Below are 55,830 nucleotides of genomic sequence, written 5' to 3'. Positions count from 1 at the left end.
AAAGCTCCAGCCTGATCGGCTGGAGCTTTTTTTATTGTTCTATCTGTGAAGCGTTACCGATGTTGGCGGAGTAAACGGGTTCTCTTTGTTGATCCGGTCATAAAACATGATTCCATCTAAATGATCGATCTCATGCTGGAAGACGATAGCAGGCATACCTTTTAACTTTAGTTCGACCTGCTCTCCATCTATTGTTGTTCCTTTAACTGTGGCTTTTGCATAGCGCGGAACGAGGCCGGGAACTTCTCTGTCTACGGAGAGGCAGCCTTCACCGCCTTCAAGGTAAGTTACTTTAACAGAGTGGCTGACGATTCTTGGATTGAAAAGGCCGTAGCTGAATAGTTCCCCTTGTTCGTCAGTAGTATGAACAGCGATGATCCTTTTTGAGATTCCAATTTGCGGACATGCCAGCCCGATGCCCGGGCGGAGTTTGTATTTCTGGGCAATATCAGGGTCTTGGCTGTTCTTCAGAAATTCAAGCATCTTTTTTGCGGTTTCGATATCCTCTTGCTGAGGAGGAAGTTCAACATTTTCTGCTTTTTCGCGCAGTATAGGATGGCCTTCTCGGACAACGTCCTTCATGGTTAGCATATGGTTTCCCCCAATTTACAAAGTTTCTTCTTTATTCATATGATAATGGCTTTTTCTGTATTCTACCATAAAAGAATAGCTTTCAATCGGTAATTTGACGCTAAGGTTAGCCAGCTTTTGAAAAATGCTGTTTTGAAACAGGGTGATATGGAAAGTGATACAGTGATGATTCAGGTGTGCTAGAAGGGCTTGAACTGGCCTGTGAAAATTCAAAAATATATTGATAGTAAACAATTGACGCTGTTTGGACGCTGGTGTAAACTAATCATGTGATAAACATAATTGTATTACTTTGATTTCAATAATATAGTAATACAGTTTTTGAAAGCCCTTAGAAACAGGAGGGGTGCACAAGATCATGTTTACCCATGATCAAATAGGGAAACAGCAATAATGATTTGTGCATCGGACCCTTAAGGCTTTTTTATAGTCTTTGTCATGTATACGGAAAATTATGGGCATTCTAATAGAAGCGCCTATATATACATGGCGGATAACATTGGTGTAAGGAAGGATGAGGTGAAGGTTAATGAGTTTGATTGAACAGGTTGAAAAACAATTTGAAACCTTTCAAATCTTATCAGAAGACGGGAAAGTAGTTAATAAATCTGCTATGCCTAAACTTTCAGATGATGAGTTGCAGGAATTAATGACACGTATGGTTTATACGCGTATTTGGGACCAAAGAGCGATTTCCTTAAACCGTCAAGGACGTTTAGGATTCTATGCGCCGGTTGCGGGGCAAGAGGCTTCTATGCTTGGTTCTCAATTTGCGCTTGATAAAGAGGACTGGATTCTTCCAGGATATCGTGATATTCCTCAGATTGTATATCACGGATTGCCGCTATACCAAGCATTCCTATATTCCCGCGGACATTTCCAAGGCGGACAGATTCCTGAAGGCGTGAACGTTCTAATGCCTCAGATCATCATCGGCGCACAGATCGTTCAAGCTGCCGGCGTCGGAGTAGGTTTAAAGAAGAAGGGCAAAAAGAATGTTGCGATCACGTATACAGGTGATGGCGGTGCATCACAAGGTGACTTCTACGAAGGATTGAACTTTGCTGGAGCTTACAATGCACAAACCATTTTTGTCGTTCAAAACAACCGTTTCGCGATTTCAGTTCCTGTAGAGAAGCAATCTGCAGCTAAAACAATTGCTCAAAAAGCAGTTGCAGCTGGGATTGAAGGAATTCAAGTAGACGGAATGGACGTATTGGCTGTTTATTCTGCAGTTAAACAAGCTCGTGAGCGTGCTTTAAATGGAGATGGACCAACACTTATCGAAACACTTACTTACCGCTATGGTCCACATACAATGGCAGGTGACGATCCAACCCGTTATCGTACAGAAGACCTTGATAACGAATGGACGAAGAAAGATCCGCTTGTCCGTTTCCGCAAATTCCTCGAAGATAAAGGCCTTTGGTCTGAAGAGCAGGAAAACAAAGTAATGGATCAAGCAAAAGAAGACATTAAAGCAGCGATCAAAAAAGCGGATGGCGCACCGAAGCAAAAGGTTACAGACCTTATCGGATTTATGTTTGAAGAGCTTCCGCACAATCTGAAAGAGCAACTTGAAGAATACAAAGCAAAGGAGTCGAAATAATATGGCTCAAATGACCATGATTCAAGCAATTACAGATGCGATGCGCACTGAATTGAAAAATAATGAAAATGTCGTTGTGTTCGGTGAAGACGTTGGTCAAAACGGCGGTGTGTTCCGTGCAACCGAAGGTCTTCAATCTGAATTTGGTGAAGACCGAGTATTTGATACTCCTCTTGCTGAGTCCGGTATCGGCGGTCTTGCAATTGGCCTGGGACTTACCGGATTCCGTCCTGTTATGGAAATTCAGTTCTTCGGATTTGTATTTGAAGTAATGGACTCTGTTGTGGCTCAGGCTGCACGTATGCGTTACCGTTCTGGCGGAGTTTATAATTCTCCGATTACGATCCGTTCTCCGTTTGGCGGCGGCGTTAAAACTCCAGAACTTCATGCAGATAACCTTGAAGGCCTTATGGCACAAGCACCCGGAGTGAAAGTTGTTATTCCTTCAACTCCTTATGATGCAAAAGGACTTTTGATTTCTGCGATCCGAGATAACGACCCAGTTGTCTACTTGGAACATATGAAACTATACCGTTCTTTCCGCGGCGAAGTGCCAGAAGAAGAATACACAATTGAGATCGGTAAAGCGGACGTGAAACGTGAAGGTAAGGATGTTTCTATCATTACTTACGGAGCGATGGTTCACTCTTCCCTTAAAGCGGCAGAAGAGCTTGAAAAAGAAGGGATCTCTGCTGAGGTTATCGACCTTCGTACGGTTAGCCCGCTGGATATCGACACAATCATCGCTTCAGTTGAAAAAACCGGACGTGTGATCGTGGTTCAAGAAGCTCAAAAACAAGCTGGTGTAGGTGCAACGGTTGTAGCTGAAATTAATGACCGTGCGATCCTTAGCCTTGAAGCACCTGTACTTCGTGTAGCTGCTCCTGATACGGTATTCCCGTTTGCTTCAGCTGAAGATGTTTGGCTTCCTGATTATAAAGATATTGTTGAGAAGGCAAAGACAGTTTATAACTTCTAATGCTGGACAACATGCCTGAAAAAGAAATCTATTTGATTTCTTTTTCAGCATTTTATCCCTTTAAAGCATGATTAATTTTTTACTATAGGAGGCGTTGTTTGTGGCATTTGAATTTAAGCTTCCCGATATCGGTGAAGGCATCCACGAAGGCGAGATTGTAAAATGGTTTGTTAAAGCGGGAGATGAAGTTAAAGAAGACGACATCCTGCTTGAAGTGCAAAATGATAAAGCAGTAGTTGAAATTCCGTCTCCGGTTGACGGTAAGATTCTAGAAGTAAAAGTTGACGAAGGCACTGTTTCTGTCGTTGGTGATGTTCTCGTAACGATCGAATCAGAAAGTGAGCCGCCTCCATCTGCACATGGTGATGATACTCCAGAACAGCCAAAAGCTGAAGAAGAGAAAAAACCAGCTGCAGAAGAAGCAACTCAACAAACAGAAGCAGCAAAAACAGAGCCGGTTTCTGATGAAACAGTCGATGAAAATAAACGTGTTATCGCAATGCCGTCAGTGCGCAAATACGCACGTGAAAAAGGCGTTGAAATCCGTAAAGTTTCCGGTTCAGGAGACAACGGCCGTGTAATGAAAGAAGACATCGACAAATTCCTAAGCGGCGATGCTGGAACTCAAGAGCAGGAAGCTGTAAAAGAACCTGCAGCAGGAGCACCTGCTGCAAAAGAAGCTCCTAAAGCGATCCCAACTGGGGAAAATGAAACTCGTGAAAAACTTAAAGGCGTTCGTAAAGTGATTGCGAAAGCTATGGTTAATTCTAAGCATACTGCTCCTCACGTGACGTTGATGGACGAAATTGAAGTTACCGAGCTCGTGGCACACCGTAAGAAATTCAAACAAGCTGCAGCGGATAAAGGAATTAAGCTTACTTACCTTCCTTACGTTGTTAAAGCTTTAGTTTCTGCTGCACGTGAATTCCCTGCAATTAATGCTTCTATTGATGATGCGAATGAAGAAATCGTTTGGAAGCACTATTACAATATTGGAATTGCAGCTGATACAGATAACGGACTAATGGTTCCAGTTGTAAAAGATGCTGACCGTAAATCCATCTTCAAAATTTCTGCAGAAATCAATGAGTTGGCTGTTAAGGCCCGTGACGGAAAACTTTCATCCGATGAAATGAGAGGCGGATCTATTACAATTTCAAATATTGGATCAGCTGGCGGACAATGGTTTACTCCTGTCATCAACCATCCGGAAGTGGCGATTCTAGGAATCGGCCGTATTGCAGAAAAAGCAATTGTGAAAAACGGAGAAGTTGTCGTTGCACCGGTTCTTGCGTTATCATTAAGCTTTGACCACCGTTTAATTGATGGTGTAACTGCTCAAAACGCGATGAACCATATTAAACGTTTGTTGAACGATCCACAACTTTTGGTAATGGAGGCGTAGAGAAATGGTTGTAGGTGATTTTCCGATTGAATTAGACACACTTGTTATAGGATCAGGTCCAGGGGGATATGTGGCTGCCATCCGTGCAGCACAGCTTGGCCAAAAGGTTGCTGTAGCAGAAAAAGGCGAAATGGGCGGTGTATGCTTAAACGTAGGATGTATTCCGTCTAAAGCACTGATCAATGCCGGCCATCGCGTTGAACATGCGAAGCATTCTGACGACATGGGAATTAAAGCAGAGAACGTTACTGTTGACTTCTCAAAGGTTCAAGAATGGAAATCCGGTATCGTTAATAAATTAACATCTGGAGTTCAAGGCCTGCTTAAAGGAAACAAAGCGGAAATTATTCGCGGTGAAGCCTACTTCGTTAACGAAAATACAGTACGTATCATGGATGAAAAGAATTCTCAAACGTACAAGTTCAAAAATTGTATCATTGCAACAGGTTCCCGTCCGATCGAAATTCCTGGATTCAAATGGAGTGACCGTGTCATTTCTTCTACAGGTGCTCTTGCTTTGCAAGAAGTTCCAAAGAAAATGGTCGTAATCGGCGGAGGCTACATCGGAATGGAGCTTGGAACAGCTTTTGCTAACTTCGGTACTGAAATTACAGTATTGGAAGGAAGCAAGCAGATTCTTCCGGGCTTTGAAAAGCAGATGAGCCAAGTGGTTTCTAAACGCTTGAAGAAAAAAGGCAATGTAGAAATCTTTACAGAAGCTCTCGCTAAAGGCGTGGAAGAAACAAAAGACGGAGTTACCGTAACTGCTGAAATCAAAGGTGAAACCAAAACGTTTGATGCAGATTATGTATTGGTAACTGTTGGACGCCGTCCAAACACTGAAGAGCTTGGACTTGAGCAAGTCGGGATTGAAATCACTGAGCGCGGATTAATCAAGATCGATAAGCAAGCTCAAACCAATGTAAAAGGCATTTACGCGATTGGTGACATCGTTGAAGGGCCAGCTCTTGCTCATAAAGCTTCTTATGAAGGTAAAATTGCAGCTGAAGCGATCAGCGGACATCCTTCTGAGATCGACTACCTAGCTATTCCAGCGGTTGTATTTACCGATCCTGAACTAGCTACTGTAGGATATGATGAAAAGAGCGCGAAGGAAGCTGGATTTGACGTAAAAGCGTCCAAATTCCCATTCGCTGCAAACGGCCGTGCGCTGTCCATGAATGAAACTGACGGCTTCATGAAGCTGATCACTAGAAAAGAAGACGGATTGCTTCTTGGCGCTCAAATTGCGGGCGGAAACGCGTCTGACATGATTGCTGAGCTTGGATTGGCTATCGAAGCTGGAATGACAGCAGAAGATATTGCTATGACGATTCATGCCCACCCAACATTCGGAGAGATCTCCATGGAAGCTGCTGAAGTAGCGCTTGGATCTCCAATCCACATTGTAAAATAATTGTATTCTATCAGGCCTTCCCTTAGGGAAGGCCTTTTTTAGGTTTTGTTCCTTTAATATCCAGCATAGTGTAAGAGAGGAGGGGTGTACGATGAAATGGTTTCTTTTAATCAGTCCAGTACATTGTGTTTTGTGGTCCGGTTACTTTACAGTGATCGAATTATCCAGACATGATCGAACGTTTTTTGAAATTATTTTGTTTCTCATGTTTTTATACCTGTCTTACCTGTTCTCTCATACGTTGTTCCAAAAAAGAACGGTAGCCATTAAAAGCACGATATTGTCCACGTCTTTATTTTTGCTGGCTAAATGGACCATGCTGCTTTTTGGGACGTTTACTCTCTCTTGATGGTTAATGCAAAAAAAGATGCCTGTCATCTGGTTCAGGCATCCAAAGTTGCTGCTTTTTTATTTTCTCTTATAGTAATACATTATTCTGCCATTAAATAAATGCAGCTCTCCCTCTAGTTGTTTCGCCAGGAACTTACAGAATTCATTTGCTTTTCCTTTGTCTCCATGTGTAAACCCTTCCGGCAGAGTGACCTGGATATAGGAGGTATTTGTTTCATCTGTTTCCTCAGTGTCCAATCCAATCATAATATACTTAAATTGCTGTCTGTCAGAACCTTTTAAATAAAACCATCGGTCCTTGCCTTCGCTTTTTTCTTCCATTGAATAAGGAAATGCCGATTGACCATATTCCCATCCAAGCTGGGTGCCTGTCTTAGAGGTAATCTCTTTGTAATAACGAAAAAGATTCTTCACTTCTTCACTTGTAATAGAATGCTGTTTCGATGACGGTACGAGTTTGATATAAGCGTGCTGCTGCAATTTAATACCCCGCTTTCCCCCGATTTAACAACGGATGAGGCCAGTATACCTTACCTACTACTTTACCATTATTTTAAATAGTATGACAATATTACGTTAATTGGTTTAACTAAGGAAATACTGGGGAAAAAGATATAAATTAAGTTTGTTATAAAATACATCTCAGCGAATATAGTTGTTATATACTGCAAACATAGCGGCCCGCTTCAAAAATTATGGTTAGGGAGGGGTTTCTGTGGAAGTATTTGAAAAGCTTTATGATGAACATGAAAATGTCAACGTGCGTTTTGTTGGTTTTACAACAGAAGAGGTTCGGTATGACTTTGGGATTATCCATACGAACATGTTCTTCGGTAAGCCCTTGGTTGTCTGTATGCAGACTGGGCGGTCGGCCCTGCTTGATGCAAATGATCTTCAGAACCATGAGTACCTGCAGAAGGTGTTTCGTATTCACTCATTAAAGGAAGCGAAAGATCTTTCCCTTTTCTTTGAAGAGTCTCTTCCGTCTATACTTGCATCTGAGCAATATGATTAAACATCATAAATAATTTAATGTGTTATGCTAATCAGGGTTGACAAATTGAATGTGACATAATATTATAAAGGTAAGAATAAAAGCGCTTACATGAAAAGGAGATGTTTTAGATGGGAGAAATCATTTGCCAGACATGTGATAGCACGATTGAACATTTTGAAGACGAAAAGGTAACAAAGCTTTACGCAAATAAATGTCCAAACTGCGCAAATCATACGAACGATAATAAATAAATTAAGAAAATCCCGGATATCATCCGGGATTTTTTTATTTCTATCGAATCGCGATGTGTTCTTTTATCACTTTTAGCATTCCTAATTCAGGATCCTCTGGACCCTGAACAGGCAGGCCTGCCTCAATGGTTTCCTTAATATAGTCCAGGTTATCCTGTGTAATGATTTCACCAGGAATGAAAATTGGAATTCCCGGGGGATAAACCATGATAAATTCGGCAATGATTCTGCCTGCTGATTCCTCAAAGGGAACACTCTCGGTATCTGCGTAAAAAGCGTCACGAGGAGATAATGCAAGCACAGGAATATCGGGAACGTGTACAGGCAAAGCTTGTGCAGCCCTCTCATCTGTATTCTCAAAGTGCTGGGACATTTCTTCAAGTGCGTTTACTAATACCATAATATTCTTCTCGTGATCAGCAGTCGTAATGAGACAAAGGATGTTATAAAGATCGGACAGTTCGACTTCTATATTATGTTTTTCGCGAAGCCAAACTTCAGCATCATATCCAGTTATCCCAAGTTCTTTAACAGAAATAAGAAGTTTCGTCGGATCCAGGTCATAGGTCGCTTCTTTTCCCAATATTTCCTCGCCGACACAATAAAGGCGAGGTATTTTATTGATCTTTTCTCGTGCCTCATTGGCCAGTTTGATGGTTTTTTCAATGATGCTGTATCCTTCAGTAGCCAAACGTTTTCTTGCTGTATCAAGAGAGGCGAGCAAAATATAAGACGTTGACGTGGTCGTGAGCATACTCAGGATCGTTTGAACTCTTTTGGCTGAAACAAGACCTTCTTTTATGTTAAGGATAGAGCTCCCTGTAAGTGAACCGCCTAATTTGTGAACTGAAGTCGCAGCCATATCCGCTCCTGCCTGCATCGCGGAGAGCGGCATCTTGTCATGAAAGTGAATAAGGACACCATGAGCTTCGTCGACAAGAACGGGTACACGGTAGCCATGTGCGATTTCAACAATTTCACTAAGATTGGCTGACACTCCATAATAGGTCGGATTAATGACAAGCACCCCTTTAGCATCAGGATTCTGCTCCAATGCTTTCTTAACGCTTTGAGGGGTTATTCCATGAGAGATCCCTAGCTCCCTGTCAATTTCCGGATGAATGAAAACAGGTGTGGCACCAGAAAAAACGATCGCTGTCATAATGGATTTATGGACGTTGCGCGGTACGATAATTTTATCTCCGGGAGATACGACCGACATGATCATCGTCATGATGGCACCGCTTGTTCCTTGAACAGAGAAGAAAGTATGGTCAGCTCCAAAAGCTTGAGCCGCTAAGTCCTGAGCCTGTTTTATCATGCCCTTCGGCTGGTGAAGATCATCAAGGGGAGCAATATTAATTAAATCTATGGACAGGGCATTCTCGCCGATAAAATCCCGGAATTCCGGGTCCATTCCGTAGCCTTTTTTATGTCCGGGAATATGAAATTGATACGGGTTTCGTTTAGCATGTTCTTTTAGACCAGTAAATAAAGGGGTTTCGTGTTGTGACAATTTTGACACCTCATCTATAATAAAAATAATCTTATCCTCATGAAAATACATAGTAAAACAAAAGAAGTATATCAGATTCTAACGGTTTTGTATGCAAAGAATATAAAAAAAGAAAGGTTGGGGAAGAAGCATGGAAATGAAAACAAAAGTGACGGAGTTGTTGGGAATCCGTTATCCCATCATTCAGGGAGGGCTGGCCTATCTAGCATACTCGAGACTTGCAGCTGGGGTTTCAGAAGCAGGCGGCCTAGGACAAATTACGGCTATGTCACTAGATTCTCCAGAATCATTAAAAGAGGAGATTAAAAAAACGAAAGAAATGACTTCAAGCCCTTTTGGAGTAAATTTTGCAATCGGACAACATGGAAGGTCCTTTGAACATATGGTTGAAGCTGCAGTGGAAGAAAAAGTGCCTGTGATCAGTATGACAGGCGGAAACCCGTCAGGCATATTTGATCTTTTAAAGGGAATTGAGGTGAAGAAACTTGTTCTCGTTGCATCCACAAGACAGGCTGTTAAAGCAGAACAGCTAGGTGCCGATGCCGTCATGGTCGTTGGCCAGGAAGGAGGGGGACATATTGGAAAAGATGATGTCAGTACGATGGTGCTCATTCCTCAGGTAGCTGATGCGGTTTCCATACCGGTAATTGCTTCAGGAGGCATAGGAGATGGGAGAGGCTTGATGGCTGCCCTGGCCCTTGGTGCTGAAGGTGTGGAAATGGGGACCAGGTTCATTGCTACTAAGGAATGTGAACACGCACATCCTCTATACAAGGAAGCACTCGTTCATGGAACGGAAACAGGGACAGTAGTCATTAAACGGAAGCTTGGTGCACCAGCCAGAGCGATCAGCAACAGCTGGACAGACCTTATTTTGCAAGAAGAAGAAAAAGCTGCGGGTTACGAAGAGATAAAAGATCTTATCAGCGGAAAACGGAACAAGGAATACATCTATGATGGAAACTCAAACGAAGGTTTTGGATGGGCTGGCCAAATCATGGGGAGAATTCAAGATGTTCCTTCAGTTGAAGAACTCTTTGCCAGGATACTTTCTGAAGCAGGCCATATTAAAGAGAGATGGGGAGCAGTGATTAAATAAAATTATTGAACGTTTTACCCAAACACTTTTTGCTCTCAACAATATACTAATGGTAAGAAGAGGAGAGATTCTCTCCCCTTCCTGCCAAATCATATGTTACACGGAATACACCTGTTTTTTTAACTCGTAAAGGGGCATCAGGGTTCGGAAGACGCTATCTGCTTTTTCGATAAAGTCCTTTCCGTTCAACTGAACCGCCTCATCCCTAGGTATATGAATCCCGCATAGCAGTTCGGCCTTTTTCACTTCTGCCAAAGTACGCACAAATCCTGAAAGGTTACCGTTCTTCATTTCACGATGATGCACAGCATCCGGCTTCATATGATCCTGTGACCAAACGAAGTCATCCGGAATGGAGGCAGTGATCGTATTTAATTCTTTTTTGAGCGAAGCGGCATACTCTTTTTTTACTGGGGATTCATATATAATAGCAAACCAGATAAATACGTGGGTCTCAAACAGTCCGATTTGAAAATGCGGAAGTTTTTTGTATCCTCTCTTGCTGCTCGAGAATGCCACCCATGTATCATTTGGGGGATTAACTGTTCTTCGGGCATGTTTTGCCACATGAAAAAACATCTCCTCTCCCGTTAAAGAAGAAAGTTCTGCCGCGAAATGGCTGCCTAATGCTTCAAGCTTTGGCCGCACCCGCTCAATCAGTTTCTCCATTCTCGCCTCAAGTCCTTCAATAGCAAACACCTTAAAATCGCTCTCTTTAAATCCTGTAAAGCTCATTTCTTTTCCTCCTGCTAGAACTGTTTTGTGCACTGTGGTTAGTAGTTTACCACAAGGGATACTGTAAAAGAAAATCCGCAATATATGCTACTTTTATATAATTTTTTTAAAAAAAGAGATTAAGGTTGCATTAAGTGAAAGTCAATCATATGATAGAAGACAATATCAAAAATCAGAATATTTAGTATTCTTACAAAAGATAGAAAGGATGTGGGATGTATGAAACAAGTCATTCAAACACTGAAAAGAACGGACGCCGAGCGAAGAATACCGGTACTGAAACTTGAGATCGATTATGAATTAGCGACATTATTCGAAGCATTGCAAAATAAAAATACGAAGCAGATCAACGAATCCAAGCGGAAGCTGGAAAAACTTCGCCAGGAACTAGTGAGACTGGAAGCATGATGATAACTGACACAGGGTAAAAAAACGAACCTGATCTATTGCAGGGTCGTTTTTTTTGGGTGAACAATAAAATTCCTTCTGACAAAAGTGCATGGTATGGTTATGTTAAGCCTTACTAGTGGTAACATATAATAAAACATTGAACGAAACTGGAGCTGATGATAATGGACAATACAAAACTTGAAGATCTATACCAAACGGCCAAGAACTGGGTGTATGAAGCCGGAGAAGTTATTAAGCGTTCATTTTCTAATGAGCTGAACATTACATATAAATCACATTATGCCGATTTAGTGACAGATATGGACAAAGCCATAGAAAAGTACTTTATCGATAAAATTAAAAAAGAATACCCGGACCATGAAATATTGGGGGAGGAAGGCTATGGCGATGAGGTGAAGGATCTAGACGGAACCGTCTGGATCATTGACCCGATCGATGGAACCACTAATTTTGTCCATCAGCAGAATAACTTTGCCATTTCAGTGGGGATTTTTCATAATGGTGAAGGTAAAGCGGCGTTTATTTATGACGTGGTCCGCAACGAATTGTTTCATTGCATAAAAGGGAACGGGCTGTATTTAAATGAAGAAAAACTTCCTCTGCTCAGTGAAGTGACATTGGACAAAGCGGTCATCGGCTTAAACGCCACCTGGATTACACCAAACCGCAAGATAGATCATCATCTGCTTCTTCCCCTTGTCAGAAAATCGCGCGGAACAAGATCTTATGGTACAGCAGCCATCGAACTGGCCTATGTCGCTTGCGGAAGGCTGGATGCCTATATGACGATGAGGCTTTCACCTTGGGATTTTGCAGCAGGATATATTTTGATTCAGGAAGCTGGTGGAATCATTTCCACGATGGACGGCAAGAAAGTGGAGGTTTTGAGCAAAACAAGTATTTTTGCTGCGAAGCCTGGTTTGCATCAAGAAATTTTGGATACCATCCATACGGGAACACCACAAGATGGAGAATAGAAAAATAAGGGATGAAGATTTCGATTTTTTTAAAGAAATAATCCGCCATTCACACATTTGGATGGAAGAAGAAGGCTTGACAGGCCAAGAAAATGATGAGCATTTGCGGTCTTATTTGCATCGTTATGATGAAACAGGCGGAGAATGGCTGATCTGGAGTGGGGAAGGGCAAAAAATTGGAGCAGCGTATCTTGTATACGCTGCTCCTTCAAATAAAAAACCATGGCTTGGCACCATTGTCATCCATCCTGAAAAAAGACAACAAGGATTTGCCAAAAAAATCATAGAGGAGATTTCCTCAATGGTGATACAGAATAGCCCTGTATTGTTTTCAGCCTGTCCTGCGGAAAATACATCCTGGATCCGCTTCCTGAATCACAATGGCTTTGAACAGGCGGGATTAGAAAATGATGAAAAAGGAAAAGAATATATTAAATTTGTTAAAGTCCTTTCAGACTATGACTGATTTCTTTCCCTGAATCTTTTTTTTAGTGTAAAACCTAATCCCATAAGTAAAAATACAGCAATGATCGCAATGATACCAATCAGCCAGCTATGTTGGCCGATTGCCACTCCGATCAAAGCAATGCTGAACGTTGTTAACACGGCAATGATCAAAAAAATCATATTTTCAATTTTCATAAGGGCCTCCAATCATACAAACGATAACTATAGTGTAACTAATTTTTCAAAAAAGAAAAAGATTGTAGTTCTTTGTGGTATAATAGTAAAGTTGAATTCCAATAGAGAAATAAATATCCAGGTTGGTTCTGGAAATTTAATAAATAAAAGATAGGATTTTTAAGGAGAGATTATTTTGAATTTGAGACAAGATATAAAAAACATCGCGATTATCGCGCACGTTGACCACGGGAAAACAACGCTCGTGGACCAAATGCTTCACCAATCAGGAACTTTCCGTTCAAATGAACATGTCAATGAACGTGCAATGGACTCCAATGATTTGGAAAAAGAACGCGGAATCACAATCTTAGCAAAGAATACGGCGATCAATTATGAAGGGATCCGCATTAACATCATGGATACTCCTGGACATGCCGATTTTGGCGGAGAGGTAGAACGGATCATGAAAATGGTTGATGGTGTTCTTCTAGTCGTTGACGCTTACGAAGGATGTATGCCGCAAACTCGATTCGTTTTGAAAAAAGCGCTTGAGCAAAAATTGACTCCAATCGTAGTCGTAAATAAAATTGACCGTGATTTTGCCCGTCCTGAAGAAGTAGTGGATGAAGTCATTGATTTGTTTATCGAGCTTGGTGCAAATGAAGACCAGCTTGAATTCCCTGTCGTATTTGCTTCTGCAATCCAAGGTACATCGAGCACGGATCCGCATCAGCAAGATGAAAACATGAAAGCTTTATTCGACTCCATTATTGAAAATATTCCATCACCGGTTGATAACAGTGATGAGGCGCTGCAATTCCAAGTTTCCCTTTTGGATTACAATGATTATCTTGGCCGTATCGGGATTGGCCGTGTTTTCAGAGGTACAATGCATGTAGGTCAGGCTGTGTCTCTTATGAAGCTTGACGGATCCGTTAAAAAATTCCGCGTAACTAAAATCTTCGGTTTCCTTGGACTGAAGAGAGTGGAAATCCAGGAAGCAAAAGCTGGTGACCTCGTAGCTGTATCAGGAATGGAAGAAATCAATGTTGGTGAAACGGTCTGTCCTGAAGGCCAGGAAGAAGCTTTACCGGTTCTTAGAATTGATGAGCCTACATTGAAAATGACCTTCCTTGTGAACAACTCGCCTTTTGCAGGACGAGAAGGGAAATACCTTACTTCAAGAAAAATTGAAGAGCGACTTCGTTCACAGTTGGAGACTGATGTTTCCCTGCGTGTTGATAACACGGAATCACCGGATGCTTGGATTGTTTCTGGACGCGGAGAGCTTCACCTTTCCATACTGATTGAGAACATGAGAAGAGAAGGCTACGAGCTTCAAGTATCAAAACCTGAAGTAATCGTTCGAATGGTTGACGGAGTTCGTTCTGAACCTGTAGAGCGTGTTCAAATTGATGTACCAGAAGAGTATACTGGAGCCGTTATGGAATCTCTCGGAGCTCGAAAAGGCGAAATGCTGAACATGATCAATGATGGTAGTGGTCAGGTTAGACTCGAATTCATGGTTCCTGCACGTGGTTTGATCGGGTATTCAACAGAATTCTTAACACAAACTCGAGGCTATGGAATATTGAATCATACATTTGACAGCTATCAGCCGATGCATCAAGGCCAGGTTGGAGGACGCCGCCAGGGAGTTCTTGTATCAATGGAACACGGCAAGGCGAGCCAATACGGTATTATCAATGTGGAAGACCGCGGAACGATCTTCGTAGAACCGGGTACTGAGGTTTATGAAGGAATGATCGTCGGTGAACATACACGAGAAAATGATATTACGGTAAATATCGTAAAAGTGAAACAAATGACAAATATGCGATCTGCTAACAAAGACCAGACTGTAAGCATGAAAAAACCAAAGGTTATGTCGTTAGAGGAATCACTTGAATATCTGAATGAAGATGAGTATTGTGAAGTTACACCTGAGAGCATCCGTCTTCGCAAAAAAATCCTTGATAAAAATGAGCGTGAACGTGCAAGCAAGAAAAGTAAAATAGCCAAGCAAAACTAAGATTTCGTCTGGTGGTGTGAGCGGTGGATGATAAAAAAGTAATGTCTGCGACGGGTGAGGATTCTTCACCCATCGCTCTTCTTTTAGGAATAAACGAACATCCTGTAGCAGGTTTCTTTCTATTGTATCTGGTCATTACAGTATTAACGATTCTTGTCTATCAGCTGGGATTTGCTAAAAAGCTTCCACTTCTTAAATCTGCAGTTATCTATATTCTTTTGATATTGGGCTGTTTTCCGCTTACCTTTTTCGGAATAGGCCTGCCGGTTGCAGAGGGTCTTTTGTGTGCTGCCGCAGTATTGATTATTTACAAGATCAGGCTGCACCAGAGCAAAAAAAATAAAGCCGAACACCTTTAAGGAGAGCCTCTATGACCTTACAGGATGCGCTTTACAATTGGCTAAGTATAAAAAAGGTGGCAGAAGAAAGAACAGATGATCAAGCTGCAGCAGATACACTGCTTTTTTTCGATGAAATTCTGCGGGATGACCATGGGTTAGAACACATTGCTGTGCGTATCAGCAATGGCTGTTATGAAGTGGATTACAGAATTGGGGATTCACAGCATCATAAAAAATTTCCTTGCGACTATATTGATGCGCTTTGGGAATCGATTGAAGCAGAGCCTAAGTATAATTAGACTATATTTGTATTGAGCCATGAACACTACTTGTTCATGGCTCTTTTTATGAGAAAGCCCAAGAGGCATCCATACAGCAGGTGTCCTGCAAACCAGAGAAAAAGAGCATAAAAGTCAGTAATCGCAGGCGTTGGCTGCAATGACAGGATGGTTAATGGAAAGTATAAAAAGGCAGACGCAGCGCTAAGAGTGAGCGATAAAAGATAGACATTCATTCTAATATGCTGCAGAAGGAACAAGGCGGCAAGCCCGATTAAAAATGAAACAAGGAGATGCAGAAGAAACTGGGAAAGTTCAGTCTGCATAAAAGAGGGAAGCGAAGGAACAAAATCGATGTTAATCAGGAGCGTGTAGACCCGTTTTCCTGTCAGTGATTCAGCTGCCTTCAGAAAAATACCTAGAAGACAGCCGGATAATATGCCGGCCCAAAAACCGGCAGCAATCAGTTTACCATTCATTTTCTTTTGCAGGAGAACGGTATAACAAAAAATTTCCTGTTGCAATTCTTTTGTTTGTTTTATCAGTGATCCTCTCCTGGCACTTTTCGCACATGTACGTGTGGATCGGCCGGTTTCGCAGCCGTTTAGCCAAAGAGGATTGATCTTCAATGGATTGAATGGTGTCACATAACACACATTTTACTCGCATACCAATCACCTCTGTCTTTTTGGTGTTAAAGCCATTATATCAAAGAAGCCTCTATAAACACTAATAAATAACAAATCTCCATATAAAAAAACCCCGCTTGTCCAGCGGGGGAAAAAATGGGTTAATGTGTTTCTTTTAATTTTTGCTGCTGATTTTTTGTGGCTTTTTCTTGTTTTTGCTGTTGGTTTTTCAGGGTCCTTTTCTCGTTATTTGAAAGCTGACTGTTGTTGGTTTCTGTCGGTGAAGGTTTGCGTGAATCCGTATTGTTTGGAACTTGCGGCATCAACCTTCCAACGATGGCAGAAAGTTCTCTGATGATTCCGCCTATAGGATGACCTTGTCTGATCTGTCTTCCCATTTCTCTTAGACGCTGAACGGTATCAGGATCAGCAGTTACTACCGCATTGGCTCCGTAGGGGTCTTTTTTTAATGCCTCTGCCACAGAATACTTGATTGTTCCTGTCCTTGATGCGTCCAGTTTAGAATCGACATCAATTCCCACAACTGCATAACGTCCAAGTACAACCGCTGTAGCGTCTTCTACACCCGGTATACCGGTAACCAGTTCAACCAGATGCTGAGAAACTTGTTGTGAGTTCCTTGGCCCTTGCTTTTGCCCGTTATTGGCTGTCTGGTTAACCTTGGTTAATTTAGGTGTGGTTTTATCCGTTTGTTCTGCACTTTTGTTGCTGTTGCATGCAAAAAGCAGCAATAGTGAACTCATAACGGCTATAATCCTTAATGTTTTCAATACTTTCATCCTTTCGAGCATGATCTTTTCCGTTATTTTCTGTGTTTTCTTCTATCTTTATTCAACAGTTCATACATTTAACTATAGTCCGTCCCGGCTGCTTTTCTTATACAGCTGGAAATAGACATGCAATCAACATTCATTAACACCGCCAAAATCATAGAAAATCAATTGTCAGGAGGCTGTGTAGGATTGAATAAAATATATGTCCTTGATACCAATGTTCTTTTACAGGATCCATATTCAATATTCTCATTTGGCAATCATGAGGTCGTTATTCCTGCAATCGTGCTCGAGGAAGTGGATTCAAAAAAAAGGTACATGGATGAGATCGGAAGAAACGCACGGGAAGTATCAAGGCTAATTGATAAACTTAGGGCAAAAGGGAAACTCCATGAACATGTTCCCTTGGAAAATGGGGGGATATTGAGGGTTGAACTCAATCATCGTTCCTTCCAGCGGCTTCAGGAAACATTTGCTGAGCCCACCAATGACAACAGGATCTTGGCTGTTTCTTTAAATTTATTAAATGAGGAAAAAGGAAAAGAGAACGCCAAGGAGGTAATTTTGGTCAGTAAGGATGTACTCGTCAGAGTCAAAGCAGATGCACTTGGCATCCAAGCAGAAGATTTTCTGAGTGACAGGGTAGTGGATCGCGACGAACAAACCTATTTAGGCTACAAGGAAATATACGTAAACAGCGAACTGCTGGATAAATTTTATGAGAATCAGGAGCTTACTGTATTGGAGATTGCCAACCACTCTTTCTACCCCCACCAGTTTATCATTATGAAAGACATGTACCGGAGTTCGGTTTCTGCACTCGCGAGGGTAGAAGATAACGGAAAAAAACTAAAGCCGCTTCTATTTGAAGGGGATTCAATCTGGGGAATTAAGCCAAGGAATGTCCAGCAAAAAATGGCGATCGAATTGCTCTTGCGCAAGGATGTTCACCTCGTGACTTTGATCGGAAAAGCAGGGACCGGCAAAACCCTTTTAACATTGGCAGCAGGTCTTCTGCAGACCGAGGACTTGAAAAAATACATTAAACTCTTTATTGCAAGACCTATTGTACCGGTAGGAAAAGACATCGGTTATCTTCCAGGTGAAAAAGACGAAAAATTAAAGCCGTGGATGCAGCCGATTTATGATAATCTTGAATATTTATTTAATGCTAAAAAGCAGGGAGAACTTGAAAAAATCCTTGCGGGCATAGGATCTATTCATGTAGAGGCGCTTACTTATATCAGGGGTCGAAGCCTGCCTGACCAGTTCATTATTATTGATGAAGCACAAAACCTTACAAAACATGAAGTGAAGACGATATTAACGAGGGTAGGGGAAGGAAGCAAGGTAATTCTCCTGGGTGATCCGAAACAGATTGATCATCCTTATCTTGATGAATTTACGAATGGGCTCACATATGTTGTTGAAAAATTCAAAGACCAGAGCATCAGTGGGCATGTAAAACTTGAAAAAGGGGAGCGATCAAGCCTGGCTCAGCTTGCGGCGGATCTGCTTTAGAGGATGCTCGAAAAAAATAAACCTGCCGCGGCAGGTTTATTTAATAATGAATCCTCTAATGTTTTTTAACGGATTTTCTTTATTTCTTCCATCACCGTAATAGAAATGGACGGGACCGTCTTCTTTTAAAGGCTTTCCATTTAAAGAGAAGCCCAATACAGATTGGAGGCCTTCTTCCAATGTGATTTCTTCCATGCCGTCTGCTGTATGGATCTCAATATGAGAGGCCGTTTTATCCGGTTCAGCGTTCTTTATGAAGTGTGCAAAGCCAATGCCGAATGTACCCGTTGCAATTTTCTCTTTCAGAGTCTTCTTAGACGCTGGCTTTTTCTCTGGAGGAGCAGACCCTTCAATAATTTCTTTATCCCAATGGGAAGATACGGCTTTTAAATACTTTTCTTCTTCACTCTCACCATTCTCTTTTTCATCAAAATATTTGGTCAGATCAAACTTTCTGTCATCGAATATAAATACACCTGGATCGATGGTCAGAATATACTTAACTTTTCCCTTTAATTCTAAAACAAAATCCATATTACCATGCTCCTAATTGACGTATAGTTATTGTTTCATTCTTATTCATTCTATCATGAATAGAGTTAATACTGTAATATGTTGATTTTTTGGCTGTCTAGCGCTATATTAAAGAGTAGAAAGCCAGAGTAGAACGGAGGGATTATATTGTCACCTGAGATGGCAACAGGACATCGAGAAAAGGCATTTGAACTATTACAGGCGGATGCTGCAAAGATACTGAAGTTAATTGAGGTGCAGATGGAAAACCTGACGATGCCGCAATGTCCCCTCTATGAGGAAGTGCTTGATACACAAATGTTTGGACTCTCCCGGGAGATTGATTTTGCAGTAAGGCTTAACCTCGTTGATGAGGAAGATGGCAAAGGCTTGCTGGAATCACTTGAACGTCAGCTTTCCGCACTGCATGAAGCTTCTATGCGGAAATAATAGATAACTCAAACCGTTGGCAAAATGGTTTGGGTTTTTTTATTTGGCTTTCTTCTAAAAGATTGTTGCTTTGGGAACAGTTTTGTAAAGAATCTTCATTGCCAAGTTGACTGGAGTGCAAGGTGCGCGACTCTCGCGGAAAGCGAGCAGCCTGAAACGGAAATCAACCACTATCAAGCGTAAACAGCTTTTTATTACAGGAGCATTTTACAAAGTTGTGTTAAAATATTTTTAACTTTATCATACAGAGGGAAAGGAAGTTTTATATACGAATCATTGTTAAGGAAAAGACTACATAAAGGATGTAAGATAATGTTAAAAAAAATGTTTCGGCACTATGATTATTCACTGGTGATTGCAATTTTAGTTTTATGCGGTCTCGGCCTCGTGATGGTTTACAGCGCGAGCATCATTGTTTCGATTAACCGCTTCGGCTATTCCAGCAATTACTTTTTTATCCGCCAGCTTGTTTTTTTGGGAGCCGGGCTTGTCTGTTTTTTGGCTGCGATGATTATTCCCTATCAGTTCTATAAAAAACTCATCGTACCGATTGTTTTCGGCTCTATCCTCCTGCTCATAGCGGTTCTGTTTATCGGAAAAACGACAAACAACGCACAGAGCTGGATTTACATAGGACCTATCGGATTTCAGCCGGCAGAATTTGTGAAGCTTGGGCTGACGATTTACCTTGCTGCGATTTTTTCAAAAAAGCAGGACAAGCTTGAAAATTTTGCGGCCAGCGCACCTCCGTTGAGTGTATTTGCAGTGATGTTTATTCTGATCATGAAACAGCCAGATTTGGGGACCGGTTTGATTATTGCAGCGACTACCGGCATCATTATCCTGAGCTCAGGTATGAAACCAGGACACAAAATGATTTTGATTGTATCTGCACTAATGATCATCGGACTTGGTTCCCAGGTTTTGACACATGAGCAGAAGTCGCGTTTTACGGCGGCTTATGAACCGTTTAAAGATCCACAAGGGGACGGTTTTCAGCTCGTCAATTCCTACTTGGCCATCGGTTCTGGAGGGATCACCGGCAATGGACTGGGCCAGAGTATTCAGAAATATGGCTTTCTTCCGGAACCTCACACAGATTTCATTATTGCCGTTATAGCGGAAGAGCTAGGATTCTGGGGAGTCGCGCTTATTGTCGGCTTGATTGGATTTGTTGTTATTAAAGGCTTTATAACCGGCCTTAGAAGCAGGGATACTTATGGAAGCCTGCTTGCCTTTGGTATTTCTGGTATGGTCGGAATCCAGTCTTCAGTAAATCTTGGGGCAGCCATTGGTCTGCTTCCGATTACAGGCGTACCATTGCCTTTTATATCGTATGGTGGTTCATCTCTAGTCTTGTTGTTAATTTCCATGGGGATTTTAGTTAATATTTCCTGCCATGTTAATTATAAAAGGAAGCATCAAAAGCCGGAACAAGCACCTGCAAAAGCAAATCTTCACGCAGTGTAATTCCAGGAATTATTAGAGGGAGAGATACCGATGTCACAACAGCAAATCAGAAAAATATTAGTTGCCAACCGCGGAGAGATTGCCATCCGCATTTTTCGTGCATGTACAGAGCTGGGAATTCGTACGGTAGCGATTTACTCCAAGGAAGATTCAGGATCCTATCATCGATACAAAGCAGATGAAGCCTATTTGGTTGGAGAAGGAAAAAAACCGATTGATGCTTATTTGGACATTGAAGGTATTATCACCATTGCAAAAAGAAACGGGATAGATGCCATTCACCCTGGTTATGGATTCTTATCAGAAAATATCCATTTTGCAAAGCGCTGCGCAGAAGAAAAGATTACGTTTATCGGACCGAAACAAGAACACCTCATTATGTTCGGCGATAAAGTAAAAGCAAGGGAAGTAGCGGTCAGTGCCGGACTTCCAGTCATACCGGGGTCTGACGGGCCAGTAAACAGCATTGATGAAGTGAGGGAATTTGCAGGAGAACATGGCTATCCAATCATTATAAAGGCCTCTTTAGGCGGCGGCGGAAGAGGCATGCGGATCATACGAAGTGAAAATTCGCTTGCTGAAGGATATGAAAGAGCAAAATCCGAAGCCAAAGCTGCGTTTGGAGAAGATCAGGTTTACGTTGAAAAATTTGTTGAGAAGCCAAAGCACATTGAAGTTCAGATTCTTGCGGACTTAGAAGGCAACATTGTGCATTTGTTTGAAAGGGACTGTTCTGTTCAGCGAAGGCATCAAAAAGTAGTTGAAGTTGCACCGAGTGTTGCCCTAAGTAAGGAACTTCGGCAGGAAATATGTGATGCCGCCGTTCAGCTGATGACGCATATCCACTATTTAAATGCAGGAACGGTGGAGTTCTTGGTTACGGAGGACGGCCGTTTTTATTTCATTGAAGTGAATCCCCGTGTACAGGTGGAACATACCATTACCGAAATGGTAACAGGTGTGGATATCGTTCAGACGCAGATTCTGATCGCTCAGGGCAATATGCTTCATGGTGATGTAATTGGAATTCCGCAGCAAGAGGATATTGCATGCCACGGCTATGCAATTCAATGCCGGGTAACAACAGAAGATCCTGCGAACAATTTTATGCCGGATACTGGTAAGATCAATGTTTACCGTTCTGGAGGAGGCTTCGGGGTACGCTTGGATGCTGGAAACGGCTTTCAGGGAGCTGTTATTACGCCTCATTACGATTCATTGCTCGTTAAGCTGTCAACATGGGCTCTAACCTTTGATCAAGCAGCTGCTAAAATGCTCAGGAATCTTAAAGAGTTCCGGATCCGCGGTATAAAAACGAACATCGAATTTCTTGAAAATGTTGTAAAACATAAATCGTTTATATCCGGAAACTATAATACTTCTTTTATTGACACATCAAGTGAGTTATTCTTGTTCCCTAAGAAGAAGGACCGGGGTACCAAGATGCTGACTTACATCGGTTCAACGACAGTTAATGGTTTTCCCGGCATTGAAAAAATGAAGAAACCGGCATTTACAAATCCGCGTCTTCCAAATTTACAGCTGATAGATAAGCCTGCAGACGGAACAAAACAAATCCTTGATCAGCATGGTGCCGACGGACTCGTTAACTGGATTAAAGAACAGAAAAAAGTTCTTCTGACAGATACGACCTTCAGGGATGGACATCAATCGCTCTTAGCCACTCGAGTAAGGACAAATGACCTGCTGCATGCGGCGGAACCGACAGCCAAACTATGGCCTTCCATGTTTTCTTTGGAGATGTGGGGAGGAGCTACCTTCGATGTGGCTTACCGATTCCTTAACGAGGACCCATGGGAGCGGCTCTTAAAGCTTCGAGAAAAAGTTCCAAACGTCCTGTTTCAGATGCTGCTGCGTGCTTCTAATGCGGTTGGCTATAAAAACTATCCAGATAATGTCGTTGAGGAGTTTGTGGAAAAATCATCCGCTGCAGGAGTTGATGTGTTCCGAATCTTTGACAGCCTGAACTGGGTAGAGGGAATGACTGTCGCCATTGACTCAGTAAGGAAGAACGGAAAAATTGCCGAGGCTGCTCTATGTTATACAGGCGATATTCTTGATTCCTCGAGGACAAAGTACAATGCAGAGTACTACATAAAAATGGCAAAGGAATTAGAGGCTTCAGGTGCTCATATTCTCGCAATCAAGGATATGGCCGGATTGCTTAAACCGCAGGCTGCTTATGAACTTGTTTCACGTTTAAAAGAAAATGTAAGCCTGCCTATTCACCTGCATACTCATGATACGAGCGGTAACGGAATATTCACCTACTCAAAGGCGATTGATGCCGGGGTAGACATAGTAGACGTGGCAGTCAGTTCTATGGCTGGGGGAACTTCGCAGCCTTCTGCCAACTCGTTGTACTATGCCCTTGCAGGAAATGAACGGCAGCCGGATGCTGATATCAGCAATCTTCAAGAGCTAAGTTCCTATTGGGAAGATGTCCGCAAGTATTATCAAGGCTTCGAAAGCGGGATGAACGCTCCTGATCCAGAAGTCTATGAGCATGAGATGCCTGGCGGCCAGTTCAGCAATCTTAAACAACAGGCAAAAGCGGTTGGTCTTGAAGAAAAGTGGGACCATGTTAAGCGGATGTACCGCCGCGTGAACGATATGTTCGGTGATGTAGTAAAAGTAACTCCTTCTTCAAAAGTGGTAGGAGATATGGCACTGTTCATGGTTCAGAATGATCTTACAGAAGACGATGTATACGAAAAAGGTGAAAAACTGGACTTCCCTGATTCTGTCGTTGAGTTTTTCCAGGGTTATATCGGCCAGCCATACCAAGGGTTCCCAAAAGAACTTCAGCAGCTGATCTTAAAGGGAAGAGAGCATATAACGAAGCGTCCTGGAGAATTGCTGGAGGCCGCTGACTTTATAGAGATTAAAGAAACGCTCTTCCATAAACTCAATCGTCAAGTAACCAGTTTTGATGCGATATCCTACGCTCTTTACCCAAAGGTATTATTAGACCGCGAAAGAATGTTTCAGCAATTCGGGGATATTTCAGTCCTCGATACACCGACTTTCTTTTATGGCATGAGGCTTGGAGAGGAGATCGAGATCGAAATTGAACAGGGGAAAACCCTTATTGTTAAACTTGTGTCCATCGGAGAACCGCAAATGGATGGAACAAGAGTCGTTTACTTTGAGTTGAATGGCCAGCCGAGGGAAGTTGTCGTTAAAGATGAAAGCATCAAATCGGCTGTCGCTGCCAAGAGAAAAGTAGATCCGTCCGATCCAGGCCAAATCGGTGCAAGTATGCCGGGCACTGTAGTGAAGGTTTTGGTAGAGAAGGGTGAAAAGGTTAAAAAAGGAGATCATCTGATGATTACAGAGGCGATGAAAATGGAAACAACCGTGCAGGCGCCATATGATGGAATCATTAAAGAAATCTACGCAGCCAACAGCGAAGCCATTTCACCAGGGGATTTATTGATCGAGTTAGCTAAATAGATAGCATCAATAAATCCGTTGGGGATTAATTGATTGAACTGGCTAAATGGAAAGACAAAAAAGCATTTCACCTTTTGGGGGGGGAATGCTTTTTTATAGTTAACTAAGATTGTTCAAAGAAAATTCACAAATTTGTTAAATTTCAGCCTTATACTAAAGTTTGCCAAAACATAGGAATATTATAGGAATATGTCTATCCGAGTCGAAGTATACAAACCTTCTAAATTGTTTTATAATGTTTTAGAAACATGTCTATCATATCACAACAATATGTGATAAATTTCGCAAATATGTGAAAAAAGGGATGCGTTTTACATATTGATTTCCGTTTCATTACTATTTAGAATAAAATATGGCATTTTACCTGGATAGTTTAACAAAAACCGGAAATGGAAGGAAACTTACCTGTAAAGGAGGTGTATACGGTGAGCAAAACTCAAACGACATTTGATGATGCTGACAAAGTGATCAAGGCTGATTCTCTACCGGAAGCTAATCCGACAGGTACATGGAAAGATTTTCTTGCAATTGCCAAGATGGGAATCGTTATTTCAAATCTCATCACAGTTTTTGCAGGTATATTTCTTGCCATTAAGTTAAACGGTCTGCTCTTTATGGATGAGCTGAATGTTTTGGCTCTGGCCGTTGTCGGCTCAGCCTTTGTAATCGCGGGAGGCTGCTGCTTAAACAATTACATAGACCGCGATATTGACGGTTTGATGGATCGTACCTTGGACAGACCGACAGTAACCGGTAAGATTGAAGCACACCAGGCATTATGGATGGGGATTATTTTATCTGCCATCGGCGTTATTCTTCTAGCCATGACAACGCTAACAGCCGCCGTTTTTGGATTGATTGGTTTATTTGTATATGTGGTTGTTTACACGATGTGGCTTAAAAGAACCCATTCTATTAATACGGTTGTGGGCGGAATTTCCGGAGCGATGCCGCCGCTGATCGGCTGGGCCGCAGTGGATGCGAACCTGGATATAAAAGCTTGGATTCTGTTCTTGATTCTGTTTTTATGGCAGCCGCCGCATTTTTTGGCGCTTGCGATGAAGAGATGTGAAGAATACAGAAATGCAGGAATACCAATGCTTCCTGTCGTATCGGGATTTAAAATGACGAAGCGCCAGATGATCTGGTATGTAGCAGCTCTCATCCCGGTCTCCTTATATTTGTATCCATTTGGCAAGGTATTTACCATTTTAGCCGCTGTCCTGGGATTTGGCTGGCTGGCTCTTGGTTTATCTGGTATCCGGACAAGTGATGACATCAAGTGGGCAAGGCAGATGTTTGTCTACTCTCTTAATTACTTGACTATATTGTTCGTCGCTATGATTCTCGTAAACATATAATATCGACTTCAGTACGGAACATCTCCTTGAACCGTCTGGATGAATATATTAAAGACCTTTTATATTAAAGGGCTTACATTTTTTTTGCTATTTGCTGCTTAATGTAAACGGACACATGCCGTTTATGACAAGCAGGTAATAGATTATAGTAGCTGAACTACAACGAGAAAGTGGGGTTTTATGAAGTGATGAGAAATTTGCTGCGTAAAGGGCGAATAATCCCTTTGTTTGCAATGCTGGCGCTTCTGCTGATGGGTTGTGGTGATCCAACACTGTCTGCGCTTATGCCGCAAGGTGAAGTAGCCAACAAACAATACTCATTAATGGTGCTGAGCTTAGCAATTATGATTTTTGTATTGTTGGTCGTTTTTATCATTTATGTATTTGTATTGATCAAATTTAGAAGGCGCAAGGGCGATGACACGATTCCTGAACAGGTAGAAGGAAATCATCTGCTCGAAATTCTGTGGACTGCGATTCCAATTCTTTTACTGATTATTCTTGCAGTTCCGACAGTTATGCAAACTTTTGATTTATCTGCGAAAGATAAACCTAAAAAGAGTGAACTGGCTCTCAAGGTTACAGGCCATCAGTACTGGTGGGAGTTTGAGTATCCTAAAGAAGAGATTATTACTTCTCAGGAACTAGTTCTTCCAGTTAATACCAAAGTGCATGTGGAGCTTTCATCCTCTGATGTCATCCACTCATTCTGGATTCCATCGCTTGCTGGGAAAACAGACACCAATCCTGGTGACGGCAGCAAGAACTACATGTGGATTGAAACAGGAAAGAAAGAACAGATCTATAAAGGGAAATGTGCTGAATTATGCGGTGCTTCTCATGCCCTTATGGATTTCAAAGTAAAAGTCGTTTCAAAAGAAAAATACAAGGCTTGGGTAGATTCATTCAAGAATGCAAGCGGCAATGCTACCGGAAATGCTGCTGAAGGGCAAAAAAACTTTAAAAAGAACTGTATGTCTTGTCATGCGGTAGGCAAAAACGGCGGTAATACCGGACCTAATCTTACTGGTTTTGGTGATAAACAGCGTGTTGCCGGTGTACTTGAGCACAACAAAGCCAACTTGGAAAAATGGATTAAAAATCCTCAAAAAGTAAAACCAGGCAATAACATGCCGAACGTGCCCCTTAATGATGAAGAAGTTGACGCAGTAGCTGACTATCTTCTAAGTCTAAAACTTCAATAGGCAAGAGGAGCGGTTTGTAAAAAGGAGGTAAAAAGGTGTCTACTCATGCAAGTCACAAAAAGAGAAGTGGGCTGATGGACTGGCTCACTACAGTCGATCATAAAAAAATTGGTATTTTATACCTTATTGCAGGGGGATTCTTCTTCATCATTGGAGGAATCGAAGCAATGTTAATGCGAATTCAGTTGATAAAACCGGAAAATGACTTTGTCGCTGCTGAGACGTTTAACCAATTGCTGACGATGCACGGTACTACAATGATTTTCTTTGCGGCCATGCCGTTGATTTTTGCTTTTATGAATGCTGTAGTCCCATTGCAGATCGGGGCAAGGGACGTTGCGTTCCCGTTTGTTAACGCATTAGGATTCTGGCTGTTTTTCTTCGGAGGAGTACTACTGAATTTAAGCTGGCTCTTAGGAGGAGCTCCAGACGCTGGTTGGACGGCTTATGCGCCTCTTTCAACAACGTCCGGGGGACCGGGGGTGGACTTTTATGTACTGGGAATTCAGATCTCGGGGATAGGAACCCTTATAGGCGGAATTAACTTCCTGGTAACAATCATCAACATGCGTGCTCCTGGTATGACATTTATGCGCATGCCGTTGTTTACCTGGACAGCATTCGTTACATCAGGTTTGATTCTATTTGCATTCCCTCCATTAACTATTGGTTTATTTATGTTATCTTTTGACAGAGTTTTTGATGCAAACTTTTTCAACCCGGACAATGGCGGTAATATTTTGATTTGGGAGCATATTTTCTGGATCTTCGGACACCCTGAAGTTTATATCCTCATCTTGCCTTCATTTGGTGCGATCAGTGAGGTTGTTGCGACCTTCTCAAGAAAGCGTCTTTTCGGATACAGCGCCATGGTGTTCGCGACCGTATTGATCGGTTTCTTAGGATTCATGGTATGGGTCCACCATATGTTTACGGTCGGCCTTGGACCTGTAGCTAACTCTATTTTTGCCGTAGCAACTATGGCTATCGCTGTTCCTACAGGTGTTAAGATCTTTAACTGGCTTTTCACGATGTGGGGCGGGAAAATCGTATTCTCAACAGCCATGCTTTGGGCGGTTGGATTTATCCCGACATTCGTAATGGGTGGGGTAACAGGTGTTATGCTTGCCATTCCTTCAGCTGACTACCAATTCCATGACAGCTATTTTGTAGTAGCCCATTTCCATTATGTAATTGTGGGTGGCGTAATACTTGGTCTTTTTGCAGGCCTATACTATTGGTATCCTAGAATGTTTAACAGGGTTTTGAATGAAACTCTTGGGAAAATTCATTTCTGGACGTTCTTTATCGGCTTCCACCTTACATTCTTCCCTCAGCATTTCTTGGGCCTCATGGGTATGCCGCGCCGGGTATTTACATACCTTTCCGGCCAGGACCTGGATCAATTAAACTTTATCAGTTCAATCGGTGCCTTCTTAATGGCAATCGGTACGATTGTATTATTAATTAACATTATCATCTCAGCTTCAAAAAAATATGCACCTTCTTCCGATCCTTGGAATGGAAGAACGCTGGAGTGGGCCATTCCGTATCCTACACCTGAATATAACTTTGCACAAACACCATTAGTTCGGGGACTTGATGCCTTTTGGATTGAAAAAGCAGCTGGGAATAAGGGCATGACGCCTGCAGAACCAGTCGGGGATATCCACATGCCTAATCCATCCATCCTCCCGCTCTTTATGTCAATCGGGCTTTTTAGCGCAGCGTTAGGATTAATTTATAACACTATAACTGTAACAATCATTGGAATAATCGCCACGTTTATTTGCATGTTCTTACGTTCAATTATTGACGACCATGGCTTCCATATTCACAAAGAAGAAGTGGAAGACGATTTAAAGGGGGTTAAAGAATAATGCACGCGGATGAACGATTAAATGATGCTAACTTTCCGAAACATCCCGAAAAAGCCACCCTTGAAGGCAAAAATAAATTTTTAGGATTTTGGCTGTTCTTAGGTGGAGAGACCGTTTTGTTCGCAACATTGTTCGGAACGTACTTAGGCCTTCGCCATATGAATATGGATGGCCCAACTACTGAAGAACTATTCAAGCTTCCAACCGTATTCCTGGCTACCATGCTCCTGCTAACAAGCTCTTTAACAAGCGTATATGCGGTACTTGCATTAAAGCAAAACCGCGTAAAAAGCTTGCAAGGATGGTTTTTTGTAACCTTACTCTTGGGTCTTTGCTTTCTTGGCCTGGAAGTATATGAATTTAATGAATATGTCCATGAAGGGCATACTTTTACAAGCAGTGCTTTTGGTTCTGCCTTCTATACCCTTGTAGGATTCCATGGAGGCCACGTAGCTTTCGGCTGTTTATGGATCATTACATTGCTAGTACGCAACTGGAATCGCGGAATTACGCTTGTAAACGCACCAAAGTATTATTTATTTGCCCTCTATTGGCACTTTGTTGACGTCGTTTGGGTATTCATTTTCACTGTTGTGTATCTTATGGGGAAGGTGGGTTAAGAGATGGCTAATCATAGCAACCCTGAAACCAATGTTCACCGCAGCGAGGCACTGCAGCGTAAATTGGCGTTTAAAGAAGAGAGGAAACACCATAATGTTTCTTTCATTATGATGATCCTTTTAACACTGATTGCGTTCTACGCCATTTGGAGTGATAAAGTAGCTGATTCTTTTGCGGTACTATTTATTCTCGTACTTGCTGTTGTTCAAGTATTTTTTCAATTGTATATCTGGATGCATTTAAGTCATAAGGGACATGATTTCCCGCTTTGGGGAATGATGTGCGGAATCCTTGTTGCTGCCATTACGGTTGTTGGTATTGCAGGAATGATCTGGACTTCTTAAATGGAAAATGGCTGCTTAAAGCAGCCATTTTTCATAAATATTGAACATCCCTGCTTTCCGTGGGAAAGGAGTTTATATAATGGACCATAACATGAGTCATGAAAAAATCAGTGATTTTGGTTTTTACAGCCTTTACCGGCCGGATATTTTCATCCTAATTTTGATCATTGGCATTTTATATTTTAAATATTACGGCAACAAAAACTCGGCTTTAAAAACAACAAAGCTGCAAAAGTTCTTCTTTTCAGCAGGTCTTGTATTTTTGTATATTTCCAAAGGCAGTCCTTTAAATGTCATCGGCCATCATTATTTATTCAGCGTGCATATGATTGAAATGGCAGTAAGCTATCTTGTGGTGCCGCCGCTTATGATCCTCGGTATGCCGCATGGTTTGTATTTGAAATGGTTTAGCCTTCAGAACTCACTGATGAACATCGTCCGCTTTTTAACAAAACCGCTCATTGCGATCTTAGTCTTTATTACGCTGTTTTCCATTTACCATATGCCAGTCGTCTTTGACGCAGTCATGGCAAATGGATTTGTTGCTTTTCTCAGCCATACCATCTTGTTTATCACGGCATTTACGATGTGGTGGCCAGTTCTTTGTCCGATTGAAGAATTGAATTCATTGTCTGATTTACAGAAGGTTGGATATGTATTCGCAAGCGGTGTTTTACTGACGCCAGCCTGTGCATTGATCATGTTTGCCGGCCATCTGCTCTATTCAACGTATGCTCATGCGCCAGAACTGGTATCGTTTCTTCCTCCATTAGAAGACCAGATGACCGGAGGAATTGTTATGAAAATTCTTCAGGAAGTGGTTTACGGAGTAGTGCTTGGACACATTTTTTATAAGTGGGTAAAAAGAGAACGGGCGAAAGACAAAGAAGATTTAGCACTGATCAAAATGAGTGCTGCTGCAAATCATTCATAAAGACAATAAGTTAACCGGCAGCCGGTTAACTTTTTTTTTTGAAAAAAAAGAGTTGTACCGTATAATGTCGAACTAGTTGTTAGAGAGAAAAAGGAGGAAAACCAGTGATTAGAAACCTTCAAAAGGAAGAACTGATGCATTCTCTTGAGCTTTCACAGTATGCATTCAGATATTCATTAACAAAAGAAGATATAGAAAAGAGACTTCGAAATCTCGATCCTGCAAGCGTTTACGGTACGTTTGGTGAAAATGGCCAGCTGCTGGCTAAACTGCATTTGCTTCCGTTTGATGCTTATTTAGGGGGAAAATCCGTAAAAATGGGCGGTTTGGCTGGAGTAGCGACCTGGCCTGAGAACAGAAGAAAGGGACTGGTCAGGCAGCTGCTCAGACATTCATTGGAAGTGATGAATAACACGGGTACTAATCTATCCATGCTTCATCCGTTTTCAGTAAAGTTTTACCGGAGTTTTGGATGGGAACTAACGTGTGATTACAAAAAATATAAAATACATAAAACCCAATTTCCGCCCTTTCATGAGGTGAGCGGCAGAGTAGAACGACTATCTGGAGACAGTTCACCTATACTGTCTCCAATATATGAGAGATTCTCAGAACGCTATAACGGCTCATTGAAGCGAAACGAAGTGTGGTGGAATAATAATGTGCTTTCAAACTCGAAAATAGCACTCTACAGGCAAAGCAACAACGAGGGTGCAGGTTATATCCTTTATTCAATAAAAGAAAAAGTAATGGAGATCGAAGAGTTTGTTGCACTGGACAGAGAAAGCTGGGAAGGGCTTTGGAACTTTATAAGGAATCATGATTCGATGATTAACGAAGTCACCATTGTAGCTCCCCCTGATGATGAAACGGGATTTTATTTGGATGATCCTAAGATTCATCAGGAGCAGCACAGTTATTTTATGGCGAGAGTTGTAAACGTTCTTGAGGCTCTAAGAGAATATCCATTTAACAAGATTCCAGGTGAAACGTTGTTTCTCCACGTGAAAGATGACTTCGCTGAATGGAATACAGGTACCTATTCCGTTACAGCAGATGGGATACAGCCAAGTGTGAATTTCTTTCCTGCTAAGGAAGGAGAATCTTCATGCCAAATGGCGCCTAAACGTGGAATTTCCCTTGGAATAAAGGAACTGACGGCTATTCTCTTTAACTATAAACAACCTAAAAGCCTGCTGAATCATGGGAGAATATCCGGGAGGGAAGAAGATATCGCTTTATTTGAATCACTGCTCCCAAAAAACACACCATTTATCTACGACTTTTTTTAAGGAGAATGAAATAATGTCAAATAGAGATTCGGCCGTTGAGGCTGCCAAAAAGTTTATTGATCAATTCTTTCCTTCTGGAGAAGTTGTATTTCTAGCGGGGAGTATCGTTAGAGGGGAAGGTACCGAAAGCTCTGATCTCGACATTGTGATTTTTGATGCCTTGGCAGATCATTCGTTTAGAAAATCGTACCTGGAGTTTGGATGGCCAATTGAAGCATTCGTTCACAGCTTTCAGTCTTATAAAGTTTTTTTTAAGGAAAACAGAGACAGAGCAAGACCCTCACTTCCACAGATGTGCGCAGAAGGGATCATTCTGAAAGACAACGGACAGGCAGCTGCCATCAAAAATGAATCTCTGGCTTTGTTAAAAAGAGGCCCGTCACCGTGGAAGTCCAAAGAAGTGGATTCTGCCCGCTATGAGATCACAAACCTGCTTGATGATCTGGAAGGGTCGAGTAATCCATCTGAAGATCTTTTCATTGTTTCAAAATTGGCGTACATGATCCATGAATTTATCCTCCGTGTAAATAGCTGCTGGATTGGTGAAGGGAAATGGATGGTAAGGGCGTTAAAAGAATTTGATGAGGAGTTTGCACTACGTTTTGTTCAGGTGTTCGATGAGTATTATAAAGCAAGAGAGAAACAGCAGGTGATTGGCTTTGCAGATGATGTGCTTGAGCCATACGGAGGAAGGCTGTTTGAAGGATATGCAATAGGAAAAAGAGAATAAAGGAAAAACCCTTTCCGACGGGAAAGGGTTTTTTGCCGGAAGGGCATTATTTGATTTCTTCTATCACTTGATTAATAAGTTTTTTGCAATGATCTGTAATTGTTTTAGGAAACTCCTCATCATATTCAACACCGTGCGGATAATAGTGTTTTCCAAGGTAAGGATCCGATAGTTCAATCTTTGCATGAGAGCTCTCAACTTCGCCCTCTGCCACACGGCATGGAAAACGCAAGTAATATACGTCACCATTCGTCATATCTTCAAATTTATAATCGTATGTAATTCTTTCATAATCCCACTGTCCTGCACGGATGATTCCATGGTTATGCATAATATGTTCAAGAATTGAAAATTGGACAACTTGACCCTTCAGGCCGCTTTCTTCAAATAACATTTCCTTAACCTCCCACTGTTCATGTAAACCTTTACTTATCTATGATAGTATGAATGCTTTAAAGATGCAATCGTTGTCATAATATTTCCCCTTTATTGAATGGGCGTATAGAATGCCTTCAGAAGTAAACACTAATCTCGATAAAAATTGAGTATGGAGGAATCTTTAATGAAAACAATACGTGACATTATGACAACGAACGTGGATGCTTGTTCACCACAGGACAGCATCTATGAAATTGCTGTAAAAATGAAACAGGATGATGTAGGGGTCATTCCAGTATGTGAAGGAAAGAAACTCCTCGGAGTCATCACGGACAGAGATATCGTCATCAGGGCAGTTGCAGAGAAGAAACAGGGTTCAACGAAGGTAACGGATGTCATGAGCAGTGAACTCGTAACAGGGAGCCCGGACATGAACATAGAGGAAGCTTCCGATCTCATGTCAAAGGATCAGATACGCCGCTTGCCAATCGTAGAGAACAGCAATTTAGTTGGAATTGTTTCCCTTGGTGACATCGCTGTGCATAAAGAAACAGACTCTAAAGCAGGTGCGGCACTAAGTGAGATTTCGGAACAAAGAGATCAGCTTCAGTAAAATTGCAAATACCCTAAATGAAAGCACCTTGTAGAAGGTGCTTTTTAATTTATAGACAAATTCCACAATTGTGAAGTACAGTTATGAAAGGTATGTTTTGAAGGGAGAACCACTTTTGAAGAAAACAGCAATCCTAACGCTTTTTGCAATTCTCGTTATCTCGTTCTTTTTGGACAGTTGTGATCAGAGTTCTTATCCTACTCCTGAGAGACAGGAGAAACATAAAATCCCTCAGGAGAGTATTCAAACATTAAGCATCGAAAAATCGACCGTGGCTAATTTTGTAGGTAAAAGCAATAACTATCTGACCAAACGGCTTGGCCCCCCGGACCGGATCGAACCATCAGCTTACGGATATGACTGGTATGTTTACTCAAGTTCCGAGAACCAGTATATGCAGGCTGGAATCAAGGATAATAAAGTGGTAACCGTCTTTGTGGCAGGGGACGGAGTGCCGATCAAACCGTTCAAGATCGGCCAGTCCGTAACGTCACTTCTAAAAGAGATTCCTGTTAAGAGTGAGGTTACCGTTAATAAAACCGATGATTTCTTTCGTTTCGAGCTATCGGAAGATGAAATGAATACCCGTCCTCTTATTCCATTTCATGATATTTATGCTCAGCTTTATTTTGATAAATTTACTCAAGAGCTTTCCAGCATCAGGTATCTGGATAAAGAAACATTGCTCATGCAAAGACCCTATTCTGTCGTATACAGAGGCAGCTTGGAGAAACAGCCTGTATTCTCCGAAAAGTTGAAGAGAAAAATTGAAAAAGGACAAGAACAGCAGATTCTGGATATTACCAATGTCATTCGCTTAAAACATGGGTTAGCTCCTTTAGAAAAGGATAGCAAGACAGCAAAAGTGGCCTATAACCACAGTAAAGAAATGGAAGAGCTTAATTATTTTTCGCATACGTCACCCACGTCAGGTGACTTGGCCGAACGGCTAGAAGCGGGAAAAGTGAAGTACACACAGGCCGGTGAAAATATTGCAGCAAAATATACAGATGGACCGGCTGCAGTAGAGGGATGGCTCAACAGCCAGGGCCACCGGGAAGCGCTTTTAAATAAAAACTATACTAGATTGGGTGTGGGGGTTTATGGGAGCAATTATACACAAAATTTTATAAAGCCAAGATAAGCAGTCAGGGGAGGTCAGATGATCTCCCTTATTTTTTTTGAAACACAAAAAACGTGTTGCTGTGTTAGAGCTCCAGCGCTTGTCGGACCTAAGCAGGCCGCTTACGCCTTTCTTACAATAAAAAACGTGCCGGTCGAGACGGCGATTAATTGGTTTTGGTCACCGTAAACTTTTGATTCTGTAACGATGACTTTTTTTCCACGGTTTAGCACCTCTGCTTCACAGCGAAGAAAGCTTCCTGTTCCGGGAGAAGTAAAGTTTACTTTCATTTCAACGGTAACAGCTGCTGATCCTTCAGAAAGCGTCTGGTTGGCTGCTGTTCCCATAGCGGTGTCCATTAAAGTTGAAGTGAGCCCGCCATGCACTATTCCTATTGTGTTGCTTAATAATGGAGTGATTGGCACAGTGATTTCCAATTTATGATCATTAATGATGTTCAGCTTCATATCCATTAAGCTTGAAATATAAGTAGAGTGGGTGTGTTCCCTTTTATTTTTTAAGCTTTTTATGATGCCTGACAGCACATTTCTCTCTTCTTCTGAGGCTTCTGTTATGAAAGACTCCATCTCTTTATACAATTCCATTTTTTTATTTCCTCTCTCTGTCTAGTTGCAACACCTGCTGCTCTTCAATTTTGACACAAAAAACAAAGGTAAACAACGATGTTTAAAGCAGCACAAGGAAAAATAGGCGCACCATTTTATAGGCGGAACTGTATCATGTAATAGGTGAATTGTAGTCGTTGAAGGACAGCCGGGGGTGAGAAGATGAAAAAGGACGTTGAGGCATTCCGAATATTTGTTCAGAAACATCCTAAGCTGATAAGTGAAGTCCGTTCAAATAATCGTACGTGGAGGGATGTCTATGAAGATTGGTATTTCCTTGGGGCAAATCATGAAAGCTGGAAGGCTTTTAAGGCCGAAAAGGATCAGGATACATTAAAAACCGATCATTTCAGGGGACTGAAGGAAAGAAAACAGAAACAGGAATCGGAATCGGCTGAAGAACATTCTAAAAAAGAAATTACAGTCGGAGATGTTTTTTCCATGTTTCGAGACATCAATGTCAGTGAAATTCAGCAGCATATTGTCCAATTCAGCGGTGCGATAGAAGGCATTCATCAGTTGCTGAAGCAGTTCCAGGGCAGCAAATCAGTTCAGGGCCCGCCGTCAAATTCAAAGGATAGTTATTTTTCAGTATTTAAAGACTAAGGGGTGTGACGGATGAGAAGGGAAATTATTGACTATTTAAATACTAGACCAGACCTTAAGTTTTTTATTCGGGAGCAACCTAGATGGTATCGGGATCTATCGAGAAATCCCCTTCTGCTGGAAGTGATGGAAAGTGAAGCGAATGTGTTTTTTGGGAGGACATTTGGCCAGCGGATTGATAAGTTCCACAATCAAGTGAAAACAGTGGGATTGATGATTGATTTTCTGAGCATGATGGGAAAAGGAGAAGACCTATAGGCCTGCTATAGGCTTCTCTTTTCACCATAATAAAGGGCATACTTTGCTTACCGGTCCATCTCAGCTGCTGTAAGATATTCATGAATTTTTTTCTCTGGAGATACGGCAAGGTGGTTAAAGGCCTGGTTTCCGAAAAGCACATTAAACTCTAGAATATAAAAACGGCCGTTCGCCGCAACGATATCAAAGCCTGCATGGTTGATATTGAGTCCTTGAGCAACACGAAGGACAAGCTCTAATGCTCCAGCAGGAATGTTATCGAATGAGAGGGTTCCGCCCTGGCTTACGTTATTATGAAAGCCGTTGCTGCCTATGCGCCAATAACTTCCAATAATCTCATTTCCAACTACGCATACGCGAAGATCACGGTCAATCGGAAGGTATTCCTGTATATAGAAAACATCGTTTGCTTTTGCATATTCTTCGAATTCTTGTTCGTTATGAATAAGAAATACGCCTTTCCCCATTGAATTACGAATCTCCTTGGCAACAAAAGGAAAAGGAAAAGTCTCCAGAACCTTGCGCTTGTTCTCATTGGAATGTCCTAGAATCTCAGTGTATGGAAGATTTTCTGGGCAAACCGTCCATAACGCACGTGTCATCTCCATTTTGCTAAACCCAAGCTGAATACTTTCGATGCTCGGAAATATTTTTTTCTTCATTCCATATACCAACGAGTTAACCTGCCAGTTTTCCGGAAAAAGAAGGACATCTGCTGCTTTTATTTTATCAAGCTCTTTGAACATGTTGTCAGGCTTTACATACTGTATGCCAGGGATTCCAATCGTTCTAAAAGGGTTAAACGTTACAAGTTTCATTGCGGTCCTCGCTCTCAAAGTCTTTCAAACGAGAGTATTATACTTTTTTTTATAAGAAGGAGTCAATGTTATGGAGGCGGTTTTTCTTTTATCTCATAATAATTTCGGCTATAATAATAAGATGAAGGTAGAAAGTATAAGTAATCACTGCAGGGAGTGAGAGGATGCTGGGATTAGTGCTGGATTTTGAATTGCTGGATGAATCCTATTCTCTCGGAAAGATGATAGCTGAATCAGAAGCTGCCATACAATACCGAGTGTGTAAATATAAACTTGAACAAGACGCAAATGCTCAGAAGCTCATCAATGAGTTCAACAAAACAAAAGAGCTGTATGAGGAAGTACAGCGTTTTGGAAAGTATCATCCAGATTATAAAACCGTATCAACAAAGGTGAGGGTTTTAAAAAGGGAACTCGATTTTAATGAGACCATAGCCGGTTTCAAAAAAGCGGAGAAAGAATTGGAAAGCCTGTTAAACGAATGCAGTTCCCTTATAGCGGGAAGCGTTTCAGAGCACATCAAAGTGCCGACAGGCAACCCATTCTTTGATTCAAAAAGCTGCAGCGGCGGTTGCGGAAGCGGAGGCGGATGCAGCTGCGGTTAAGGGCTCTCGAAACAGAGCTCTTATTTTTCTTTTATCTATGATAGCGGATACAATCTACACAAAGGTTGCCGCAGCAGAACATCTTTTGTTGAGGAACGAGAAATCGGAACCGGTATACATATAAATGAGAATCTGTCCTGAAATAGGATATTTCTGCGTTCAGCCTTTTGCCCTTCATGGCTTGGATTGATCGAAGTTTTATCTCTTCCTCTATTTTCGTTCTGTCTGCTGATCCATCTGTTTTAATATAAAGAAACGGTATACCGGTGATGAGTTTTTTTTCTGCAGAATCGATAAAGGAAGTCTTCCGTACGGCCTCGAGGAAGCCATTCCAAATGATGTCAAGGTTCATAGGGGAAACTCCTTTTCTTAAATGGGATTAAATTGCAGACTGATAATAATCATGCTAGACTAAAAAAAATGATGGTGTTAAAGGAGTAATTTATGATTGGAAACCGAATGGGGCTTGCGGTTTATTTGCATTCACTGAAATTTTCAAAGCAGCTGAGGAGATATGGAAATGTACATTATATTTCAAAACGGTTGAAATATGCTGTTATATATTGTGATGCAGCAAAAATTGATGATGTTGCCGGCAAACTGGAATCTCTTCATTTTGTGAAAGAAGTGAAACGATCTCATAAACATGAGATCAAAACAGAATATGAAAGCAAGATCCCGGATAAAGCAAAAGAATATGATTACAAGATGGGATTATAAAAGACGATGACCCGAAAGAAGGATTGGGTCATCTTTTTATTTTATAACAATGGCGGAATTAGATAATTTAAACGCAAAATGCCGGTCAAATAGTGAAAATACAGTTCTTTTTCTTCGAAGTCTCCTGAAGGTTTCACGTCAAAGGTGATGATTTTCTTCTCCAGTTTCCGGGAGAGCCCTTCAAAAAGCTGATATCGCTTTGAATCTGCCGGAATCCCTTCCCGGCATATGTATAAAGGCTGGAATTTTCCTTCATCTGCGGGATGCAGTACTACGATGAATGAGGCTTTTTGAATCCCGTTGATTTCAGTTCTTAGACAGAGCAGCTGACTGAGTCTCTTTTTGTTCGTTTTGGCGATTTCCATTAGTTCATAAATATCTGAATAACCTTCTCCGAGTTCAATAAAACGCTGAATCATAGGATGCGTTGATCCCCCTTTCTTTCTTTGACTTTAGCACACAAGGCTGAGGCTGAAAAGGGAGGGGAGCTTTTTATGAATCAAAAAAAACCCGCAGAACATCTGCGGGTTGCCCAAGGATAGGTAAAAACACTTTTTACTATCTTTAAGGCGATGGGAGAGGAGAAACCGGAGGAAGAACTTATGGGGAAGTAAGTCTTCTCCGCGGTTGGCAACAACATCATTAGGGATGTTGTTAGGATTAGTATAGCCCTTGTCTAATTTTCTATACTTTAGGCTTGTAAAATAACTTGACAGTTTCTGTTTATTCTAAAAAAAGTGTGATAGGATAATGTTGAATAAGAGCTGGAAGCAGCCATTAATCGTAAATTGATATGTAAGGTGTGGAAAAATGAGAGTTATTTCAGGTGAATGCAAGGGCAGGCCTTTGAAAGCTGTTCCGGGACAGTCAACACGCCCCACAACAGATAAAATCAAAGAGTCACTTTTTAATATTATCGGCCCTTATTTTGATGGCGGAATTGGACTGGACTTATACGGCGGCAGTGGAGGGCTCGGAATAGAGGCTCTTAGCCGGGGAATGGATAAGATGATCTTTGTGGACCGTGACATAAAGGCAGCAGAGACGATTAAGAATAATATTAAAGCATGCCGTTATGAAGAAAAGACAGAAGTTTATAGAATAGAATCACAGCGAGCCTTAAAGGCACTGAAAAAAAGGGAGTTTCAATTTGACCTTGTGCTTCTTGATCCGCCTTATGCGAAACAGCGGATTGCTGACGACATAACAAAACTTGATGAATATGGCTTATTAAGCAAGGGAGTTCAGGTTGTAGCTGAACACGATCCTGGTGTGCTCCTTCCTTCATCGATCGGAAGTCTTGAAAGAGTGAGAGAAGAGACTTACGGAAGTACTAAGCTTTCTTTATATTTACGCAGAGAAGAGTAAATACATTGGACAAGAGGTGGAGAGCATGCCGAATATAGCAGTTTGTTCTGGGAGTTTTGACCCAGTCACACTTGGACATTTGGATATTATCAAACGAGGCGCAAAGGTTTTTGATGAGGTTATCGTTGTAGTAGCGAAAAATCAGAGCAAAAGCCCATTATTTTCTGTAGAAGAACGGTTAGGCCTGCTACAGGAAGTGACAGGTGAACTTCCAAATGTCCGGATCGATTCATTCAGCGGACTTTTGATCGATTATGTTAAAAGCGTAGGAGCAAGCGTCATACTTAGGGGGCTCCGGGCAGTATCGGATTTTGAATATGAAATGCAGATTGCATCCATCAACAAAAAGCTGAACGAAGAAGTAGAAACGTTTTTTATGATGACAAACAATCAGTATTCCTTCTTAAGCTCAAGTATCGTTAAAGAGGCAGCTAAATACCATGCATCTGTAGAGGGACTCGTTCCCCCCGCCGTACAGGACGCCTTAAAACAAAAGTTCAGTTCCCCCCTTTAATGAAAACGGGGGTTTTTTTTGTTGAGCGAATGCTTAAGACCCCAGATCAATATAGAAAGAATAAGAGCAGCAAGTGTCATATATGAACCTGCTTTTATAAAGAAGTGCCAATATTCATCCCAAGGGTACATCATCAATTGGTTCTGTGCCCAAACAGTTATTGATGTTTTGGAATGACTGTAAAGAAACAAGGGAAAGAACAGCGCTGCTAGTACAGAAGCATACAGACCGTGCAAAAGCCTGGCGAAAAAGAACGGTTTGAAGCGAATGTCCGTATCAGCAAGAATGCTGGCAACCTGAGCCTGAACAGAAAAGCCGCTGAAGGCGAGAATGAAACTGACAATAATGCATTGCTGTAAAAGCATGCTTGTGCTTTCGCTGGCGAGCTTGCTGCCGAGAGTGATCTCAAATAAGCCCGTTATGAGCGGATAGCTGAGGACGCCTGAAATAGAGAGGATCGAAAGAAATTTTTCAAGCAGGTGTGCAAAGACAGGCGTTATCGCCAACAGGCTTAAAACCTTATTGATCACTGAAAACAAGATGATAAATCCTCCGATCATCAGAAGTGTACTGGTAGATGATTGAACAGCATCTCCTAACAGCTTTCCGATGGGCCGGCCGTCAGCCAGCCGGGCCTGATGCATTTTTTGCAGAGCGCTTAACGGCTTGAACCTTGTTAAAAAGCGGTTCGAATCTTCCCCTTTCATCATTTTCTTCCCGTGGAATCTCATGGTGAGGCCGACAAGAATGTTTCCTGCATAGTGGCTTAAGGCCAAAACGATACCGAGAGACGGATTGTTAAAAAAACCGACAGCCACTGCTCCAAAGATAAACAGCGGGTTCGAACAGTTCGTAAAAGAAACGAGTCTCTCTGCTTCAATCGTAGTGATTTCTTTTTGCTGCCACAGTCTGGCCGTAAGTTTGGCTCCAGCCGGAAAACCGGATGAAAGCCCCATTGCCCAGACGAATCCCCCAGAACCGGGAACCTTGAACAAAGGACGCATTAAAGGCTCAAACAGCACGCCAAAAAAATGAACAACACCAAACCCGATCAAGATTTCGGAAAGGATAAAAAAGGGTAAAAGAGAAGGGAAAACAACTTCCCACCACATCTCTAAACCGTCCAGCGATGCCGTAAACGCCGCTTTTGGAAAGATCATAACCGCAGCAGCGAGCGTGATCGCGGCTATAGAGAGTACGATAGATTTATAAAAATTCCATTTCACTTTCATCCCCCGTTTCATCAAGTGAGACTAAAGAGCCATCCCTTGTCCATCTATATATTTATACGTATAGGCAAGTTAATTAGACCATATCTTAAAAAGGACAAAAGGTTAGGAGGAGTCTGTAATGCAGAGGCCGATCATCGGTTTGGCACTAGGGTCAGGTGGAGCTAGGGGCTTTGCACATATAGGAGTAATCAAGGCACTCCGTGAAGCGGAAATACCGATTGATATGATCGCGGGAAGCAGTATGGGTGCCCTAGTCGGAGCTATGGTTGGAATGGGGCATAATAATGAGAATCTCATAAAAATGGCAACTTTATTTAAAAGAAAGTATTATATGGATTATACAGTTCCTAAAATGGGGTTTGTTTCAGGAAAAAAAATAAAAGAACTGGTCCGCCTGCTCACACAAAATAAAAAGATTGAAGACACCATCATCCCGCTTTCCATTGTTGCTACTGATTTGATCAAAGGTGAAAAAATTGTTTTTAGAAAAGGCCCGATTGCCGAGGCGGTCAGGGCAAGCATTTCCATTCCTGGCATTTTTGTACCTGAAAAAATAGGCGGCAGGCTGCTCGTTGACGGAGGAGTGATCGAAAGAGTGCCGGCTGCTGTTGTAAGGGAAATGGGAGCAGATATTGTGATCGCTGTAGATATCTCTCATTTTAAAGCTCAGCCGGAGATGGCTTCCATTCTGGATGTTATTGTCCAAAGCATTGATATCATGCAAAGAGAAATTGTCCGCTATCATGAGATCTCAGCTGATATTATGATCAGGCCGATGGTCGAACAATATAGCTCGACAGCTTTTAAGAATGTAAGTGAGATCATCTTAATTGGAGAAGAAGCTGGGAAAAGTAAAATTGAGATGATTAAAAGCAGAATTGAGAAATGGAAGGAGAACAATCATGAAAGACCATCAAAACCCCCGGAGATCGAGCCGGATTAGTAAATTATCACTTCTTGGGGTGATCGTGCTGGCGCTGGTCATCGCACTGTATCCACTGCCTTATTATGTGACATCACCGGGAAGTGCCAATGAACTGGCACCCATTATTCATGTGAAAGACGGCGATAAAGAAAAGGGAAGCTTTATGCTGACCACCGTACGGATCGGAAAAGCAAATATCCCTCAATATTTATATGCAAAAGTAAGCGATTACCGTGAACTTCTGCCGGCAAATGAAGTTCGTTCTGACGATGAAACAGATGAAGAATACAACCAGCGGCAGCTTCAGATGATGCAGGATTCTCAGCACGCAGCTACAGTAGTAGCTTACCGGAAAGCTGGAAAAAATGTAAAAATCATCAGCAAAGGTGTCTATGTCACCGGAATTATTTCAGGTATGCCTGCAGAAGGAAAGCTAAAAGTCGGGGATGAGATTACGGAATTAGAAGGAAAACCGGTAAAAACAACAGAAGAGCTGCTAAAAAAATTGGCAGGGAAAAAAGCGGGAGACAAAGTGCAATTAAAAGTCCTCAGAGGCAAAAAGACATTTGCGAAAACCGTAGCACTTGCTAAATTCCCTAAAAAACTCAGCCAGAATAATGAAAAAAGAGCGGGCATCGGCATTACATATCCTGTAACAGATGTAGAGATTAAAGTTGATCCGCCGATCTACATAAAAACAAGTGAAATCGGCGGCCCTTCAGCAGGTTTGATGTTTTCTCTGGAAATCTTAAATCAGCTGACAAAAGGCGATATGACGAAGGGACACAAGATTGCGGGAACAGGAACGATTAATATTAATGAGGAAGTCGGGCCGATCGGCGGCATTCAGCAGAAGATTGTGGCAGCGGACAAAGCAGGTGCTGAAATCTTTTTTGCACCTGTCAGTGCCGACAATTACAAAGATGCTGTAAAAGCAGCGAAAGATATTAAAACGGATATGAAGATCATACCAGTTAAAAAAATGGATGACGCAATCAACTACCTGAACAAATTAAAATAAAATAGCAAAGGCCTATAGAAAGAGGCCCTTGCTTCTGTCAAAGCGTAAGGGAGGAGTACTATACTCTTCCTTTATTTTTTTGGAAAGAACCGCTTGCGGATATCCGGCATAATAAATGGACGAGACACGCTGATCCAGCTCCAGCATAGGGTGACTGTACTGTGAGACTGTGGTTACAATTGGTACAGTGACCTCTTTTTTGCGCATTCTTAAGTACCTCTGCCCCTCACTGCTCATTCCCAGAATGCGTATGTAAGGAGGCCCTTTGCGAACCCATTCTGCAGCTGTTTCTTTTTTAATATTGTGCAGGATATGAAGGCACATCCGCTGAAGCCTTGTCCATGTATAGCGTTTGGTTTTTAAGGCAGCCATAAACTCATGAAAATTATTTGCGCCTGAGATAACTGAACGGAGGCGGTGCTCCAAGCCCTCTTCTGTTTCATACAGCTCACTTAACTGTTCTGGTGTTGATGAGAGCAGTTTATACCGGAGGATTGGATATAATGACTCCCATGTAGTGAATTGTCCTGTTTCCTGAAGGTGACTCTCTAGTATATCCCGTGTATAATCTGGAACCGCTTCCTTAATTTCGTTGGTGCTTATATTTTCAGATTCAAATAAAGTCTTTCTTATGGCGGTTGCACTTGCAATTTTATGTGCAGTGATTTGATCTTCGTGATAGGCGGCCCCGATCCGTTTAATGGTATTAGGCTTGATGGGGAACTCCTGATCGAGGATTGCTTTTACATATTCAATGCCTAAAATATTATTGGGCTTGGCCAGATCGAGGGTATTGCTGCTTAACATAAGTGAATCGGCCGCAAGGGAAGAAGCCTTCGGAAATGAATACCCTTGTTTTATAAACGATTGAAAAGATTGATCATATAGAGTTTTATTCTTCTCCAGTTCTGAAATTGTATGGTAGAATGAATCCATGTTTCCTGATTCACTGCCAAAGCAGATAGCATCAACACCCATTTCATTTAAAAGAAAGACACTGGATTGTGCAAAAATAGGTGCAGGTGATACGGCGAACAGATAGGGTAGTTCAATAACAAGGTCAGCGCCTCCCATAAGGGCCGTTCTTGACCGGTCCCATTTCGAGAGGATGGCGGGTTCACCGCGCTGCAGGAAATTCCCGCTCATAACGGCAACAATTATGTCACTCTCTGATTGTTTTTTTGATTGTTGCAAATGATAAGAATGTCCATTATGGAAAGGGTTATATTCGACGATGATTCCACAGGCTTTCACGGATTAACCTCCTTTTTGAATAAACATAGTACTTTTTCTAGTTTAACGTTAATCGCCGCTTCTTTAAAGAACATGCTGTAAAGATATTATGTTGACATTTCTCTTTATGGCCGATATAATTATTACTGTTGCCTTGAGGTGAAAATAGATGAATTGGTCACTACAGGAATTAAAAAACTTTTATCGAAAACCGCTTGAATTTGATGAGTATGTTGATGCAAGTGAACTTAAATCGCTTGATAAGGAAATTCGCGATATACCGCCTGTTCATGTTAGCGGACATGCCGATGTTACTCAGCAGAAAGCCACCTTTTACCTGAAAATTCAGGGAGAAATGGTCCTTCCCTGCTCAAACACATTGGCAGATGTCCATTTTCCATTTTCGATAAAGACAACCGAAATTTTTCTTCTGGATCCTTCATATACGGTACCGGCTGAAGAGGAGAACCTTCACACGGTAGAAGGGCATTTCCTTGATCTGATGCCTTATATACAAGAGCATATTCTGCTTGAAAAGCCGATCAAAGTGGTAGCCGGACCTGATGTTAAGGATAAGAAGGCTCCGCCTGAAGGAGAAGGATGGCAGGTCGTTACTGAGGAAGACCGCAAGAAGAAGATTGATCCTAGACTTGCGGATCTTGCCAAGTTTTTTGACAAAGACAAATCGTAAAATTGGAAAATCTGATGTATGTTTCAGACAAAACCAATACCCCATTTTAAGGAGGTGGATAACATGGCAGTACCTTTTCGCAGAACTTCCCAAACCCGCCAAGCAAAGCGCCGTACTCATTACAAGCTTGAAATGCCTGGTATGGTAAAATGTCCACAATGTGGAGAATACAAACTTTCTCACCGCGTATGCCGTGAATGCGGTTCTTACAAAGGAAAAGAAGTAATCAGCAGCAAATAAGAAGAAACAGGAAGCAAATCTGCTTCCTGTTTTTTTATATATATGTAAATTGAGGATTTATTGATCAATTAAAGGATTTTCCCGCTTAAAAACGAACTATATGTGTGACGTAAAGGGGGAATTAGATGGAAAAAGTACTGTATACAATTGAAGATGAGATCGGATGGATCACCATCAACCGTCCTGAAGTCAGAAATGCCGTGGATTTTGAGGTAATGGAGCAATTAGAGGAATACATAACTCAAGTCAATCAAAATGATAAAGTAAAAGTCTTAGTGATCAGAGGAGCTGGAAACCGGGCATTTTGTGCTGGGGGAGATTTACGGGCTTTTTCAGGTCTCAAAACAGAAAGACAAGCTCACATTATGCTTTCGAGGATGGGTGAAGTGCTGAAGAGCCTGTTTTTCTTTCCGAAGCCAACTGCCGCCTTGATCAATGGAACGGCAGTAGGAGGCGGATGTGAAATCGCGTCTGCCTGTGATGTCAGGATCGCTTCGGCGAATGTGAAGATGGGCTTCGTACAGGGAACGCTCGGGATTACAACAGGATGGGGAGGCGGCACCTATCTCATGGAGAGGGTACGGAAACTGGATGCACTGGATATGCTGTGGAGCGCAGGAAAGCTGACGGCGAAACATGCAGCCGACAAAGGATTTTTACAGTATCTGATAAAAGACGGTGACATTCAAACAGAGTGCACTAAATATTTAAGAAGGTATACGGAACATTCGGTTGATGTGCTGAAGGCCTATAAACAGGTATATCTTCGCAGCCTTCCCTTCCAAGAAATTAATACAAGAGCAGATGAAGAAATAAAAACATGTGCAAAGCTCTGGGAATCAGAAAATCATCACCATGCTGTGGCAGCATTTTTCAATAACAGCAACTGATTTGCCTTGATCTTTTTACTAAGTATAGTATCCTGGCGAAATGGAAAACGTACGATGGAGACCTCTTATTAATAGAACAAAAGTCTATCTTTTCTATTAATTGCATAACTATGTAAAAACGACATAAAAGATGGAGGGATTAGGTTGACTGTTGTTCGCCAGGATGCTTGGAACCAGGATGAAGATGTATTGCTAGCAGAAGTTGTACTTCGCCATATCAGGGAAGGGAGCACTCAGCTGGCAGCGTTTGAAGAAGTGGGAGAAAAACTGTCACGTACTTCTGCGGCCTGTGGGTTCAGATGGAATTCTTTGATCAGAAAAAGGTATGAATCAGCCATCGCTATAGCAAAAAAGCAGCGGAAAGAAAGAAATAAAGATAAGATTGATTATGAGGAAAGCCGTGCAGACGTTTCGAGGCATGATGGTAAAAGAGATGAATATGTCGTTGCGAAGGAAAAGTCATTATCACTGGATGATGTCATTGTCTTCTTGAAGAATTTTAAATCTACTGAAGAACGCCGTTCGGGCCAAGAGCTGGCTAATCTTCGGAATCAAGTGGAGGAACTGAAAATACAAAATGCTCAGTTTCAGTCCCATCTTCAGAAATTAAATCATGAATACCAGCTCGTTTGTGAAGATTATAAAGCACTGATAGAAATCATGGACCGTGCTAGAAAAATGGTGGCGACGGATGAAGAAGGCGGCAATCATCTGACATTCAAAGTAGATGGTCTTCAAAAACTTGAAAAATAAAAAAAGATGGCGGAGAGCGCCATCTTTTTTTATTTTTGCTTATTTAATTATAGCGCTTGTTCAGTTACCCCTTTTGGATAGGACACATAAGGGTTTTCCCCGCGGTCCCTTTCTTCATTGTAGGTAACGGCTTCAAAGCCCATTTTCTCCCAGAACCCGCTCGATTGCTGTCTTCCATTTGTTTTAATTGGAAGATTGAACGATTGTGCAAATTGAACCAGCGTTTTACCATAGCCTTTCCCTTGATACTGCGGCAGTACTTCCAGCTTCCACAATTCAAAATAATCCTGTGGTGGACTGAAATAACGGTCGTATGCTGCCTCAATTCTATATAAGCTCATCCTGGCCACTAATTTGTCGCCAAAATAGATTCCGTAAAAAGGAGACTCACTGTCATTTTCAATAATGTTATCTTGAAGATCCTCGAGCATAGACAGCTCCTGAATACCGTATTCTTTGAACTGTTTAAATTCTTCTAATGTTTTATAGTTGATGACTAAGCGTTTAACTGTATACGTTTCCATGGTGCTCATAACTCGTTCCCCCTCGAATGACTCTGTTGATTATGTTTCTTTTAGTATATACTAATTATGCGAAAAATTCTTTAAAAAAGAAATATTCGTTTTGTTGCCGCTTACAAAAGGAAAAAAATATTTTTTGTCGAATATACGACAATGAGGCATCGAAGGGAGGATATAAAGTGAAGAAAATATTGATCGCTAACCGGGGAGAAATTGCCGGACGAATCGTTAAAACGTGTTCGGAAATGGGAATAGAATCGATTGTGGTCTTTTCGGATGCTGACAAGGAACTTCCCTACGTTCAGCAGGCCACTCGTGCTTATCATCTGGGAGAACCCCCGGTCATTAAATCTTACTTGAACCAGGACAAAATCATTGAGATTGCACAATCTGAAAAGGTTGATGCGATTCATCCGGGCTATGGATTCCTCTCCGAGAACGGGGAGTTTGCTAAAAAAATAGAAGAACTAGGCATAACGTTCATCGGTCCGTCCCCGAACGTAGTGGAGGCCATGGGAGACAAAGTTCAGGCGAGAAAAACCATGGAGAAAGCGGGTGTCCCTGTTGTCCCTGGAACGACTGAACCGATTGCAGATGTAGAAGAAGCGGCATCTATCGCTGGCAAGATCGGCTATCCTGTTATGCTTAAGGCAAGCGCAGGAGGCGGCGGGATCGGTATGGTCCGCTGTGACGATGAAGAAACCCTTCGAAAGCAGTTCCTCTCCAGCCAGCAGCGAGCTAAAATGTATTTTGGCAGCGACCGTATGTTTATAGAGAAATTTATCAGCCCTGCCCGCCATATTGAAGTTCAAGTATTTGGAGACAGCCAAGGAAACATCATCCATTTGTTTGAAAGAGACTGTTCCATTCAGAGGAGGCATCAAAAAGTCATTGAAGAATCACCTTCACCTTATTTAACTGAGAAACTGCGTGGAGAAATGGGTGAAGCCGCAGTGAAAGCTGCTCAATCTGTTTCCTATACGAATGCGGGTACAGTGGAATTTATCGTTGATGGCGATGGGCATTTTTATTTTCTTGAAATGAATACCCGTCTTCAGGTCGAACACCCCGTAACGGAAATGACGACCGGGTTGGATCTTGTGAGATGGCAGATTGAAGTGGCTTCAGGAAAATCGCTCCCGCTCCTGCAGAATGAAGTGCAGCAGAAAGGCCATAGTATGGAATTCCGCCTATATGCAGAGGATCCTGTTAAATTTCTTCCTTCACCAGGAAAAATTGAAGTTCTTTCGTTCCCTCAAGGAGAAGGGATCCGAATTGATGCAGGTTATGCAGCAACAAACACTGTCTCTCCGTTTTATGACCCAATGATTGCGAAGATTATTGTAAGCGATTCCAACAGAGTGCAGTGCCTAAAGAAAGCAGCTGAGTTTTTTAACGAGTTTGAGGTCAGAGGGATAAAAACAAATGCCCCTCTTTTCAAAAAGGTTCTTGAGGATCCTGATTTTCAAAAAGGGGTCTATACGACAGGTTTTTTAAGTGAGAAGCCAAAGGTTACAGAACAATAAAATACGTAGGAGTGTATGAGAATGAAACAGGTTATCGCATCAATGGCAGGAACAGTATGGAATATTGCTGTATCAGAAGGAGACCAGGTATCAGCGGGACAGAGTGTGATCATCCTCGAATCAATGAAGATGGAAATACCGGTCGAAGCAGAGTCGGCAGGGACAGTAGAAGAGATTAAAGTAGCGGTTGGAGATTTCGTAAATGAAGGAGACGTTCTAGTTACTCTGGCTTAAGGTTACGGAGAAAAACTGAACGAGCGCTCACTCTTTAACGCAGATGGAGGGATAACGATGGATTCAACGAAGACAGAATCGTCCTATGAAGTACTTGTCAGCAAGATTAAAGCAGGCGGTGCGGAAAAATATCATGCTAAAAACGCCTCTCAAAACAAGATGTTTGCAAGAGAACGTCTCTCGCTGTTATTTGATGAAGGTGAATTTCATGAAGAAGACGGACTGTTTGCAAACAGCCAGGCGGGAGATCTTCCCGCTGATGGTGTCATCACGGCAACGGGCAAGGTAAACGGACAGACGGTATGTGCGATGGCGAATGATTCTACGGTTAAAGCGGGCTCGTGGGGTGCCCGGACTGTGGAAAAAATTATTCGTATCCAGGAAACAGCACAGCGGCTGAAAGTTCCGATGTTTTATCTGGTCGATTCTGCAGGTGCACGGATTACCGATCAGATTGACATGTTCCCGAATCGCAGGGGAGCTGGAAGGATTTTTTATAATCAGGTAAAAATGTCAGGCATGATTCCTCAAGTCTGCCTCCTTTTTGGACCTTCTGCTGCAGGCGGAGCATACATTCCTGCATTTTGTGACGTTGTTATCATGGTTGACCAGAATGCGTCCATGTATCTGGGCTCACCAAGAATGGCTGAAAAAGTAATCGGCGAAAAAGTTACCCTGGAAGAAATGGGAGGAGCAAGGATGCACTGTTCGGTGAGCGGTTGCGGGGATATCCTCGCTGCAGATGAAAAAGAAGCGGTCAGCTATGCGAGAAAGTACCTTTCTTATTTTCCGGCCAATTACAAGCATAAGCCTGCTTTTACAGAAGAGAAGGCACCAGTTTCTGGAAGAGAGATCAGCGATATCGTGCCAAAGAACCAGAACGTGCCTTTTGATATGTATGAATTTATCAGCAGAATTGTGGATGAAGACAGCTTTTTTGAGATGAAGAAGCTTTTCGCTGCAGAAATTGTTACCGGTTTTGCAAGAATAAAGGGCCGCCCGGTCGGATTGATCGCCAATCAGCCAAAAGTGAAAGGCGGAGTGCTGTTTGTTGATTCAGCCGATAAGGCCGCTAAATTTATCACGCTGTGTGATGCTTTCAATATCCCTGTTATTTTCCTGGCGGATGTACCTGGTTTTATGATTGGTACGAAAGTAGAAAGAGCGGGCATTATCCGCCATGGAGCCAAGCTGATTGCCGCCATGAGTGATGTCACGGTTCCTAAACTGTCTGTTATCGTAAGAAAAGCCTATGGAGCTGGACTTTATGCGATGGCTGGCCCTGCGTTTGAACCGGACTGCTGTATCGCGCTTCCTACCGCGCAAATTGCTGTTATGGGCCCAGAAGCTGCGGTAAATGCAGTTTATTCAAACAAAATTAATGAGATTGAAGATCCGAAAGAACGCGTGATGTATGTCCAGCAGAAACAACAGGAATACAAAGAGCATATTGACGTGTATAAATTGGCTTCTGAGCTGATTATTGATGATATTGTTGAACCTTCTGCTTTAAGGGAGACGCTCTATCACAGACTCGTCTTTTTTGAATCAAAAGATATGGTGTTTAGTGAAAGAAAGCATCCTGTCTATCCGGTATAAAGGATCCCTCCGCTGTTTTTGGCGGAGGTCTTTTTTGTGTCAAGATATGATAATATGAAGAAAATACGACGATACATAGGGATTAGGAGGAGTCCATGAAAATTGCCATAATCGGAGGAGGATCCATCGGCCTGCTCCTCGCAGCATTTTTTTCAGAAGAAGGCCAAGAGGTTACAGTTTGCACAAGGACTGGCCGGCAGGCAAACGCCATCAAACGAAATGGTGTGATCTGCAGGTCCGCTTCAGGTACTGAAAAAACATATCCAGTTTCTGCGAGTCTGATTGATGAATACAAAGAAGAACCGCATTATACGGTTGTTTGTGTAAAACAGCATCAGCTGCCTGCTGTCTATGCTATTTTACTTTCCAGCCAGAGGTTTTTAGACAGTACACTGCTCTTTATACAAAACGGAATGGGGCATGTGGATTCATTGGATTCCCTGCCCCAGCAGAATATTTTGGCCGGCATCATTGAACATGGAGCGCTTAAGATCAGTGATCATGAAGTGCGGCATACCGGAAATGGGAAAATTAAGCTCGCCTCTTACCGGGGCGGCATTGACAATGCATTTTGGGGAAGAATGATAACAGGAAACTTCAGTATTGAATCAAAAGACAGGCTTGATTCCATCATGAAGGAAAAACTTGTGGTAAACAGTGTGGTCAATCCATTAACCTCATTGTTCCGTGTTCAGAATGGTGACATTGAGCGGAATGCTCATTTAAGAGTAATGGCGAAACTTCTTTTTGAAGAAGCCTGTGGTGTTTTAGGTATTGGAGAGACGGATGCTCTTTGGGAGCATGTAAGGAATGTCTGCAGAAGAACAGCGGAAAATCGGTCTTCAATGTTAAGGGATATTGAAGAAGGACGAAAAACAGAGATCGAAGCGATCAGTGGATATCTTCTTATGGTCGCTGATCATAAGGGGATGCATCTTCCTTACACGAAGTTTGTCTATCATGGAATCAAGGCATTAGAACCATAAAAGCGCATTGGTTCACCTTCTATTGAATGTTGTTCTTCTTTTCGCATAAGTTACAATGAAGACTCTTGTTTTGTTTTCTTAATTTCTGTACTTTTCTCCGAGCATTTCATTTTGGTGATAAACCTGTAGTTTGCTATACTCTATAAGCAGTTGTATACATAGAGAAAGGACGTACTTATATGAGGATCGATGAATTCCCTCTTCAAGATAAAAACCAAATAGCCGCATCATATTCAGCTGCTGATCCTTCAGTGGAAAACCTCTATGATTACAATGGGTTTACTGCTGAAATGATGGAACAACGGATTTCGGATATCGGCAGCAGAGAGTATGAACGTGAAAAATTGGCGAATTATCTTTCTGATTATAATTTTCAATTTTCCTGTTCAAAACAAACCTTAACCAACATCGAAAAACTAAGAAACCCTAAAAGTGCAGCAGTGATCGGCGGACAACAGGCGGGATTGCTTACCGGCCCGCTGTTAACCATACACAAATGCATCAGCATTATACAATTTGCCTGTATTCAGGAACGGCAGCTGGGTGTTCCTGTCGTTCCTGTCTTTTGGATTGCTGGTGAAGACCATGATTATGATGAGATCAATCATGTGAATGTCGAACGGAACGGAGGCCCTAAAAAACGCTCCCTTCCACCGGTTAGCCCGTTAAAAACTTCTGCAACCTTAATGGAGTGGGATAGCGTGAAGGCGGCGGAGTGGGCTGAATCTGTTTTTAGGGAGTTTGGAGAAACGGAATTCACAAAAGAAGTACTTTCAAAAGTAAAAGAGATCTTCAAATCTTCTAAAACAGCGGTTCATTCGTTTGCTCAATTTATTACAGATCTATTTGGTGAGTACGGTTTGGTTTTAGTGGACTCTGGGGAACCGCATTTTAAGCGGCTTCAGACAGAAACCTTGGAAAAAATGATTCTTCGCAACATAGAGGTGGATGAGGCTTTTGCTGCTGGCATCGAACAATTAACCGGTCGAGGGTTTTCTGCCCCGGTAGAGCTTCAAGAGAACAACGCCCACTTGTTTATCTATCATAATGAAGAAAGACTGCTGTTATTTCGGGATGATAGCGGTAACTTCCTCACGAAAAATAAGGAAGTAACCATCACCTCAGAACAGCTCATGGCTAATGCCAAAGAAAAGCCGGAACTTTTCAGCAATAATGTTGTGACCAGACCTGTCATGCAAGAAAGCCTGTTTCCTGTCTTGGCATTTATCGCAGGATCGGGCGAGATTGCCTACTGGTCTGCACTTAAAGAAGTATTTCATCTTTTTGGCTTTAAGATGCCGCCTCTAGTACCCAGGCTTTCCATGACCATCGTAACTGGAAAGAATGAAAAACAGCTGAAAGAAACAGGGTTGAAAGTGGAGGATGTTCTGCGGGAAGGAACCGAAGTACACAAACAGTCTTGGTATGAAAACCATAAACCAATCGATACGAAAGGTGTCTATACGGAGACATTGACCAAGATCGAGGCGGCTCATACAGAACTGAAAATGCTGGCGCTCACTATTGATCCTTCTCTTAAGAGGCTTACGGACATAAACCTAAACAGAATCAAGAATGAAGTTGATTATCTGCATACAAAAATGGAGCGGTCCATGAAAAAGGAATTAATGGAGCCTCTTGCTTTGTTCGATCATCTGCAGTGCGATCTCGCTCCGGATGGTGTGCTTCAGGAGAGAGTTTGGAATGCTTTTTCATATATTAACCGCTATGGAACAGATTGGATTAAACAGCTAACAGAGCAGCCTCTTGAATTCAATGGCAAGCATAAACTTGTATATGTACGTTAAATTAAAAACGAAATAAAAGATAAAAAAAATCCTGCCCTACAGCAGGATTCTTTTTTTTGTTAGCGAATAATTTGTTAGTGGTGAAAAGTGGGGCAATGTGGTAGAGTTAGGGTAGAAAGTGGGGGATGTCCTATGTTCATGGGTGAATATCAGCATAACATCGATGAAAAAGGACGTATGATCATTCCCGCTAAATTTCGTGAAAACCTTGGTTCGACCTTTATCCTAACCCGTGGGATGGACAAATGCGTATTCGGTTATCCTCTTGAAGAATGGAAAGTGATCGAGGAGAAATTGAAGAGTTTGCCATTCACAAAAAAAGATGCAAGAGCTTTCACCCGCTTCTTCTTTTCCGGTGCAGCAGAATGCCAATTGGACAAACAGGGGAGAGTAAACGTGGCACCTCAGCTTAGAGAGTACGCCAACCTCGAAAAAGATTGCGTAGTGATAGGTGTTTCGAATAGAATTGAAATTTGGAGCAAATCAATTTGGGAAGAATACTTCGCAGCTTCAGAGGAATCCTTCGGTGAAATCGCTGAAAGCCTCATGGATTTTGATTTGTAGCCAAATGAAAAACTCTCTGACTTTATACACAGGAAGGAATACATCATGTTTGACCATATTACCGTACTTAAAGAAGAAGCCGTTAATGCCTTAGATGTGAAACCGGATGGAATTTACGTTGACTGTACACTTGGAGGAGCAGGCCACAGCCGACTCATACTCTCAAAACTGACATCAGGCCACCTGTATGCTTTTGACCAAGATGACACGGCCATTGAACATGCAAAAGCTGCCCTTAAGGAATATGAAGGAACTTTCACCATTATTAAAAGCAATTTCCGTTACATTAAAGAAGAGCTTTATAATCGTGGGATTGAGAAAGTAGATGGAATTTTATTCGACCTGGGTGTATCCTCGCCGCAGTTGGATGAAGCAGATCGGGGATTCAGCTATCAGCACGATGCGCCGCTAGATATGAGGATGGATCAGACGGCTCAGCTGTCTGCCCATGAAGTAGTTAATGAGTGGCCTTATGAGAAGCTAGTGAAAATTATTTTTCAGTATGGAGAAGAGAAGTTCGCTAAGCAGATCGCAAGAAAAATTGAAGCTGCCAGGAAAGATCGGACGATTGACACAACTGGAGAACTTGTGGACCTGATCAAGGATGCCATACCTGCACCAGCCAGGAGAGCTGGCGGGCATCCAGCCAAAAGAACGTTCCAAGCCATCCGAATCGCAGTCAATGATGAATTGAATGCGTTCGAAGAAGCATTGGAGGATTCTATAGAGCTGCTTTCGATCGGCGGAAGACTTAGCATCATTACCTTCCATTCACTGGAAGACAGAGCCTGCAAAACGATCATTAAAAAGCACAGTACCGGACCGTCCCTGCCTCCAGGTTTGCCGATCATACCCGAAGAATTTTTGCCGGTATTAAAAAACATAACAAGGAAGCCGATACTACCACGTGAAGAGGAAATTGACGTTAATAGGAGATCACGATCGGCCAAACTGCGCATAGCAGAAAAACAAAAATAAAGGAGAGTTATGGGTTGAGTAATTTAGCGTATCAAACACAGAGACAGTATCAGCAAGAATCAAAACAAAAATATGTCCAGCAACAAGCACAACCGAGAATCAGAACCCCACGAATAACAAAAGGAGAAAAGTTCCTTTGGGTTTTTGCCTCCCTTATGCTTATTGC

At 42.0% G+C, this 55,830-nt stretch carries 65 protein-coding genes (1 of these 65 only partly in view); 48 read left to right on the top strand and 17 right to left on the bottom strand.

Going from position 1 to position 55,830, the window contains the following annotated elements:
* Positions 1-39: 39 nt before the first annotated feature.
* Complete coding sequence (gene def, locus P4361_RS14765) at positions 40-591, bottom strand: peptide deformylase (protein ID WP_328089869.1); 552 nt, start codon at positions 589-591, stop codon at positions 40-42.
* Between the two features lie 529 nt (positions 592-1,120).
* On the opposite strand from def, the gene pdhA reads away from it, so the two are divergent.
* The 5 genes from pdhA to P4361_RS14740 all read left to right on the top strand — a co-directional run bounded on the left by pdhA (position 1,121) and on the right by P4361_RS14740 (position 6,350).
* Positions 1,121-2,200, top strand: coding sequence for a pyruvate dehydrogenase (acetyl-transferring) E1 component subunit alpha (gene pdhA, locus P4361_RS14760; RefSeq protein WP_053354651.1), 1,080 nt, complete (start codon positions 1,121-1,123; stop codon positions 2,198-2,200).
* A 1-nt stretch (position 2,201) separates the two neighbouring features.
* The gene (locus P4361_RS14755) at positions 2,202-3,179 is read left to right on the top strand and encodes an alpha-ketoacid dehydrogenase subunit beta (protein WP_328089868.1); all 978 of its coding nucleotides are present in this window, start codon (positions 2,202-2,204) and stop codon (positions 3,177-3,179) included.
* 100 nt (positions 3,180-3,279) lie between these two features.
* Positions 3,280-4,584, top strand: a complete 1,305-nt coding sequence (locus P4361_RS14750; RefSeq protein WP_328089867.1) for a dihydrolipoamide acetyltransferase family protein — start codon at positions 3,280-3,282, stop codon at positions 4,582-4,584.
* A 4-nt stretch (positions 4,585-4,588) separates the two neighbouring features.
* Complete coding sequence (gene lpdA / locus P4361_RS14745) at positions 4,589-6,001, top strand: dihydrolipoyl dehydrogenase (protein WP_091006683.1); 1,413 nt, start codon at positions 4,589-4,591, stop codon at positions 5,999-6,001.
* Between the two features lie 91 nt (positions 6,002-6,092).
* Positions 6,093-6,350: a hypothetical protein gene (locus P4361_RS14740; protein WP_328089865.1), complete on the top strand. Its 258-nt coding sequence runs from the start codon at positions 6,093-6,095 to the stop codon at positions 6,348-6,350.
* 59 nt (positions 6,351-6,409) lie between these two features.
* Here the strand turns inward: P4361_RS14740 and P4361_RS14735 are convergent, their stop codons facing one another.
* Positions 6,410-6,832, bottom strand: coding sequence for a DUF1885 family protein (locus tag P4361_RS14735; protein ID WP_328089863.1), 423 nt, complete (start codon positions 6,830-6,832; stop codon positions 6,410-6,412).
* 235 nt (positions 6,833-7,067) lie between these two features.
* Here P4361_RS14735 and P4361_RS14730 point away from each other — a divergent pair, with 235 nt between their 5' ends.
* Both P4361_RS14730 and P4361_RS14725 read left to right on the top strand, forming a co-directional pair.
* Entirely contained in the window at positions 7,068-7,367 is a 300-nt protein-coding gene (locus P4361_RS14730; protein ID WP_053354645.1) for a DUF3055 domain-containing protein, read from the top strand.
* A gap of 110 nt (positions 7,368-7,477) precedes the next feature.
* Complete coding sequence (locus P4361_RS14725) at positions 7,478-7,600, top strand: GapA-binding peptide SR1P (protein WP_256225671.1); 123 nt, start codon at positions 7,478-7,480, stop codon at positions 7,598-7,600.
* Positions 7,601-7,640: 40 nt separating this feature from the next.
* On the opposite strand, the gene P4361_RS14720 is transcribed toward P4361_RS14725, so the two are convergent.
* The gene (locus P4361_RS14720) at positions 7,641-9,116 is read right to left on the bottom strand and encodes an aminotransferase class I/II-fold pyridoxal phosphate-dependent enzyme (protein WP_256225672.1); all 1,476 of its coding nucleotides are present in this window, start codon (positions 9,114-9,116) and stop codon (positions 7,641-7,643) included.
* 130 nt (positions 9,117-9,246) lie between these two features.
* Here P4361_RS14720 and P4361_RS14715 point away from each other — a divergent pair, with 130 nt between their 5' ends.
* Positions 9,247-10,215: an NAD(P)H-dependent flavin oxidoreductase gene (locus P4361_RS14715; RefSeq protein WP_091006690.1), complete on the top strand. Its 969-nt coding sequence runs from the start codon at positions 9,247-9,249 to the stop codon at positions 10,213-10,215.
* A gap of 96 nt (positions 10,216-10,311) precedes the next feature.
* On the opposite strand, the gene P4361_RS14710 is transcribed toward P4361_RS14715, so the two are convergent.
* Positions 10,312-10,950, bottom strand: coding sequence for a DUF1054 domain-containing protein (locus P4361_RS14710; protein WP_328089862.1), 639 nt, complete (start codon positions 10,948-10,950; stop codon positions 10,312-10,314).
* Between the two features lie 219 nt (positions 10,951-11,169).
* On the opposite strand from P4361_RS14710, the gene P4361_RS14705 reads away from it, so the two are divergent.
* The 3 genes from P4361_RS14705 to P4361_RS14695 all read left to right on the top strand — a co-directional run bounded on the left by P4361_RS14705 (position 11,170) and on the right by P4361_RS14695 (position 12,804).
* Positions 11,170-11,358: a hypothetical protein gene (locus P4361_RS14705; RefSeq protein WP_053354634.1), complete on the top strand. Its 189-nt coding sequence runs from the start codon at positions 11,170-11,172 to the stop codon at positions 11,356-11,358.
* A 164-nt stretch (positions 11,359-11,522) separates the two neighbouring features.
* Positions 11,523-12,338, top strand: coding sequence for an inositol monophosphatase family protein (locus P4361_RS14700; RefSeq protein ID WP_328089861.1), 816 nt, complete (start codon positions 11,523-11,525; stop codon positions 12,336-12,338).
* Entirely contained in the window at positions 12,328-12,804 is a 477-nt protein-coding gene (locus P4361_RS14695) for a GNAT family N-acetyltransferase (protein WP_328089859.1), read from the top strand. Before P4361_RS14700 ends, P4361_RS14695 begins: the two co-directional genes overlap by 11 nt.
* On the opposite strand, the gene P4361_RS14690 is transcribed toward P4361_RS14695, so the two are convergent.
* A complete protein-coding gene (locus P4361_RS14690) occupies positions 12,795-12,980 on the bottom strand; it encodes a DUF5325 family protein (protein ID WP_053354631.1) in 186 nt (61 codons plus the stop codon). The genes P4361_RS14695 and P4361_RS14690 overlap by 10 nt on opposite strands.
* 172 nt (positions 12,981-13,152) lie before the next feature.
* On the opposite strand from P4361_RS14690, the gene typA reads away from it, so the two are divergent.
* From typA to P4361_RS14675, 3 genes are read left to right on the top strand one after another with little or no spacing between them, the layout of a single operon-like run.
* The gene (typA, locus tag P4361_RS14685; RefSeq protein WP_062231555.1) at positions 13,153-14,994 is read left to right on the top strand and encodes a translational GTPase TypA; all 1,842 of its coding nucleotides are present in this window, start codon (positions 13,153-13,155) and stop codon (positions 14,992-14,994) included.
* Positions 14,995-15,035: 41 nt separating this feature from the next.
* Positions 15,036-15,353: a YlaH-like family protein gene (locus P4361_RS14680; protein ID WP_062232523.1), complete on the top strand. Its 318-nt coding sequence runs from the start codon at positions 15,036-15,038 to the stop codon at positions 15,351-15,353.
* A gap of 11 nt (positions 15,354-15,364) precedes the next feature.
* The gene (locus P4361_RS14675; protein WP_053354629.1) at positions 15,365-15,634 is read left to right on the top strand and encodes a hypothetical protein; all 270 of its coding nucleotides are present in this window, start codon (positions 15,365-15,367) and stop codon (positions 15,632-15,634) included.
* A gap of 26 nt (positions 15,635-15,660) precedes the next feature.
* Here P4361_RS14675 and P4361_RS14670 read toward each other — a convergent pair whose 3' ends face one another.
* From P4361_RS14670 to P4361_RS14660, 3 genes are all read right to left on the bottom strand, one after another.
* Positions 15,661-16,092, bottom strand: a complete 432-nt coding sequence (locus P4361_RS14670; protein ID WP_082315926.1) for a hypothetical protein — start codon at positions 16,090-16,092, stop codon at positions 15,661-15,663.
* Entirely contained in the window at positions 16,082-16,282 is a 201-nt protein-coding gene (locus tag P4361_RS14665) for a YlaI family protein (RefSeq protein WP_082315925.1), read from the bottom strand. Before P4361_RS14665 ends, P4361_RS14670 begins: the two co-directional genes overlap by 11 nt.
* 121 nt (positions 16,283-16,403) lie before the next feature.
* A complete protein-coding gene (locus P4361_RS14660; protein ID WP_328089858.1) occupies positions 16,404-17,033 on the bottom strand; it encodes a YhcN/YlaJ family sporulation lipoprotein in 630 nt (209 codons plus the stop codon).
* 192 nt (positions 17,034-17,225) lie between these two features.
* Between P4361_RS14660 and P4361_RS14655 the strand changes: the two genes are divergently transcribed.
* The gene (locus P4361_RS14655; RefSeq protein WP_053354626.1) at positions 17,226-18,557 is read left to right on the top strand and encodes a PhoH family protein; all 1,332 of its coding nucleotides are present in this window, start codon (positions 17,226-17,228) and stop codon (positions 18,555-18,557) included.
* Between the two features lie 36 nt (positions 18,558-18,593).
* Here the strand turns inward: P4361_RS14655 and P4361_RS14650 are convergent, their stop codons facing one another.
* Positions 18,594-19,091, bottom strand: a complete 498-nt coding sequence (locus P4361_RS14650; RefSeq protein ID WP_328089856.1) for a peptidyl-prolyl cis-trans isomerase — start codon at positions 19,089-19,091, stop codon at positions 18,594-18,596.
* Between the two features lie 159 nt (positions 19,092-19,250).
* On the opposite strand from P4361_RS14650, the gene P4361_RS14645 reads away from it, so the two are divergent.
* The 11 genes from P4361_RS14645 to P4361_RS14595 all read left to right on the top strand — a co-directional run bounded on the left by P4361_RS14645 (position 19,251) and on the right by P4361_RS14595 (position 32,834).
* Positions 19,251-19,520: a YlaN family protein gene (locus P4361_RS14645; protein ID WP_369795790.1), complete on the top strand. Its 270-nt coding sequence runs from the start codon at positions 19,251-19,253 to the stop codon at positions 19,518-19,520.
* Positions 19,521-19,832: 312 nt separating this feature from the next.
* On the top strand, positions 19,833-20,990 hold the full coding sequence (ftsW, locus tag P4361_RS14640) for a putative lipid II flippase FtsW (protein WP_328089855.1): 1,158 nt from the start codon (positions 19,833-19,835) through the stop codon (positions 20,988-20,990).
* Between the two features lie 30 nt (positions 20,991-21,020).
* Positions 21,021-24,467 carry a pyruvate carboxylase gene (gene pyc, locus P4361_RS14635; RefSeq protein WP_328089854.1) on the top strand — a complete coding sequence of 1,149 codons (3,447 nt, stop codon included), beginning with the start codon at positions 21,021-21,023 and terminating at the stop codon, positions 24,465-24,467.
* A 425-nt stretch (positions 24,468-24,892) separates the two neighbouring features.
* Complete coding sequence (gene cyoE / locus P4361_RS14630; RefSeq protein ID WP_425590263.1) at positions 24,893-25,828, top strand: heme o synthase; 936 nt, start codon at positions 24,893-24,895, stop codon at positions 25,826-25,828.
* A 188-nt stretch (positions 25,829-26,016) separates the two neighbouring features.
* A complete protein-coding gene (gene coxB / locus P4361_RS14625; protein ID WP_328090027.1) occupies positions 26,017-27,033 on the top strand; it encodes a cytochrome c oxidase subunit II in 1,017 nt (338 codons plus the stop codon).
* A gap of 35 nt (positions 27,034-27,068) precedes the next feature.
* Positions 27,069-28,913, top strand: a complete 1,845-nt coding sequence (ctaD, locus tag P4361_RS14620; protein ID WP_053354620.1) for a cytochrome c oxidase subunit I — start codon at positions 27,069-27,071, stop codon at positions 28,911-28,913.
* Complete coding sequence (locus P4361_RS14615; RefSeq protein WP_248252478.1) at positions 28,913-29,533, top strand: cytochrome c oxidase subunit 3; 621 nt, start codon at positions 28,913-28,915, stop codon at positions 29,531-29,533. The genes ctaD and P4361_RS14615 overlap by 1 nt, the downstream gene beginning before the upstream one ends.
* A 3-nt stretch (positions 29,534-29,536) precedes the next feature.
* Entirely contained in the window at positions 29,537-29,878 is a 342-nt protein-coding gene (locus P4361_RS14610) for a cytochrome C oxidase subunit IV family protein (RefSeq protein WP_053354618.1), read from the top strand.
* 79 nt (positions 29,879-29,957) lie between these two features.
* Positions 29,958-30,812 carry a cytochrome c oxidase assembly protein gene (locus tag P4361_RS14605; RefSeq protein WP_256225683.1) on the top strand — a complete coding sequence of 285 codons (855 nt, stop codon included), beginning with the start codon at positions 29,958-29,960 and terminating at the stop codon, positions 30,810-30,812.
* Positions 30,813-30,916: 104 nt separating this feature from the next.
* A complete protein-coding gene (locus P4361_RS14600) occupies positions 30,917-32,104 on the top strand; it encodes a GNAT family N-acetyltransferase (protein ID WP_328089852.1) in 1,188 nt (395 codons plus the stop codon).
* Positions 32,105-32,117: 13 nt separating this feature from the next.
* A complete protein-coding gene (locus P4361_RS14595) occupies positions 32,118-32,834 on the top strand; it encodes a nucleotidyltransferase domain-containing protein (RefSeq protein WP_328089851.1) in 717 nt (238 codons plus the stop codon).
* 46 nt (positions 32,835-32,880) lie between these two features.
* Here P4361_RS14595 and P4361_RS14590 read toward each other — a convergent pair whose 3' ends face one another.
* On the bottom strand, positions 32,881-33,228 hold the full coding sequence (locus tag P4361_RS14590) for a YugN family protein (RefSeq protein ID WP_053354614.1): 348 nt from the start codon (positions 33,226-33,228) through the stop codon (positions 32,881-32,883).
* 168 nt (positions 33,229-33,396) lie between these two features.
* Between P4361_RS14590 and P4361_RS14585 the strand changes: the two genes are divergently transcribed.
* Complete coding sequence (locus P4361_RS14585) at positions 33,397-33,825, top strand: CBS domain-containing protein (protein ID WP_328089850.1); 429 nt, start codon at positions 33,397-33,399, stop codon at positions 33,823-33,825.
* Positions 33,826-33,940: 115 nt separating this feature from the next.
* Entirely contained in the window at positions 33,941-34,969 is a 1,029-nt protein-coding gene (locus P4361_RS14580; RefSeq protein WP_328089849.1) for a CAP domain-containing protein, read from the top strand.
* 101 nt (positions 34,970-35,070) lie between these two features.
* Here the strand turns inward: P4361_RS14580 and P4361_RS14575 are convergent, their stop codons facing one another.
* Positions 35,071-35,553 (bottom strand): PaaI family thioesterase, encoded by a 483-nt coding sequence (locus P4361_RS14575; protein WP_256225687.1) that lies wholly within the window; start codon positions 35,551-35,553, stop codon positions 35,071-35,073.
* Between the two features lie 183 nt (positions 35,554-35,736).
* On the opposite strand from P4361_RS14575, the gene ylbD reads away from it, so the two are divergent.
* Both ylbD and P4361_RS14565 read left to right on the top strand, forming a co-directional pair.
* A complete protein-coding gene (gene ylbD / locus P4361_RS14570) occupies positions 35,737-36,180 on the top strand; it encodes a spore coat protein YlbD (RefSeq protein WP_328089848.1) in 444 nt (147 codons plus the stop codon).
* Between the two features lie 12 nt (positions 36,181-36,192).
* The gene (locus P4361_RS14565) at positions 36,193-36,438 is read left to right on the top strand and encodes a YlbE-like family protein (protein WP_053354609.1); all 246 of its coding nucleotides are present in this window, start codon (positions 36,193-36,195) and stop codon (positions 36,436-36,438) included.
* Between the two features lie 47 nt (positions 36,439-36,485).
* On the opposite strand, the gene P4361_RS14560 is transcribed toward P4361_RS14565, so the two are convergent.
* Complete coding sequence (locus P4361_RS14560; RefSeq protein ID WP_328089847.1) at positions 36,486-37,256, bottom strand: hypothetical protein; 771 nt, start codon at positions 37,254-37,256, stop codon at positions 36,486-36,488.
* Between the two features lie 164 nt (positions 37,257-37,420).
* On the opposite strand from P4361_RS14560, the gene P4361_RS14555 reads away from it, so the two are divergent.
* On the top strand, positions 37,421-37,861 hold the full coding sequence (locus P4361_RS14555; RefSeq protein ID WP_328089846.1) for a YlbF family regulator: 441 nt from the start codon (positions 37,421-37,423) through the stop codon (positions 37,859-37,861).
* 31 nt (positions 37,862-37,892) lie between these two features.
* Here the strand turns inward: P4361_RS14555 and P4361_RS14550 are convergent, their stop codons facing one another.
* Positions 37,893-38,213: a hypothetical protein gene (locus P4361_RS14550; protein WP_328089845.1), complete on the bottom strand. Its 321-nt coding sequence runs from the start codon at positions 38,211-38,213 to the stop codon at positions 37,893-37,895.
* Between the two features lie 92 nt (positions 38,214-38,305).
* On the opposite strand from P4361_RS14550, the gene P4361_RS14545 reads away from it, so the two are divergent.
* On the top strand, positions 38,306-38,581 hold the full coding sequence (locus P4361_RS14545; protein ID WP_053354605.1) for a YlbG family protein: 276 nt from the start codon (positions 38,306-38,308) through the stop codon (positions 38,579-38,581).
* 41 nt (positions 38,582-38,622) lie between these two features.
* Here the strand turns inward: P4361_RS14545 and P4361_RS14540 are convergent, their stop codons facing one another.
* On the bottom strand, positions 38,623-39,000 hold the full coding sequence (locus tag P4361_RS14540; protein WP_328089844.1) for a DUF7147 family protein: 378 nt from the start codon (positions 38,998-39,000) through the stop codon (positions 38,623-38,625).
* 391 nt (positions 39,001-39,391) lie between these two features.
* Here P4361_RS14540 and rsmD point away from each other — a divergent pair, with 391 nt between their 5' ends.
* Positions 39,392-39,949: a 16S rRNA (guanine(966)-N(2))-methyltransferase RsmD gene (gene rsmD, locus P4361_RS14535; protein ID WP_062231595.1), complete on the top strand. Its 558-nt coding sequence runs from the start codon at positions 39,392-39,394 to the stop codon at positions 39,947-39,949.
* Positions 39,950-39,974: 25 nt separating this feature from the next.
* On the top strand, positions 39,975-40,463 hold the full coding sequence (coaD, locus tag P4361_RS14530; RefSeq protein WP_256225692.1) for a pantetheine-phosphate adenylyltransferase: 489 nt from the start codon (positions 39,975-39,977) through the stop codon (positions 40,461-40,463).
* Here the strand turns inward: coaD and ylbJ are convergent.
* Positions 40,460-41,695, bottom strand: a complete 1,236-nt coding sequence (gene ylbJ / locus P4361_RS14525; protein WP_328089843.1) for a sporulation integral membrane protein YlbJ — start codon at positions 41,693-41,695, stop codon at positions 40,460-40,462. The two genes, coaD and ylbJ, sit on opposite strands and share 4 nt — an antisense overlap.
* Positions 41,696-41,813: 118 nt before the next feature.
* Here ylbJ and P4361_RS14520 point away from each other — a divergent pair, with 118 nt between their 5' ends.
* Positions 41,814-42,638: a patatin-like phospholipase family protein gene (locus P4361_RS14520; protein WP_062231601.1), complete on the top strand. Its 825-nt coding sequence runs from the start codon at positions 41,814-41,816 to the stop codon at positions 42,636-42,638.
* Positions 42,598-43,641, top strand: a complete 1,044-nt coding sequence (locus P4361_RS14515) for a SepM family pheromone-processing serine protease (protein WP_328089842.1) — start codon at positions 42,598-42,600, stop codon at positions 43,639-43,641. The genes P4361_RS14520 and P4361_RS14515 overlap by 41 nt, the downstream gene beginning before the upstream one ends.
* Before the next feature lie 12 nt (positions 43,642-43,653).
* On the opposite strand, the gene P4361_RS14510 is transcribed toward P4361_RS14515, so the two are convergent.
* The gene (locus P4361_RS14510) at positions 43,654-44,895 is read right to left on the bottom strand and encodes a nucleotidyltransferase (protein WP_328089841.1); all 1,242 of its coding nucleotides are present in this window, start codon (positions 44,893-44,895) and stop codon (positions 43,654-43,656) included.
* 148 nt (positions 44,896-45,043) lie between these two features.
* Here P4361_RS14510 and P4361_RS14505 point away from each other — a divergent pair, with 148 nt between their 5' ends.
* From P4361_RS14505 to P4361_RS14490, 4 genes are all read left to right on the top strand, one after another.
* Complete coding sequence (locus P4361_RS14505; RefSeq protein ID WP_053354597.1) at positions 45,044-45,565, top strand: YceD family protein; 522 nt, start codon at positions 45,044-45,046, stop codon at positions 45,563-45,565.
* Positions 45,566-45,628: 63 nt separating this feature from the next.
* The gene (rpmF, locus tag P4361_RS14500; RefSeq protein WP_053354596.1) at positions 45,629-45,805 is read left to right on the top strand and encodes a 50S ribosomal protein L32; all 177 of its coding nucleotides are present in this window, start codon (positions 45,629-45,631) and stop codon (positions 45,803-45,805) included.
* Between the two features lie 125 nt (positions 45,806-45,930).
* Positions 45,931-46,695 (top strand): enoyl-CoA hydratase/isomerase family protein, encoded by a 765-nt coding sequence (locus P4361_RS14495; protein ID WP_256225695.1) that lies wholly within the window; start codon positions 45,931-45,933, stop codon positions 46,693-46,695.
* Positions 46,696-46,839: 144 nt separating this feature from the next.
* Entirely contained in the window at positions 46,840-47,448 is a 609-nt protein-coding gene (locus P4361_RS14490; protein ID WP_328089840.1) for an RsfA family transcriptional regulator, read from the top strand.
* Positions 47,449-47,495: 47 nt separating this feature from the next.
* On the opposite strand, the gene P4361_RS14485 is transcribed toward P4361_RS14490, so the two are convergent.
* On the bottom strand, positions 47,496-47,972 hold the full coding sequence (locus P4361_RS14485) for an N-acetyltransferase (RefSeq protein WP_053358284.1): 477 nt from the start codon (positions 47,970-47,972) through the stop codon (positions 47,496-47,498).
* A 176-nt stretch (positions 47,973-48,148) separates the two neighbouring features.
* Between P4361_RS14485 and P4361_RS14480 the strand changes: the two genes are divergently transcribed.
* The 8 genes from P4361_RS14480 to ftsL form a co-directional block, all read left to right on the top strand.
* Entirely contained in the window at positions 48,149-49,495 is a 1,347-nt protein-coding gene (locus tag P4361_RS14480) for an acetyl-CoA carboxylase biotin carboxylase subunit (RefSeq protein WP_328089839.1), read from the top strand.
* Positions 49,496-49,516: 21 nt separating this feature from the next.
* Positions 49,517-49,729, top strand: coding sequence for an acetyl-CoA carboxylase biotin carboxyl carrier protein subunit (locus P4361_RS14475; RefSeq protein ID WP_053354592.1), 213 nt, complete (start codon positions 49,517-49,519; stop codon positions 49,727-49,729).
* 57 nt (positions 49,730-49,786) lie between these two features.
* Positions 49,787-51,328: an acyl-CoA carboxylase subunit beta gene (locus tag P4361_RS14470; protein ID WP_053354591.1), complete on the top strand. Its 1,542-nt coding sequence runs from the start codon at positions 49,787-49,789 to the stop codon at positions 51,326-51,328.
* Between the two features lie 95 nt (positions 51,329-51,423).
* Positions 51,424-52,314, top strand: a complete 891-nt coding sequence (locus P4361_RS14465) for a 2-dehydropantoate 2-reductase (RefSeq protein ID WP_328089837.1) — start codon at positions 51,424-51,426, stop codon at positions 52,312-52,314.
* 179 nt (positions 52,315-52,493) lie between these two features.
* A complete protein-coding gene (bshC, locus tag P4361_RS14460; protein ID WP_328089836.1) occupies positions 52,494-54,122 on the top strand; it encodes a bacillithiol biosynthesis cysteine-adding enzyme BshC in 1,629 nt (542 codons plus the stop codon).
* Between the two features lie 132 nt (positions 54,123-54,254).
* The gene (gene mraZ / locus P4361_RS14455; protein ID WP_062231616.1) at positions 54,255-54,686 is read left to right on the top strand and encodes a division/cell wall cluster transcriptional repressor MraZ; all 432 of its coding nucleotides are present in this window, start codon (positions 54,255-54,257) and stop codon (positions 54,684-54,686) included.
* Positions 54,687-54,731: 45 nt separating this feature from the next.
* Positions 54,732-55,664, top strand: a complete 933-nt coding sequence (gene rsmH / locus P4361_RS14450) for a 16S rRNA (cytosine(1402)-N(4))-methyltransferase RsmH (protein ID WP_053354587.1) — start codon at positions 54,732-54,734, stop codon at positions 55,662-55,664.
* Between the two features lie 14 nt (positions 55,665-55,678).
* On the top strand, positions 55,679-55,830 hold the start of the coding sequence (gene ftsL / locus P4361_RS14445; protein ID WP_053354586.1) for a cell division protein FtsL. Its footprint extends 217 nt past the window's final position; the window shows 152 of its 369 coding nt (coding positions 1-152); its start codon is at positions 55,679-55,681; the stop codon falls past the right edge of the window.

This window comes from Fictibacillus sp. B-59209 (assembly GCF_036216745.1).
In the GTDB taxonomy this organism is placed as follows: domain Bacteria; phylum Bacillota; class Bacilli; order Bacillales; family Fictibacillaceae; genus Fictibacillus_C; species Fictibacillus_C marinisediminis.
Note: the sequence above shows the minus strand (reverse complement) of the source record. Positions and strands in the feature narration are given on the sequence as shown.

Coding starts and splice junctions, on each gene's coding strand:
- def (WP_328089869.1), bottom strand. CDS start 591: ATGCTAACCATGAAGGACGTTGTCCGAGAAGGCCATCCTATACTGCGC.
- pdhA (WP_053354651.1), top strand. CDS start 1,121: ATGAGTTTGATTGAACAGGTTGAAAAACAATTTGAAACCTTTCAAATC.
- P4361_RS14755 (WP_328089868.1), top strand. CDS start 2,202: ATGGCTCAAATGACCATGATTCAAGCAATTACAGATGCGATGCGCACT.
- lpdA (WP_091006683.1), top strand. CDS start 4,589: ATGGTTGTAGGTGATTTTCCGATTGAATTAGACACACTTGTTATAGGA.
- P4361_RS14740 (WP_328089865.1), top strand. CDS start 6,093: ATGAAATGGTTTCTTTTAATCAGTCCAGTACATTGTGTTTTGTGGTCC.
- P4361_RS14725 (WP_256225671.1), top strand. CDS start 7,478: ATGGGAGAAATCATTTGCCAGACATGTGATAGCACGATTGAACATTTT.
- P4361_RS14715 (WP_091006690.1), top strand. CDS start 9,247: ATGGAAATGAAAACAAAAGTGACGGAGTTGTTGGGAATCCGTTATCCC.
- P4361_RS14710 (WP_328089862.1), bottom strand. CDS start 10,950: ATGAGCTTTACAGGATTTAAAGAGAGCGATTTTAAGGTGTTTGCTATT.
- P4361_RS14705 (WP_053354634.1), top strand. CDS start 11,170: ATGAAACAAGTCATTCAAACACTGAAAAGAACGGACGCCGAGCGAAGA.
- P4361_RS14700 (WP_328089861.1), top strand. CDS start 11,523: ATGGACAATACAAAACTTGAAGATCTATACCAAACGGCCAAGAACTGG.
- P4361_RS14695 (WP_328089859.1), top strand. CDS start 12,328: ATGGAGAATAGAAAAATAAGGGATGAAGATTTCGATTTTTTTAAAGAA.
- P4361_RS14690 (WP_053354631.1), bottom strand. CDS start 12,980: ATGAAAATTGAAAATATGATTTTTTTGATCATTGCCGTGTTAACAACG.
- P4361_RS14680 (WP_062232523.1), top strand. CDS start 15,036: ATGTCTGCGACGGGTGAGGATTCTTCACCCATCGCTCTTCTTTTAGGA.
- P4361_RS14675 (WP_053354629.1), top strand. CDS start 15,365: ATGACCTTACAGGATGCGCTTTACAATTGGCTAAGTATAAAAAAGGTG.
- P4361_RS14670 (WP_082315926.1), bottom strand. CDS start 16,092: ATGAATGGTAAACTGATTGCTGCCGGTTTTTGGGCCGGCATATTATCC.
- P4361_RS14665 (WP_082315925.1), bottom strand. CDS start 16,282: ATGCGAGTAAAATGTGTGTTATGTGACACCATTCAATCCATTGAAGAT.
- P4361_RS14650 (WP_328089856.1), bottom strand. CDS start 19,091: ATGGATTTTGTTTTAGAATTAAAGGGAAAAGTTAAGTATATTCTGACC.
- P4361_RS14645 (WP_369795790.1), top strand. CDS start 19,251: ATGGCAACAGGACATCGAGAAAAGGCATTTGAACTATTACAGGCGGAT.
- ftsW (WP_328089855.1), top strand. CDS start 19,833: ATGTTAAAAAAAATGTTTCGGCACTATGATTATTCACTGGTGATTGCA.
- pyc (WP_328089854.1), top strand. CDS start 21,021: ATGTCACAACAGCAAATCAGAAAAATATTAGTTGCCAACCGCGGAGAG.
- coxB (WP_328090027.1), top strand. CDS start 26,017: ATGAGAAATTTGCTGCGTAAAGGGCGAATAATCCCTTTGTTTGCAATG.
- P4361_RS14615 (WP_248252478.1), top strand. CDS start 28,913: ATGCACGCGGATGAACGATTAAATGATGCTAACTTTCCGAAACATCCC.
- P4361_RS14610 (WP_053354618.1), top strand. CDS start 29,537: ATGGCTAATCATAGCAACCCTGAAACCAATGTTCACCGCAGCGAGGCA.
- P4361_RS14605 (WP_256225683.1), top strand. CDS start 29,958: ATGGACCATAACATGAGTCATGAAAAAATCAGTGATTTTGGTTTTTAC.
- P4361_RS14595 (WP_328089851.1), top strand. CDS start 32,118: ATGTCAAATAGAGATTCGGCCGTTGAGGCTGCCAAAAAGTTTATTGAT.
- P4361_RS14590 (WP_053354614.1), bottom strand. CDS start 33,228: ATGTTATTTGAAGAAAGCGGCCTGAAGGGTCAAGTTGTCCAATTTTCA.
- P4361_RS14585 (WP_328089850.1), top strand. CDS start 33,397: ATGAAAACAATACGTGACATTATGACAACGAACGTGGATGCTTGTTCA.
- P4361_RS14575 (WP_256225687.1), bottom strand. CDS start 35,553: ATGGAATTGTATAAAGAGATGGAGTCTTTCATAACAGAAGCCTCAGAA.
- ylbD (WP_328089848.1), top strand. CDS start 35,737: ATGAAAAAGGACGTTGAGGCATTCCGAATATTTGTTCAGAAACATCCT.
- P4361_RS14565 (WP_053354609.1), top strand. CDS start 36,193: ATGAGAAGGGAAATTATTGACTATTTAAATACTAGACCAGACCTTAAG.
- P4361_RS14560 (WP_328089847.1), bottom strand. CDS start 37,256: ATGAAACTTGTAACGTTTAACCCTTTTAGAACGATTGGAATCCCTGGC.
- P4361_RS14555 (WP_328089846.1), top strand. CDS start 37,421: ATGCTGGGATTAGTGCTGGATTTTGAATTGCTGGATGAATCCTATTCT.
- P4361_RS14550 (WP_328089845.1), bottom strand. CDS start 38,213: ATGAACCTTGACATCATTTGGAATGGCTTCCTCGAGGCCGTACGGAAG.
- P4361_RS14545 (WP_053354605.1), top strand. CDS start 38,306: ATGATTGGAAACCGAATGGGGCTTGCGGTTTATTTGCATTCACTGAAA.
- P4361_RS14540 (WP_328089844.1), bottom strand. CDS start 39,000: ATGATTCAGCGTTTTATTGAACTCGGAGAAGGTTATTCAGATATTTAT.
- rsmD (WP_062231595.1), top strand. CDS start 39,392: ATGAGAGTTATTTCAGGTGAATGCAAGGGCAGGCCTTTGAAAGCTGTT.
- coaD (WP_256225692.1), top strand. CDS start 39,975: ATGCCGAATATAGCAGTTTGTTCTGGGAGTTTTGACCCAGTCACACTT.
- ylbJ (WP_328089843.1), bottom strand. CDS start 41,695: ATGAAAGTGAAATGGAATTTTTATAAATCTATCGTACTCTCTATAGCC.
- P4361_RS14520 (WP_062231601.1), top strand. CDS start 41,814: ATGCAGAGGCCGATCATCGGTTTGGCACTAGGGTCAGGTGGAGCTAGG.
- P4361_RS14515 (WP_328089842.1), top strand. CDS start 42,598: ATGAAAGACCATCAAAACCCCCGGAGATCGAGCCGGATTAGTAAATTA.
- P4361_RS14505 (WP_053354597.1), top strand. CDS start 45,044: ATGAATTGGTCACTACAGGAATTAAAAAACTTTTATCGAAAACCGCTT.
- rpmF (WP_053354596.1), top strand. CDS start 45,629: ATGGCAGTACCTTTTCGCAGAACTTCCCAAACCCGCCAAGCAAAGCGC.
- P4361_RS14495 (WP_256225695.1), top strand. CDS start 45,931: ATGGAAAAAGTACTGTATACAATTGAAGATGAGATCGGATGGATCACC.
- P4361_RS14485 (WP_053358284.1), bottom strand. CDS start 47,972: ATGGAAACGTATACAGTTAAACGCTTAGTCATCAACTATAAAACATTA.
- P4361_RS14475 (WP_053354592.1), top strand. CDS start 49,517: ATGAAACAGGTTATCGCATCAATGGCAGGAACAGTATGGAATATTGCT.
- P4361_RS14470 (WP_053354591.1), top strand. CDS start 49,787: ATGGATTCAACGAAGACAGAATCGTCCTATGAAGTACTTGTCAGCAAG.
- P4361_RS14465 (WP_328089837.1), top strand. CDS start 51,424: ATGAAAATTGCCATAATCGGAGGAGGATCCATCGGCCTGCTCCTCGCA.
- bshC (WP_328089836.1), top strand. CDS start 52,494: ATGAGGATCGATGAATTCCCTCTTCAAGATAAAAACCAAATAGCCGCA.
- mraZ (WP_062231616.1), top strand. CDS start 54,255: ATGTTCATGGGTGAATATCAGCATAACATCGATGAAAAAGGACGTATG.
- rsmH (WP_053354587.1), top strand. CDS start 54,732: ATGTTTGACCATATTACCGTACTTAAAGAAGAAGCCGTTAATGCCTTA.